The sequence below is a fragment of the Chroococcidiopsis sp. CCALA 051 genome (assembly GCF_003015105.1).
Classification (GTDB): Bacteria; Cyanobacteriota; Cyanobacteriia; order Cyanobacteriales; family Chroococcidiopsidaceae; genus Chroococcidiopsis; species Chroococcidiopsis thermalis.
The window spans coordinates 1-43,820 of the sequence record NZ_PYCI01000047.1 but is presented as its reverse complement, the minus strand read 5'-3'; the positions used below and the strand labels follow the sequence as shown (position 1 = coordinate 43,820).

The window sequence follows — 43,820 nt, the reverse complement described above, 5'->3', positions numbered from 1 at the left end:
CTACACTACACCCCACACCCTTTCTTCACTAGCCACCAGCCACTAGCCACTAACCACTCCCTACTCCCCTAAATAACAATGACAATCCGGTTTCTCAATTGTCGATTCAACTAAAGCATTTAAGGCTACTGCCGCTAATAATCCGCCGCCCATTGTTCCCTCGACAGTAATATAGGGAATACCAGAACGCATCAAGCGACGTTTGGCAGCTGGGGCATGGCTAAAACCAATCGGCATCCCGATGATTAAAGCGGGTTGAAAATGTCCCTTGGCAATAGCATCACAAGCAGCAATCAGCACTGATGGGGCGTATCCCACAACAAAAATACAGCCTGGTGGCAACTGTTGTAGCTGTTCTTGCCATTGGCTTTGATGCCAAAAGGCTTGCTCGGCTTCTACAACGCTGCTAACGTGAGGATCGGCGATTAAGGTCGTAACCGGACATCCTAAATGAGATAAACGGGTGCGATCGCAAGCCGCAACCACAGGGGCAACATCGCCGACAATCTCACAGCCTTGAGTGAGGGCATGACGCGCCGCCGCGATCGCCCCTTTACCCACACGGATAAAATTAACCAAACTGACATCGCCGCAAGCAAGCACCAGTTTGGACAGCAAATCGATCTCAATCTCCGAACGATTGGAGAGATCGGGTAGCAATTGTTGCAAGGATTCCTGAAATTCTTCTGGGTGAGCGTGAGTGGCTGCATCCCAATTTTCCCACAGTTGTTCTAACTGTCCCAATCCGTCTTGGCTTTCCACTTCTAACAAGCGTAACTGCGCGATCGCCTCTGCTTGCAAGTTTTGACAGGAGCGATCGCGTCCGATTAATCCTTCTAGCGCTGTCGCTGTCTGCCGCAATCGCGCCATTTGCTGCATCACCGAGTGATACTGTTGTTGTAATTGATGTGTTAAATTTTTTACTTCTGTAGCAGCATCGCTTTTGAGGAGTTCGCGAATGTGGGAAAGTTGAAAGCCTTGCTGTTTTAGTGCCACAATCCGCCGCAACTGTTGCACGTTTTCCTGAGTATAGAGGCGATAATTGCTACGCGATCGCTCTGGGGGTGGCAAAATGCCGAGTTGGTGATAGTGTCGCACCATCCTTGGGGTACAATTTCCCCCAACTGCCTCGGTAAGTTCTTTGATGGTTAAACGTGCGGCTGTCATGTTTTTTAAGAAAGAATGCGCTCGCAAATCTAAGTTATATAACCCGTGTAGAGACGTTACATGTAACGTCTCTACACGGGAAGCGTTCACAAATCAATTTGAATTGCTATAGATTAATTTCACCATATCAAATCGAGTCCTATGCTTAACTTACCAGCGAACGATCCCTTTTTGAAATTTAAAACTCGACATATATTTATTTTACTTTTGATTTTTATTGTTGAGTTTGTTTTTATTTCCGATCTTCTATTACTCTTCTTTAACTGGAATAGCGACGATCCAATATTTTACGATTTTATTTACTATCTTATGATGCTTTTACCTAGCATCTGGATTTTACATAGATTTCATCAATTGTCTATTCATCCTAAATATTTAATTGGCAAAATACCCAACCGCGATCGCTGGCTGTCTTTATGTGGAATTGCGATCGCTATCTGCCTATTTACGCGGGGAATTGACCAACTATTTTTTTTAGCTTATCTTTAATTTCGCCCTCATTCACTGTAAGTTTGATTAATTGGTTGCCAGATCCCCCTGCCAGTACTTCGGCTTTACCAATTCTTGCTTATTTATTGAATGTTATTTCTTCAGTTGTAGTCGTCCCTATTACAGAAGAATTTATTTTTCGAGGTATTCTCATACATCGCTGGGCAATGAAATGGGGGGTATCGTCAGCAATATTAGTTTCTGCAATAATTTTTGGTTTGGGTCATATCATTCCCTTCGGTGCAGCAGTTTTTGGAATTTTGATAACACTGCTTTATTTCAAAACTCGCACGTTAATTGTACCTGCGATCGCTCATGCCATGAATAATGCTGCCACAATTGTTCTAGAACTTTTCTTTCCCACTCAACAGATAACTATAAATTATAATTTTTCTGAATATTTGCATTTGGGAATCGTACTGATAGTAATTTCAGTTCCTTTTGTGCTTCGTTTTACCTATAAGAACTGGCACAAACAGCAATTATTGTTACCTTATTTTACTAATGCATCTCAATGAGATATTTGCAATTGAGATCGCCGTAGGGTGCGTTCAGTAACGCACTCTACAGTTAAGGGGTCAAAATCGATAAAAAATTTGTTTTATCTGCTGCTGTCTGCTTTGACTCAGAAAAGCGATCGCAAATTTGACTAATAAATAAGGTATTGCCAACATATTGCTAAAAATCACTCGCCACCGACACCAAGAAAAAATTGCTCTTGAGGTAGGGTACACACTCCAAAATTGATTGACAGAACATACCATTTCATTACCTAATGCTGTAACTTCGTGCCACCAACCCATAGGAATATACAGCATTTCTCTTGGCTCTAAGATTATTTCTTGCTTGTGTTCTAATGCTTTCTTGAGTTTGGGAAATGCTATCAAATCTGGATTTTCTGGATATACTGTACTAAACCAAGCACGCAATTCTAACCCGCGTAGCAAATGGACAAATATTGAAAATGGATATAAATTATAAGTCTGGCTGGGTGGAAATAACAGGACTTTTTTCGCTCCATGCATTTGGATTAAAATGCCATCCAGCGTATCGTAGTGTAGGCATTCTAAATGCCCTCCAGGGGCTACCCAAAGATTAACACTGCCTATAGGCTTTTTTAACCCTAGTTGTTGACTAATATTACTAAAAAAATTATCCTCGGCTAACTTTGTGTTTTTTAACGAACATTTAGCTAGATAGATATCCTTTTCGTGAGCCTCATGACTGTGCAACAACTTAGCATAGTCTGTAAATGACATTGTTTTGAGAGGAACGCCGCTGCCAATGTTTTGCCAAGTGCGTTTATCTTGTTGATATCTTTCGCGTCCGTAATAACGAAAAAGAAATTCTTGCTGACCCAACTGCCCGCAGAGGTAATCTAGATTCCAGTCATCTACTATTAATCCAGTAATAATAACTGGAGTTCCCAGTTTCTGATATTTTTCAAAAAATAAATCTGGCGATATCGACGATAGCTCTATCCGTGAAATTGAGACTGCTGTATTATCAGCTATGCTGTCAGCAGTATTATCAGTAGTTAAACGCATAAAAAAATGAAGAGTAAGATATACTTTCCGTAACCTACCCATCGAGGCAAGAAAAAATACTTTTTTAATACAATTTAAATAATTGTTAATAACTTTTAGCTTGGCAAGACATAGAAATATATTAACGATTGCTAAACAAAGCGCACTCGAAATAATTAGGTAAAGCAATTATTATTTATAATAACGCAGACAAAAGGTGTGAGGAGCCAATGACGAATTTATTGCTGCCACTGTTGCAAACTGTTGCCGAGCATACAAAGGATAACTTTGTGAAAAAAACGCGCCAAGTTGAAGCAGTACAAGAGCGATTTCTGCGAGATTTACTACGAGCTTATCAGGCGACAGAGTTAGGGCAAAAGTATGAATTTAAAGATATTAGAACTGCCGAGCAATTTCGCCAGCGTCTCCCTGCATCCGTATATGCTAGCTATGTACCCTACTGCGATCGCATTGCCCAAGGGGAACAAAACATTCTCACCCCCGATCCCGTTGTTTTTTTTAACCTGTCGAGTGGTTCTACCGGAGCGCACAAGCTCATCCCAGTCACCAAACGCTTTCAAAACTCCTTGCGCCGTCCCAACTTAACTAGTATTGGCTTTCTCAGCTCGGCATTAAGACAACGGGGTTCTAAATTTGGTAAAGCGATCGCCACTAACTCAACTCAACTGATGGGACGTACCAGTGGTGGAATTCCCTACGGTCCCGCTAGCGTTGGAGTCCTGCGGATGGGAAAATTTCTCTGCGAGCAAATATTTGCTCATCCCTTTGAGACACTGCAAGCAGCCGATAGCCTGACGCGCCATTATCTTTGTCTGCTATTTGCGCTACAACAACCCGATACAAGGGGAATAGTCGCCAACTTCCCCATGCTGATCCTCCGCACCTGCGGCTATTTAGAACAATATGCAGAAGACTTTATTCGCGACATTGACAAAGGAATGCTTGCACCTTGGTTGCAACTAGAACCAGAATTGCGGTTACAACTAGAACGGCAAATAGTCGCTAACCCCAACCGTGCCAAGCAACTACAAGAAATCTTGCAAGCAGAAGGTAGACTCACCCCCGAAGCAGTATGGTCGAATCTTGCCTTCACAGTCGCAGCCAGAGGCGGGACTTCAGATTTTTACTTCGAGCGCTTTCCTGCTTACTTTAGCAAGACACCATGTTTTGGCGCGGTTTGTTGTTCGTCAGAAGGCGCGTTTGGCATTTACCCAGAGCTAAATTCTGATGCCAGTATTTTAGCGATCGAAAGTGCTTTTTTCGAGTTTATTCCTCAAGATCAGTGGGATGTAGAACAACCAAAAACACTACTACCTAGCGAAGTCAAACCTGGAAACTACTACCGAATTTTGATGAGTAACTACAGCGGCTTCTATCGCTACGACATTGGCGATGTCATGGAAGTCGTCGGATTTTACGAACAAGCACCACTGATTGTATTCCGCCATCGGCGCGGTGGCTTGCTGTCTTCAACCTCAGAAAAAACTACGGAATTTCATGTTACTCAAGTCATGCAGGTATTACAACAAGAATTTGACTTACCTCTAGAAGATTTTTGTATTACCTTATCGGATGATGTCATTCCCGCATATTATTTGGTGAATATCGAGCTTGCGCCTGGAAAAATATTAGAAAATCCGCAGCAATTTCTCGATCGCTTTGACCGTCAGCTGAGTGCAATTCACACTTCCTACGCCGTCAAGCGGATTAACAACGATCAAATTCCCCCGCCAAGACTGCGAATTCTTGCCCCTGGCAGCTTTGCGATCATGCGGCAAAGGCAATTAGAGAAAGGAGTACCAGATTCTCAACTAAAATTTCCCCACATCAGCGAAGACCGCAATTTTCTCGCTGGCTTGCAAGTGGAACGGGAAGTACAGTTGTCAGTGACTCCTGACCAGTAACCAGTTATCGGTCAACTACCAATCACCAACTACCAATTACCAATTACCGATTCCAGTTACTTCGACACCAAATTGTCATATTCTAAACACAATTAATCTGCTTGAATCAGTATTTGATGAGTTGAGAAAGCTGAATGGTCAATCTCGTTCTGTCCGCTTTAAATGCTGTTACAGATTTGACAAAGGCAAACTTTATCAAAAAAACTCGCCGGACGGCAGAAGTACAAGAACGGTTTTTATTGCGCTTGTTACAAGCTCATCGCGATACAGAATTTGGCAGAAAATATCAGCTCGGTGAGATTAAAACAGTCGATCGCTTTCGCGAACGAGTGCCAATTTTACCGTATTCCAGCTACGAACCTTATCTGGAGCGCATTGCCAACGGCAAGCAAAATATTCTAACAGCCGATCCGGTGGTGTACTTAACGCTGACGAGTGGTTCGACGGGGAAAAAGAAAATGATTCCGACGACGAGGCGATCGCAAAATATCACTCGTCAAGCTACCCTAACCAGTATGGGCTTTCTAACCGCTGCCTTACGTTCTAGAGGGCAACAGTTTGGCAAAATTCTCCTGACAAATTCTACTCAACAATGGGGACGTACCAGTGCTGGTATTCCCTACGGTCCTGCTAGTGCTGGTGTTCTCAGCATGGATAAATGGCTGTACGAGCAATTTTTTGCCCAGCCATACGAGACTCTCCAAGTCGCAGATAGCTCTGCCCGTCACTACCTCGCCTTATTATTTGCCTTACAAGATCCTTTAATGCGGGGGATGTTAGCTAACTTTCCGATGCTCATTCTCCGTACCTGCAACTATTTGGAAAAATTTGGTGAAGACCTAATCCACGATATCGAAACAGGAACCATTGCCAATTGGTTAGAAGTAGAACCGGAACTACGACTGACATTAGAGCAGCGCTTATCAGCCAATCCAGTTCGAGCCAATGAATTACGGGAAATTCTCCAGTCGGAAGGTAAGCTCACCCCTCATCTCGCCTGGTCAAATTTGTCTTTTGTCGCCTGCGCCCGTGGAGGTACGTCCGACTTTTATTTCGAGCGATTCCCCACCTATTTCAACAATACACCCATTTTCGGCGCAGTATTTTCTTCTGCCGAAGGGATGTTTAGTATCTATCACAAACTCGACGACGACAGCAGCATTTTAGCCCTGGAAAGCGGTTTTTTTGAATTTATCCCTCAAGACCAGTGGCAAGAAGAACAACCGAAAACGCTACTCGCTACCGAAGTCAGATCGGGAGAACGGTATCGCATTCTGACTACGAGCTATAACGGATTTTATCGCTACGATATTGGCGATGTCATCGAGGTAGTCGGATTTTACGAGCAAGCACCGTTAATCGTATTTCGTCACCGTCAAGGTGGATTGATTTCTTCTACGACAGAAAAGACGACGGAAGCCCATGCGACTCAGGTGATGCAAGCCGTACAGCAGGAATTTAGCTTATTACTAGAAGATTTTTGTATGACTTTATCGGAAAATGATTTTCCTGCTCGCTACCTGCTCAATATTGAGTTAGCTAATGGCTACAAGCTTGAAGATCCGCAAGCTTTTTTAAGCGAGTGCGATCGCAAATTACAAGCAGCAAATACCCACTATGAAATTAGCCGCAAAGATCCGATTCCGCCACCCCGACTGCGAATTTTAGCTCCTGGTAGCTTTGCCATCCTCCGCCAACGTCAAATAGAACGGGGAGTTCCCGATTCCCAACTCAAGTTTCCTCACATCAGCGAAGACCGCAATTTTTTGGCTGGCTTGCAGGTACAGCAAGAGGTGAGGTTACCAGAAGATGAAGCATAGGATGGAGGGGACAAGGGAGACAAGGAGGACAAGGGAGCAATTCAAAAAATTCAAAATTCATTCACGCACCACGCACCACTCACCACTCATTCCTGACTCCCAAATAAGAGCAACAGCATCCCGATGACAATCGAAGCACTTGCAGCCGTAAAAAAAGCAGCTTCTATACCATGATTTTTGACGATAAAGCCTAACACAATTGGACAGAAAGATTGACCGATGAAGCCTGCTCCAGCCCCCGCTGATAGCACGCTCGATCGCAACTGGGAAGGCGCAAGACTCGCTAGAGCATCGTAAAGGTTGGGTAGGATCAGACCAAACCCAGCACCAAAACCGACCGCAGCCAACATAATTAAACTAATCTCTCGTAAAAAGGGAATTGTGCTAAGTGTCAGCGCCATCATGATGAAGCCTACAGCCGTGGCTTTATACAAACCCAACGATTGAGATAGCCTTCTGGCTCCAAAAGCAGAGATAATGGCTGCACCCAGAGCGCGAGAAGCTAAGACGAGGCTGTTAGTTAGCGTATTGGCATTAATCGTGTCTTTGAAATACTGCGGGGTATAGAAGACAACCGAGTACATCACGATTGATGTCAAGCTCAGAGTTAGCAATAACCAAATTGTTTGGTAGCGTCCTAAAACTTGCCATAGTTTATGCTTAGGTCGTTGCTCTGTTTTGACTGAAGTACGTTCGGGTGGCTGTGGCAAAATCTTGGCTGTCAATACTGCTAATGGTAGCCCGATCGCGTATAGACAGAAAATGTATCGCCAGTGGAAGAAATAGCCTACTCCACCCCCTAACAATGGAAAGACGATCCCCGCTAGCGTCAGCGTCCCCGTGGCGTAACCTAATGCTTTGGCTCGTTCCTCACCCTCATACATACTCGTGAGCAAACCCAAGCTAGCAGATGTAATTCCAGCTGTAGCGATGCCCAAACATCCTCGCAACGCGATTAAGGGGAGGAAATTGTCTACCGTGACTCCCGCAGCACCAAAGACGGCATAGCAAAGTAGGGAAACTACGAGTACCTTTACTCTCCCCACGCGATCGGAGAGAATTCCGAGGGGAAGACTAAAAAGACCCAGCGCCCAAACATGAGCGGCTGCTAAATAACCGCCAATCTCTGGAGCCAGCTGAAGTTGGTGTTTGATCTCCCCCAAGGCAGGGTTAAACACTGCTCCAGTCATCGTAGTTAGGGAGCCAGCCGCCATCAACACCATTAACTGTGGGTTACGGGCGATCGCGGCAAAAGCTATTGTTGGCGATAGTGATAATTTGCGCATGTTGAGGAAGTCGTCACTGATAGTTGGTCATTTGTCATTTGTCATTTGTCATTCGTTGTTGGTTGATGGTTGTTGGTGAAAGGCGAGAGGCAAGAGGCACTTTTGTTTTTTCTCCGCGACTCTCCCTCAGCCTCCTCAGTTCTCTCAGCTCTCCTCTCCCTATTCCCTATTAGTATGAGTGGACAGTTGGCGTGCTGTCAGGAATTATGCTGACAATTTAGCTGAATTAAGGGACACTAGAAAGCTAAATATTGTCAGAATCAGGCAAGAGAGGAACGATTCATGGAACTGGCTACGACCTTAACAAGTCAGACAGTTCAGAATGCTATCCGCGAGATCGGGATTAATCCAGATTACTGGTATCCGGTTGGGTGGGCAAATAAACTGCAACCTGGTCATATTATGCCCGTAACGATCTGGAAACAAGCAATTGCTGTTTTCCGTGACACGGACGGACAACTTCATGCTTTAGATGATGCGTGCGCGCATAAGGGTGTGGCTCTACATAAAGGGCAAATTCAAGGGAAACATTTATTGTGTCCCTATCACGGTTGGGAATTTAATGGTGCAGGTCAATGCGTCAAAATCCCATACCTCCCTGAGACACACAAACTACCATGCGCTCAAGTTCGTAGCTACCCCGTCCGCGAAAAGTATAATCTGATCTGGATTTTTCCTGGCGATGCGAGTTTGGCAACTAGCATTCCCTTACCAGAAATACCGGAATTCGACGATCCAGATTGTCTGATGGTTCCGATTCCGGCTCATTTCCAGGCGCATTTCACCATCTGCAACGAAAACACGATGGATGTGTTTCACGGGTTTTTACACAAAAATCTCCAAGGTTGGTTTAACCCCGTGCTGACTAGCTTGAAGACAACAGAATCATCGGTTCATGCCGATTATCGAGTGTCTTATAAGGGAGTCATGACGAAAATTCTGGGTTTGAGCGATCGCGGTGATGAGGTGACAACCCGGACTGTCACGCTCCATTACCAATATCCCCACTACCACAGTTCTCTAGAGGGGGTTTCCTCTTTATACCTGATGCGATCGCCTATGGAAGCAACAGAAACCAAATCGTTTACCTTGATGTTTCTGCGGCTGAATTTACCTAAGTGGTTGGTGCAGCCGTTCAAACCCCTGATTTCTGCTTATATCTGGCGCTTTCTATTTTCCAAGTTTCTCGATCAAGATATCGAAATGATGGAGAGCGAGCAACGCACTTATTCAAACAACCCCCAACGGCGCTATGTAGAGATTAATCCGGCAATTATTGCCTTGCAAAAGGTCATGATGCGGCAATACGAGCAATATCGCCGCAAAACCCTGTCTTCCCAACTTTCAGGGAACCAGCAGGGGGAATCGCTGTCTTAATCGGAAGCGATCTCTTCTAGTCGGGTATAGTCAAGCTAATTTATTATCAATCGCATGAAGCAATTATCTCGTCAATACAGTCAAAGATCGCTAGCTCGATCGCTATGAATGGTATAGTGCTGGCAAAATGTCTTATTCATAGACTCAATTAAGCTGCCCTCCGGCAGGAAATAAGAGCCTGGATAGTCTAAAAATTACCTAACCAGGGAAAATATTAATAATGTTTAGCCAGACGCACAAAGCTATCTGGGAATTTCAGGTGAGGGGAGTAAATTCGTGCAAGTAGTCAAAGAGTACGTTCAGCGCTTATATGACAGCGGGCTAGCCCCCGACGAGTTCATTTGTCATCGCCGTCAGGGTAATTTAGTTGAAATCGAAGAAGGAGCAACGGGCAAGCGGCAAAATGTCTTGACATTCTGCACCAATGATGTATTGGGACTGGTGCAGAACGAAGCCGTGCAGCAAGCGGCAATTGATGCGATCTTGCAATACGGTACTTCTAATAGTGGAACCTCAGTTTTAAACGGTCGCATTGACTTACACCGTCAACTCGAAGCAGAAATCTCTGCTTTTAAGCATCTGCCCCACACCCAGCTATTTTTGAATGCTTGGATGGCAATGCAAGCCTTGATGGATGCTTTTTGTCATCTCGCCATTCCCGTACCAGGATTTCAAAATACGCGAGAGACTCTGATCCTGACGGACGTACTCAACCACGGCTGTATTGTCTCGGCTGTTGTCAATGCCGGGACTCGCTCTGGAAAAGTCTTCAGCCACAGTCCCCGCGTCCGCGTCAAAGCCTATCGCCACTGCGATACTGAAGACTTGGAGCGGAAACTATATCGCTATGCTCGTCCCGACGACAGAATTATGGTAGTGTCCGATGCTGTCTTCTCGATGGATGGTGACATCGCCCCTCTACCAGATATGCTTGATGTGCTGCAAAACTATGAAGGTAGCGTGCTGGTCATGGATGAGGCACACGCTAGCGGCGCGATTGGAGCCACGGGAAGGGGGATTTACGAGTATTTTGGGATAACCCCTCAAAATGCGATCGCGCGGGGGATCGTGCCGTTGATTATGACCACATTTTCTAAGTTTGCGGCTTCGGCTGGGGCAGCAATTAGCAGTCCTGTGGCTGAATTGATCCCGTTGATGAATTTCTCTCCCACCTCCATCGGAACGGTTTCTTTACCCGCACCTACCGCTGCTGCTGCTTTGGAAAGCATTCGCCAAGTGCGCCAACATCCCGAACTGGTACAACAACTGCAAGCAAAAACCAAATATTTGCGATCGCGTTTGGCTAAGCACGATTTTGAAGCTTTGGGCGAAACCAACGTCGTCCCCGTCGTGTTACCCACTGAGTGCAATCCGAAATACTTTGCCCGTCAACTAATGCAAGAACACGGTATCTGGGCATCGGCAATTTGGTACATTGCTAAGCCACGCTTGCGGATCACCGTTAATGCCTTGCACACCGAAGAGGATATGGATCGGTTAGTCGAAGGAATGGTAGCAATTCGGGATACGATCTACAAACCCATGATCAGCGCCTAGCGAAACGAGCTACATTCCAAATTCAATTATTAAAAACTTAGATAATTTTTTAAGACCAGGATGCATTGCTGTATTTTGGTCTTAATCGTTTTTTCAAAGATAATTTTCGCTTGCGTCCATAACATTTGTAGGGGCGCACAGATGTGCGCCCCTACGGAGCGTGTATTTCATCCAGTTACAAATAAGAGCGATCGCACAATTTTTTGACACTGTTGTGTAAATCATGCAAACAATTACAAAGTTTCAAATTCAACCTGTCACGACTCCAGCAGAACAAGAACTTTTTCTCGATGTTCCTGCTAGGGTTTATGCGAACGATCCCTACTGGGTTCCCCCCATCCGCAGCAGTGAAGCCAAGCAATTCTCGCCTAGCAATACTTTCTTTGAGTATGGTAAGGCACAGCAATTTATCGCTCTATCTCAGTCAGGAGAACCAATCGGCAGAATTGTTGCTGCTGTGAATCAACGGTTGATAGAGAAAGAAGGTCAAAATGTCGGAGTCTTCGGCTTTTTTGAATGTATCTCCGATTTTGATGTGGCTCAAGCTCTGCTCCAGGTTGCTTGTGATTGGCTGCGAGAACAAGGTATGACTGTAGTTAGGGGACCAATCGATTTTTCAACTCACAACGGCTGTTTATTTTTAGTCGATGGCTTTGACTCCCCGCCAATGATTTTGATGCCTTACAATCCACCCTATTACCCAGAGTTTATCGAACGGGATGGTTGGTACAAAGGTAAAGATGCTTACACGTATAACTTTCCCCTAGACAAACCTTTACCAGCGGAATTTGAAAAGGCTTATCGGATCGCTTGTAAAGCTGGCATAACTTTTCGTCCCATTAGAACCAAGGGTGAGGAATTTGAGGCAGATGCGCTGAAAGTTTACGATCTCCTCGTACGCATGTTTACCGACAACTACAGTTATTCACCGCAAACCCCAGCAGAGTTTTTAGATAAAGCGCGATCGTTTCAATCTCTGATCGACCCTGATGTTTTTCCCATTGCGGAATACAACGGTGAAATGGTGGGGATGTGGATGGGATTACCTGACTACAATATCGCTCTCAAGCATCTAGGTGGCAAACTCGATTGGCTCGGCACGTTAAAATTCTTGTGGTATCGCCGCCAAATTGACCAAGGGAGAGTAATTTACATTTGCTCCCTCCCTGAATATCGCCGCAAAATGGTTTCTTTGGCTCTCATTTATTTGGGAATGCAAGGCGGAATTAAAAAAGGCAAGCCTTACAAACGAGCGGAATTAGGACATATTTACGAAGATAACTCTGCTTCTCGCAAGCTTGTAGAGGCTGCTGGTGGTAAAATTCACAAAACCTACCGGATTTACGAGAAAGCTTTGTGAGTGTTTTAGCTACTCGTGAGAAGAAGGACAAGGGGGACAAGGGAGACAAGGGAGAATAACAACCAACTACCAACAACCATTAACCGTCAACTACTAACTACCAACTACCAACTACCAATTACCCACACCCTTCATGAAAGCACTAGTTACTGGCGCTAACGGTTTTACAGGTTCTCATTTAGTCCGTGCTTTAACCCAACGAGGCGATACTGTTGTTGGTTTGGTACGCAAGTCTAGCGATCTTTCCCGTCTGGCTGACTGCCCCATAGAGTTAGTTTACGGCGATATTAGCGATCGCCATGCTCTGCGTGCTGCTATGGCTGGTGTAGACGTGGTGTTTCACACGGCGGCTTATGTGGAATTAGGCATAGTCGATGCAGCTAAGATGGAACGGGTCAACGTAGAAGGAACCCACGCTGTCTTAGATGTTGCCCAAGAATTGAAAGTAGGAAAAGTCGTTTACTGTAGCACTGTAGGAATTTACGGCGATACCCAGGGAAAAGTGATTGATGAAACTTTTAATCGCACTCAAACTGACTTTTCCTCTGCTTATGACGTGACTAAATACAAAGCACAAAAGTTAGCCGACCAATTTGCTGCCCAAGGTTTACCTGTAGTTAGTGTCATGCCTTCGGGTATTTTTGGCTCTGACGATCCCCATTTCGGACCCGTACTGAAACAATTTCTTAAAGGCGGACTGAAATTATGGGCGGGGGGCGATCGCATTACGGGTATCGTTCACGTCGATGACTTAGTAGAAGCGATGCTTTTAGCTGCCCAAAAAGGCAAAACTGGCGAACATTTCATTATCTCTGCCGGAGATTTGCCTACGAAGGAAATGTTTCAAATTATCTCCCAAGAGTCAGGAATTCCCGTTCCCAAGGAAGCACCCAAATCTCTTGTAAAGCTTGTCGGTAATGTTCTCGATCCAATTGGCAGACTGCTAAAATGGCAACCTCCCCTCAGCCGCGAACGAGTTCATTACGTGTACGATCGCTGCGTGCGGGTTGATGCGACAAAGGCAAGAAAAGAGTTAGGCTGGCAACCGCGATCGGTGGAAGAGGTATTGCGTCAAATTGTGAAAGAACTAACGCAATCATCGGTATAACGCTTGTAGGGGCGCACAGTTGTGCGCCCCTGCCCAAATCGAAATTTTTATTGGGGTGCGTTATCTAACACACCCTACGATTCCTACTTCTGCGTCAACATCCCATCTTCTAAATAGCTGACGCGATCGGCAACGTCAATAATTCTGGGGTCGTGCGTCACCATCAAAACAGTGCAACCTTGCTCTTTTGCCAAATTGCGAAGTAACTGAATCACGTTATGACCGCTTTGAGAATCTAAAGCTGCCGTGGGCTCGTCTGCCATAATCAACTTGGGATTACCAGCCAAAGCACGGGCGATCGCGACTCGCTGTTTTTGTCCGCCGGATAGATCGCTAGGTTTTTGATTCACCTGCGCCCCTAATCCTACTTGTTCTAGCAAAGTTCGTGCTTGTTTTTGGGCGATCGCACCATTAATCCCCTTATAGTTCAGCACTAACTCGACATTTTCTGCTGCCGTTAGCGCCGGAAATAAGTTAAAACCTTGGAAGATAAAACCAATATTATGTAATCTAAATTTCGCCAGCTTTTCCCGAGACATTCTAGTAATCTCTTTGCCAAGCAAGTAAACGCATCCTTCTGTTGGCGTAAGCAATCCTGCCAAAATTGAGAGTAAGGTTGTCTTACCCGAACCGGATGGTCCCATAAGTAATTGAATATCACCAGCTCGAATTTCGAGATCGATCCCCTTCAGCACGGGATACTGCTGTTGTCCTGACTGAAATGCCATTTCTATCCCTTTAGCGACAATGGCTGACGATTCTGGGATATTTGCACCACAGTTCGATTCCGCCGATCTTTTGCGGTGCTTGATTGAAGGCTTAATTGCAGTGGCGAAATTGATTAAAGAGGCTGTCATTATTGCAAATATTGAATCGATATGGTTTTAACTTCACGAAAATTTGGAGTAGCCAGGAAAAATATTAAACTTTGTAATGCATGAATGTATTCTACTTACCTTATTTATTTCTCCCTATATAGCTTTCGGAATAAATGAAGCATTTATGAAGTTGTATATAGATATTGTAAATAGTTTTTTTCTCTCCCTGGGAAGAAGGAAATTATGCCTTAAAGACGATTGCCGGATCGACCCGCGTTACTTTTTGAATGGCAAAGATTGCCGAACCGACACAAATTGCTACCGTAATGCCAAACACGGCGATCGCCGTAGCAGGGGTAATCAAGATCGTTATACCCTGCGTCGCAAAAGTCCATGCACCAACTCCAAAGCAAAGAACTATACCTGGGATATAGCCTAAAACCGCCATCCAAAGCGATTGTTCGATAATCACGCCATAGATAGTCCAATCGGATGCCCCCATTGCTTTAAGCGTGCCAAACTCGCGCAAATGGTCAGAGACGGAAGAATAGAGAATTTGACCCACAATGATGCCCCCTACGATAATGCCTACAGTTGCACCCAACCCCAAAATAAAACCAACCCCCGTTCGGCGCTGCCAAAACTGCTGCGTTTTCTTAATCAACTCAGCTTGAGTATATGCAGTGGTATTGGGAATAGCTGTTTCTAATCTCTGCTTGAGCTGTTGTAGGTCTTGCCCAGATTGAGCGCGAATTAAAATAAAAGAAATCGTGTCTGAAGCTGCTAGCTGACGTGGTTTAGCTTGAGGACTTTGTTTCTGATTTGTCGGTATACTCGTACACTGAATGTCTTCTGAACCAGTCTGCAACTTACAGGACAACCTAGCATTCTGACCACCAGTTGCATAAGCATTGGCATTCTCTAAAGACGTGAAAACAAAAGGATTAGAAGTAATCGAGCGATTGCCTTGAGTCAAGCCTACCAAACGCACTGGTAGAGAACCAAGTTCTGCCAGATCGCCAACTTTGCTAACATTTAGCGATCGCAACGTGCTAGTGTCGGCGATCGCTGTGTAAGGTTGTTGCAAAGCTTGCCTACTACCCTGGATCAAATTGTTGGGGTTAAATAGTTGTCCTTGCGGATCGAAACCAATCACCCGTACCAAATTGATATCGCTGCTGGAATGTCGCCAAACAGCACTCTTAAAGATCAGTGCTTCAGCGCGTGCTACTCCTGCTACCTCCTGAGCTTGGTCTAATGTTGTTGCTGGTAGCGGCAAGCTGAGTTCTGGCTGGACTAATGTATCAGAAGTTACCCAAACATCAGCATTGGCATTATATATTAACTGTGCCGCCGATCGCGTAAATCCATTGAAGATCCCTGTTTGAATAGTTACCAGGCTCACGGCGAACATAATTCCTGCTTGCGCTACCAAAAAGCGAGGAATATCTTCCAGCAGGTTTTTACGAGCGAGTGAAACCATAAGACAAGAGCGTGTATAGGAATATCTTACCGAGCAGCAACTTTTGTTTCTCTGACAGTAGACAGTTTGTTATTTGTCATTTAGAAGTGGTAATTGGTAATTGGTAGTTGGTGGTTGGTAGTTGACGGTTGATAGTCACTGGTCACTGGTCACTGGTCACTGGTCACTGGTCACTGGTCACTGGTCACTGGTCACTGGTCACTGGTCACTGATAACTGATAACGGCTCCCTAGACTTGAAACCATGCAGTTAAGGCTACTGCTAAAGCATCAGCAGCGTCGTCTGGCTGAGGGATGTAGTCTAGATTTAATTCGCGGGCTACTGCGAGTTGGACATCGCGTTTATCGGCATTGCCCCACCCCGTGAGCGCTTGCTTAATTTGGGCGGGAGTAAACTCGATGTAGGGGATGTTGTGCTGGGCTAGGACAAGCATTAAAACTCCCCGTGCTTGAGCTACGGAAATAGTACTAGCCATGCGGTAAAAAAACAGCTTTTCAATTGCCACTAAGTCCGGTTGCCATTCTTGAAGTATGGTATGTAAATCTTCATAAATCGTACAAAGTCGGCTGCCGATCTCGTTTTTAGCAGCAGTTTGAATTACGCCAAAGTCTAGCAACTTGACCGAAGTGGCGATCGCTTGGGTCGGAATTGGGGCAGACTTTAATGAAGTTGCTGTTGCGATCGGATCTCCTACTGGCGTACAAATAGCACCGAAGCCTAAAATTGCTAGCCCGGGATCTAATCCCAGAATCCGTTTTTCTAGGCGTTTTTCCAGCCGTTGTTCAATTTGTTGTTTCGATCCCACTGAACCCTTTTACCTCGTTCCCATGTCTAGATTGCTATCATTGTTCCGCAAGTTCTCTTTTGCAAGTTCTCTAAAGTGACTTAGTTTCTAGTTGGTCGATCGTCTGATATACATTGTCGTATCCACCTGCATCAGATTCACCTGCGTTATGTCCACCTGCCACGTATCCAGTTATGCCTTTTAATACTCCTAAACGAATTCTCAAGTATTTTCGGCAGGACTCCCGCGCTGTCACTCCCTATCGTGTCAACCAATGGTTTAAGTGGTTGTCTCCTGGTTTATCAATCAAGCGCTGGTTATTAATTAGTGCTAGTGGAGTGTGTTTTGTTGGTTTAGGTTTGGCAATCTGGATTAAACTAACACCAATTTTTTATGCAATTCAATTAGTTGAAGGGTTTCTCAATAAAGTTACAACTATTTTACCTAGCTATATTAGCGGTCCATTAGTTTTGTTATTGGGCTTTTTGTTAATTTTATGGGGGCAATCTCGAACCGTAGGTTCAATTACTGAGGTATTTCGCACCGATGGCGATGAAGAACTGATCGATTTGCTGTTGAACTACCGTCGCTTAAACCGAGGACCAAAAATTGTGGTTGTGGGTGGTGGTACGGGGCTATCAACGCTATTAAGGGGATTGAAAACATACAGTGCTAACATTACTGCTGTTGTCACCGTAGCGGACGATGGCGGTTCCTCTGGAAGGTTGCGTCGCGAAATCGGCGTTTTACCCCCAGGAGATATTCGTAGTTGCCTAGCAGCGCTAGCATCAGAAGAAAAATTATTGACAGAACTATTTCAGTATCGCTTCAAAGCTGGAGATGGATTAGTCGGACACAGTTTTGGCAATTTATTTTTGACCGCTATGAGCGATATTACTGGAGATTTGGAACAGGCGATCGCGGCAAGTTCCAAGGTTCTTGCTGTCAGAGGTCAAGTGTTGCCAGCAACTCTCAGCGATATGCGTTTGTGGGCAGAATTAGCGGACGGTCGCCGGATAGAAGGGGAGTCTAATATCACTCATGCTAAGGGTAGTATTATCAGACTCGGTTGCACTCCTACCAATCCCCCAGCACTACCCAAAGCCTTGCAAGCGATCGAGGAAGCAGACTTTATTGTTATTGGTCCTGGCAGTCTTTACACTAGTATCATTCCTAATTTGTTAGTACCAGAAATCGCCGCCGCGATCGCCAAACGGTGTCAAAAAGGCAATCCTCCGATTCCCTGTATCTACGTCTGCAATATCATGACTCAACCAGGTGAAACTCAAGGTTATTCTGTTGCAGATCACATTCGCGCGATCGATCGCGCTTGCGGGCGACATTTATTTAGTGCTGTACTCGTACAAAAGCAATCTCCTTCAGAAACTAGCTTAATCCGCTACGCTCAAGAAAATTCTCATCCTGTCTTTCTCGATCGCGAAGATGTGGCACAGTTAAAGCGACGAATTATCCTTGCTAACGTGATGGATGAAGACGAACAAGGTTTAGTACGTCACAACCCGCAACGCTTGGCAGGGGTCCTATTTCGCTGGTACAGTCGGGCGAGTAAGATGAGAGGATGAGGTTAAAAGTCAAAAGTTAAAAGTCAAAAGTCAAAAGTCAGGAGTCAGGAGACAGAAGTTATGACTAACCAGTAGTAACTGATGACTGATAACTGATAACTACTCATTCAAATCATGAGAGAGACAATTGTACTTCCGTTAACAAATGCAGCAGCAACGCGATCGCTTGGTGTTAATTTAGGGCGCTGTTTGCCTGCTGGTAGTACGATTTTGTTAGAAGGCGATCTAGGTAGTGGGAAAACGACTTTGGTACAGGGGATTGGTGCGGGTTTGGGGATTCACGAGCCAATCCAGAGTCCTACTTTTACGTTAATTAACGAGTATTTAGAAGGGCGTATCCCTCTATATCATTTCGATTTGTATCGTTTAGAACCAACAGAAATTACAGAATTACAACCAGAAATTTATTGGGAAGGAATAGAGTTTGCCCCTGGAATTGTGGCAATTGAATGGGCAGAAAAGTTAGATTACAAGCCGTTAGATTATCTCCTGATTCGACTGATGCATCGAGGCGATCGCGATCGCATAGTTGAACTTACCTGTATTGGAAACTTTCAATTAGATTATGCCTTTATTACCTGAATTAATTGCTGTAGCTATTTTACAATTTCTAGTGATTATTGCACCTGGAGCAGATTTTGTGGTGATTTGTCGTAATAGTTTAGTTTATTCGCGGCGAACGGGAATTTATTCTGCTCTCGGTTTAACTTTGGGAATTTTGGTTCATGCTAGTTATTCTTTAATTGGGATTGGTTTTATTATCTCGCGATCGATTGTTTTATTTGCTTTGATTAAGTATTTAGGTGCTGCTTATCTAATTTACCTTGGTTATAAATCATTAATAGCGAAACCACAACGGCAACTAGATCAGCAGTCTAGACGCTCGCAGACTAGTCAAGATCTTAGTAAGCTAGCAGCCGTTAGAATGGGTTTTGTTAACAATATTCTCAATCCTAAAGTGACTTTATTTTTTTTAAGTTTATTTACTCAAGTTATCAACCCGCTTACACCTATACCCGTTCAAATTTGGTACGGCTTGCAAATGGGAATCATGACTTTTACTTGGTATACATCAGTAGCGCTCGTCATGTCTCACCCCATACTTAAAGAAAAATTACTTTCAGTTACCCATTATTTAGAAAAGGCAATGGGAGCAGTTTTAATTGCTTTAGGAATCAGGGTTGCATTATCGGGAGTAGAGAAATAAATTATCGCCGCGCCGACTGTTCGACTGGATTGCGATCGCAAATTTCATAACGTCCTTTACCAGTAGTTTTTGCCCGATACATAGTGAGGTCAGCCTTGTGTAACAAATCTTCCGGTCGTTCGTAACCTGTAAGATTAAAGGCAACACCAATACTAGCGCTAGTATCGATCGTATGTCCGCCGAAGTGAAAAGGTAAATTTAATTCTCGTTGAATGCGCTCGGCAACATGTACGGCATCATTCGTATTTTTAATATTTTCTAGTAAGATAGTAAATTCGTCTCCTCCTAACCTGGCTACTAAGTCGTCTGGGCGCAGACAAGCTTGCAGACGATGTGAAATTGCAATTAACAAGCGATCGCCAATTGCATGTCCTAGAGTATCGTTAACTGATTTAAACCGATCTAAATCAACAAATAAAACAGCTAATAAAGAATGTTCTTGTTGACTGCCATCGAGAGCGCTATCTAAACGTTGCATGAATAAAGTACGGTTAGCCAATCCAGTTAAAGGATCGTGCGAAGCTTGATGCATCAGTTTTTTCTCGGTGATGTGACACGCGAGAATTTCGGCGCGGAGTTGCTGATTGACTTCTGCCAATTCTCCAGTCCGTTCGCGAATTCTGTTTTCTACTTCGTCGTAGGCTGACTGTAAGGCAACTTGCGATCGTTGTCGTTCCCAAGCTGATAATGCCAAAGCAACTAAATTCGCGATCGAAGCTGTAAAGTTTTGTTCTTCAATTAACCATTGGCGTGATGTTTTCTTGTGTCCGTGGCAGACAATACCTACAATCCTACCATTGAGGTAAATTGGTGCGTTCACCATTGCGCCAATTCCAAGTTTTACCAAAAATCGCTCTGCCATTTTTTTGGTTTTGGGTTCGGTGCGTACATCTGCTGTTGCTAATGCTCGCTCTTGACGCAAGGCTTTAAAGTAACCAGGATAATCTGACGCTTGCCACTCCATCCCTGTTGTATACGCAGCAGTACTGCATTGATACAGAGCCGCACACTGTAATTTTCTGCCTCCAGGACTATACACCCATACGCTGGCATACTCCACCTCTAGAGTATCGGCTGCTGCTGCCGTAATTTCACGTAAACGAGCGTTGAGGTCGCTATTTTCTGCCGTTTGTCGCTTAGCTAGCTCGGTTAAAATCTTGCTGTATTTGTAATAGCGTTCTTCCCTCGCTCGTTGTTGATATTGGGAATCTGCTAAGGCTTGCAGCATATGATTAATTGCATCTGCTAAGCTTGATAGTTCATCTTTATTTGCTGCTATATTTTGGGATACTGCGTCTCCCGTGCTGAGACTGCGAACATTGCTGCTGAGGCTAGAAAGCCTTGAAAACACTAATCGATCGAGTAGCAGTAGCACGATCGCGCTCACGCTTACACTAACGACCAATAAGCATAAAAATAAGTAGCGAATGCTAGCTTGTCCTTGATGGTAGATATTTCTGGGCATTTTAACGCTCACAATGACAGCAGGTTGCCCGTAAATATCCCTAATCAGAGTATATCCAGCAATAGTTTGTTCGTTGAGAGGACGCACCAAAACTTGCTGCTGCAATAAAGCAGTCCTTGCTGCTTGGAGATCGGCAGGTAGGCGATCGTCATTAACTGCGTGTAGAGCAAAATCGAGATGAGTGCGTTCGGATATGCGAGCGATCGCATCGCGGTTGAGATAGCGACCGAGAATTAAGACTCCATGACTCGATTTGCTCCGATCTGTTTTGCGAATCGGTCTGACAGCAATTAATATTGGGGTACGTTGAAGCAGAATTAATCCGGCGATCGCATTATCTCCCCGCCGCAACAGTTCCTTGCTAGCCAAATGTTGCTGAAGATCGCTACCAACGGGTAAGCATTTTTGACAGGTCGGCTCGGAAAATTTTCCGTAAACAATTTCCCCCGATGAATTGACAAAAGCTACTAAGTTTAGCTGGACGTTAGTGAGACTAAGATTATCTACATTATTGTCAATATAGCTTTGATTCGAGTTGTCAAAGAACACGTAAGTTTCGTCCCATTCAGCCCAATCTGTAGCAATCAGATTGACTCGAAAAATTTCTTCATCCAAAGCTTTTTGGACTCGCTCAACCCGAGCGCGAGTCTCCTGTTGCTCTAACTGGATAAAGCTACCAAGTAAAACGGTAGACGAGGTAGTGTAAAGAACTGTAACCAGGCTAACTATAGTAGTTCCGACAATTGGCAGTATTTTTTGGCGTAGTCTCATGGGTTTGACTTTGCTAACCCTTAAAAGCTTGACTAAAGAAGTTCTCAAACCCCATAATTGCAGCACGGCTAAGTGTAATTTCAACCCAGTTATCGCCTTCAATAATTTCAATTTAAAAAAGTAAATTTAAAAAGCGATCGTCTGCTACCAATGAGGATTGTTAACCCGTCGAGGTGAATAACATTCTTAGGAAATCATAAAGTTCTATAGGGCTACCACCGTAAATTTACTGATGTCGTGAACTCCTAACATTTCCTATTTTTAAGTCCTCCGTAGGTTTGCGGTATTATCTTATTTGATATGAGTTTTAGAATTTATTAATATTTATCTATTTAAAAAATATATCCGTAAATTTGCTGAAGTTGTTGCCAGTTGTCAGTTATCAGTGACCAGTTATCAGGGAGCAGAGAGCAGAGAGCAGAGAGCAGAGGGGCAGAGGTAGCAAGACAAGTCACAACGAATTCCGAATTCCGAATTCCGAATTCCGAATTCTCCCCACACCCTTTCTTCACTGATAACTGTCAACAATTACTCGCCAAAACTTAAAGCTTGCCCTCTAACTTGAGTATTTAACTTGCCGCGATCGTAGACGAGTTGACCGCCGACAATGGTGTAGGCAGCCCAACCAGTTAAATTCCAACCTTCAAAGGGACTCCAGCCACATTTTGTCTGTAATTCTTCTCGTCTGACGGGATGGTAGTTATTCAAATCGACGAGGACGAGATCGGCATCATAACCTGGGGCGATCGCCCCTTTATTAGGTATTTTGTAAGCTTTGGCTACAGCTGTAGACATCCAATGAGATACCTGGGCGACGGTACAGCGCCCTTGCATTGCCTGTGTCAGCATGAGAGGCAAAGATGTTTCTACCCCCGGCATACCGGAAGGTGTATTGGGATATTGCTGGGCTTTCTCTTCTAAGGTGTGCGGCGCATGGTCTGTGGCGATAAAATCGATGACACCATCGAGTAAAGCTTGCCAGAGAACTTCATTGTCGTGAGGCGATCGCAGGGGTGGATTCATCTGCGCCCAAGTCCCGATTGTTTCGTAAGCACTGGTATTGAGTAACAAGTGCTGGGGCGTAACTTCCGCCGTTACCCAACTCGGTTTGTCTTGCCGCAATAACTCCGCTTCTTCTGCTGTAGACATATGGAGAATATGCAGGCGACGTTGGTACTTTTTCGACAGTTTGAGCGCTAATTGTGTCGCTAGAAGCGCGGCTTGATTATCTTGAATTTGCGAGTGAATTGCCGGATCGTGAATGCCAGCAAATTCCTGTCGTCTTTGGTTAATGCGGGCTTGATCTTCAGCATGAACGGCAATTAAGCGATCGCCCCGTGCAAAAATGGCTTCTAAATACGCTTCTCCATCTACCAATAATGCCCCGTGCATCGAACCCATAAAAATCTTGATCCCTGGTGTGGGGTGGGCAGTCAGCAAGTCAGGGAGATTTTCAGCAGTTGCTCCGATAAAAAAGCCATAATTGACTACACACTTTTGCGCAGCTCGTTGTAGCTTGTCATCTAGCGTTTGTTGAGTCGTCGTCAGCGGACGAGTGTTAGGCATCTCCAAAAATGAAGTCACTCCACCCTTAGCACAAGCACAGCTAGCGGTGAATAAATCTTCTTTATGTTCCAGTCCTGGTTCGCGAAAGTGGACTTGCGGATCGATCGCCCCTGGTAGCAAAGTTAAACCCGTTGCGTCAATTTCCGTCACGGTTGCGTCGCTGGGAGTGGAAATATTTGGGGCAATTTCAACGATCTGGCGATCGCGAGTCAGAACATCTCCCAAGAGAAATTCTCCAGAGGGCAACAGGATACGAGCGTGGCGAATGAGTAAGCTAGAAGTAGATGACATATAGAACTGGTAAGTCGGAAGTTGGGAGACAAGGGAGACAAGGGAGACAAGGGAGAAAGAAATTTACAATCTCCACACCCTACACCCTACACCCTACACCCTACACCCCACACCCCACTAGCCACTAGCCACTAGCCACTAGCCACTGATAACTGATAATAGAGAGAATACAATTTCTATAGATCCGATTAACAAGCAACATTTTTCACCAAGTTACGTTTTTTTACCTACTACCCCCTAAACACAAGATTTAGCATCTATGTCGCGAGTCCAAAATCAAGTGCCAGAGCAGAATTCTCCTCAAGACAACGAAGGTTCGTGGATTGGAGAACTAGGCAGAACAATTATCTTGAGTGTAATTTTGGCTTTGGGTATTCGTACCTTTGTGGCAGAAGCCCGCTGGATTCCCTCGGAATCAATGGTTCCGACACTCCAAAAGTATGACAAGCTGATTGTGGACAAAGTCAGTTATCATTTTGTCGAGCCGGAACGGGGCGATATTGTAGTATTTTCACCTACAGAGACAATTAAAAAAGATAATCCTAACCTGAAAGACGCTTTTATTAAACGCATTGTTGGACTGCCAGGGGATAAAGTAGAAGTTAAAGGAGAGCGGGTCTATATCAACGATCGCCCACTACAAGAAAAATATATTGAAGCTCCACCACAGTATCAATACGGACCTGTCACCGTACCACCGAATTCTTACCTAGTTTTAGGTGATAACCGCAACAACAGTTATGACAGTCATTTTTGGGGATTTGTCCCTAGAGATAATATCATCGGTCGGGCAATTGTCCGGTTTTGGCCTCTCAACCGAATTGGAGAGTTGAATTAATTAAGATGTAGAGACGTTACACGTAACGTCTCTATAACCAGATTTTGACAACGCGACCGTTGACTTGTTGACCCAACCAAGGGGTATTGTGAGAGCGAGATTTTAAAGTCTGCTGCGTCACAGTCCAAGTGTGTTGGGGGTCGAAGAGAATCAATTCCGCTGGCGAGTTGGGAGCGATCGCATTTACATTCTGTTGCAAGCACTCAGATGGACGGTGACTTAAGGCTTGCCATAACTCTAAGGCGGAAAATTCTCCAGTTGCGACGAGATTTTGCCAGAGTAAGGGTAAAGCGAGTTCTAAGCCAATTGCCCCAGCAGGTGCTTCCGCAAAGGCAACCGTTTTTTCTTCATAGGTATAGGGCGTGTGGTCGATCGCGATCGCGTCTATAACTCCCGTCCGCACGCCTTGGCGTAGGGCTACAACATCTTCAGGATTGCCTAAAGGTGGTTCTACCCGTAAAGCAGGATTGTAACTGCTCAAGGCTTTGGTATCGAGCAATAGATGCATCCAAGTCGTACTAGCGGTAATTGGTAAACCGCGTGCTTTTGCCGTTGCGATTAACTCAACGCTACGGGCAGTAGAAACCCGCATCAGATGCACGGGAGTACCAATCGCGGCAACTAATTCTAGCAGAGCAGCCAGAGCAGTTGTTTCGGCGATCGCGGGGTTTCCTGGTAAGCCAGATCGCATAGAGTAAACACCCTCTCGCACCACTCCATTACCAACCAGACCACGGTGACAAGCGCAGAGCGCTACTGGCTTATCTAAAGGTTTGAGATATTCCAACATCCGCCGCAACAGCCCCCAATTTTCAATTGGCTGACCGTCAGCAAAACCCACAATTCCCGCCGCTCCCAATTCTGCTAACTCCGTCATTTGCTGTCCCTGGACTCCGGTTGTGAGCGCACCCCAAAAAGAGAGCTGAGGAGAATTCGGAATTCGGAATTCGGAATTCGGAATTAATTGCGAGTTGTGACTTGTGACTTGTGACTTGAATTGCTCCCTCAGCTCTCCTCTCCCCCCTGCTTCCTGCTGAATTAGCCTAGACACCACAGCCGAGTTATCCACAGGCGGAACGGTATCGGGTAACAAATTGACGCGCGTGAAGCCGCCAGCAGCAGCCGCAGCTGCAAGAGTTGCCAGCGTCTCTCGTTCTTCAAACCCTGGTTCTCCCGAATGGCTGTAGAGATCTACCAGCCCCGTGCCTAGAACCAAGCCTTGACAGTCATTAACTTGAGTATCAGCTGGATAATCGGTCAATTGTGGCGCTATTGCCGCGATCGCACCATCTACAATTAACACGTCACATGCTTGGCGATCGCTCCCCGTCACCGGATCGATAACCCGTACTTGTCGTAGTAATTCACTCATTGTCATTTGTCATTTGTCATACCCTACGGGAAGGGCTTCGCCCTATGTCATTTGTAATAAATCGTGGTTAGTTGTTCTCGGTTTTGACTTTTGACTTTTGACTTTTGACTTATTCATGACCAATGATATTTACAACGCTCCAGCTGCGGTCTTGTCGAGTACGCCTCCGCCTAAGTGGGTGGTAATATTCATTGCTTGCAACACGGGTAAACCATTTAAGCCTTGAGGATAATCAATGACTGTCACGGCTCCGTTACCTTGGCGGAAGTTCCAAAACTGAGCGGTGGATAAACCTAAGACGTGGCATAGCAAAACTTTGTTTGTGGCATCGTGTGCCACCACTATACCTGTCTGAGGGCGATCGGTGACCGAAGCTAGCATTGTCTGCCAATCAACAACGCTGCGTTCCCAGACTTGCTGTAAATTTTCTCCTTCTGGCATTTGCACCTCACCTGGTACTGTCCGCCACCGTTCTAATTCCCCTGGAAATGTTTGTTCGATTTCTGCTTCTAATTTTCCTTCCCAAAGTCCGTGACCGATTTCTCTGAGTCCGTCATATAACTTCAGTTGAGTTTCGGGGTGATGCTGCAAAATAATTTCGGCTGTTTCCTTGGGACGCAGCATCGGACTGCTGAAGGCAAAATCGAGTTTTACGGTTTTGAGAAATTCTGCGGCTTTACGGGCTTGTTCTCTGCCATTGTCATTCAGGGGAACGTCAATTTGCCCTTGAAATTTGGTCTGGCGGTTCCACTCGGTTTCGCCATGCCGAATTAGTAAGATTCTTTGTCCTTGATGGTTCGGTCGGAAAGATGGTAAAACATCTCTGCCCAGGTGGGCGAGTTGGTTCATTGATTCAAGCTGTACCGAACCGCCTTGGCTTCCACTTTCAGCAGGCGGGAAGGGAGGTTTGAAATTCAGAACGCTAATCCCGCAATTTGATTGTTGGATGGAATGATAGCGGCTGGGAGAAATGCCAATTGCGGTACTGAGGAGGGCGCGGTTAATGCCGTTGTGTCCCACAATTAAGATAGTTTCCCCAGCATGGCGGGAGAGAATATCTTGCCAAAATTGTCGTGCTTGTTGGTAGAGGGCGAGGACGGGAAAATGCTCTTTTGTGCCTTGAGGCGTTTGTAGTTCCATTTTGAATTCGTGAGGAAACTCGTGCCACAAGCGGTAATCTGTGGGAAATTTCTCCTTGACTTCATGGACTGTGAGCTTTTCCCATAGGGGTAAGTCAATTTCTAATAACTGTTCTGTAACTGTTAGAGGTGTTGTCGTGGCGAAACAGTTGCGAACGATTTCTGCTGTTTGTCTGGCACGTTGCAGCGGGCTGGAGTAGATAGCGGCAAAGTTGAGATTGCTAAGGGCTGCGCCGACTTTGAGAGCATCTTCACGCCCTTGTTCTGTTAAGACTGAAACATCGCTACGTCCTTGGATGCGACGTTCGGCGTTATAGCTGCTTTGTCCGTGGCGCACGATTACAACACGAGTGGTCATTTAGATAAGAGCTAAGGTTTAGAATTCAAATTTATTGCCAGGGTCATTTTAACTTGCAGCGATCGCCATCGCTAGGGAAAAATTTTTCCCCCTGGCTGTTTCTTGCCATAATGCTCAAGAAGGGCGATCGCATTCTAGAGTGTGGCATGACAATTAAGCGGGTAGTTTTAAGTGTGTTGACGGTGTTAACAGTTTTACTGGCTGGAGCATCTTTATGGCAAAGTTGGCAGCAGCCCCAGTTTCAAAGTCGCTTGGAACTCTACGAAACTAATCTTCTCTTGCGTGCTGCCGAGTGGCAACCCCAAGATAGTGGGGGTAAAGATTTGACTAATGCTCGTAAAGCTTTGTTGGGAGATAAGCCCATAGAATCGGCAATCGAGCAATATCAGGAAGCTAAGACTTCTACCCAGAAAAACATTAAGAAAGCTTTAGCACAACTCAAACAAGCGCGATCTCTACCTGAATCCGCACCAGCTACTCCTCAGCCTAAATCTGCCACTCCACCAGTGACAGAAACGTCTCGTGCTAACCAAGAGACTATATCACAGCGATCGCTCGATCGATTAGAAAAACTCAACGCCGAACTCACCTTACGGTTGGGAATTCTCCAAGCGCAGCAAGGAAAGGCGGCGGAGGCGGTGAAGACTTGGGAAGAGTTGAAGGAGAATTCGGAATTCGGAATTCGGAATTCGGAATTATTAACGACTCCCGACTCCCGCATCGAAGATACAGCTAACGCCCTCATCGGACTATGGAGCAATCCGGCGCGGTTGTTGCCTGATGCACAGCAGTTGATTCAAACTAATTTAGATGGATGGTTTCGCGATCGCACTTTGTTGCGTCTCTACGAACTTCAGCAACGACAAGATGCATTTGCACAACTACAAGCGGCGCAACAAGAATTAGCCGAACGAGCGATTGTCAAGCTAGCAATTATTGGTAGTTTACCCTGGTTGGCAGGCGTGACTGGCTTAGGGTTGCTGATTTTTTTGATAGCTCAGAGATTGAGAAAAGGCAAAGAATCTATCCTATCTCGAAATGAAGATACAGTTTGGGTTACACCTTGGACTGGGGAAATAGTTTGGCAAGTATTTATTGTCGGTTTTTTCCTGATGGGACAAGTGTTAATTCCCTTAACACTTTCATTTCTTGGTGTCAAGCCTGTAGGCGGACAAATTAGGATTCAGGCTTTCTACGTTTTGGTTAATTATTTACTACTAGCTGCAGGAGGATTGGGAGTTTTATATTTATCGATTAAATCGTTTTTCCCTCTGCCTGAAGGCTGGTTTCGTTTTAACTGGCGAAGTAACTGGATATTATGGGGTTTTGGTGGGTATTGCGTTGCTTTGCCTTTGGTATTGATCGTGTCAATTATCAATCAACAATTGTGGCAAGGGCAAGGGGGGAGTAATCCGCTCTTATCATTAGCGTTGGAAGCACGAGATAGTGTAGCTTTGAGTATATTCTTTTTTACTGCCGCGATCGCTGCTCCTTTGTTTGAAGAATTTCTGTTTCGCGGTTTTCTGTTACCTTCGCTGACCCGTTATATGTCTGTTTGGTGGGCAATTATTTTGAGCGCTTTCTTGTTTGCCTTAGCTCATCTCAGTCTTTCAGAAATTTTACCGTTGATGACTTTGGGGATAATTTTAGGGATAGTTTACACGCGATCGCGCAATCTTTTAGCACCAATGTTGCTGCACAGTTTGTGGAATAGTGGCACGCTGGTGAGTCTGTATATTTTGGGGAGTGGTGCTACTTGAGAAAGTCAAAAGTTAAAAGTCAAAAGTCAAAACTTTTGGAAAGAGAGTATAGGCGATCGCATCAGCTTGGCAAAAATTCAAAATCCAATATTTGCGACAAGCTGTAGGGACATTCAATAGGAAAATGCTGTAAAAATATTGTTGTTTCTTCTGCGGCTTGCTCGCTTGCCCTAGTATAAACAAGCGGTAAGACTTCTACTAAGAAATCGCCAGCTAAACTCGGATTATCTTGTAATAAATCACTCAGTTCAGTTCTAGCATTGCGAATCGAAGCTTTCCAACTATTACTACGATGTTCTGGTTGATATTGCCATTTGAGCAGATGCATTAATAAAATTACTAAATGGCTTTTTACTGCCCTTTTTTCGCTTCTGCCCAAAGTCTCGATTTCCTCAATTAAATTATCCCAGTCTACCAAATTATATTGTTTATCTTTTATCATCTGGACAGTCTGTTGCGTCCATTGATAAAAGTCTTTTTCGTAAAGATTTTTCATGGTGCGATTGCTGTGATTCACTTTAAATTTTGCACGAAGCGATTAACCAAAGTTTTCTCAAGGAGACTAAATAATGTTTATAGTCTATTTTAATGGACTTACGCTATGAGCATAGAACTTGAGTTCTAGGCGATCGTTGCTACAAATGTACTTCTTAACTATCTTGTACTAGTTTGGCTAAAATTTAAGAATTATTAAGTTCGCGTTATTTATGGCAAGTGCAATAGGTAGTTGGGAAAGCTATCTATTAGTGTGAGATAGTTCGCGCTAAAAGTCATTACAATTTGATTTATTGTTTCATGTTTCATCATTTAAGTAATACTCTACGGAACAACAGAAGATTAACTCTCAGTCTTGTCGTTTTTATTTCTATTCTCACCACTGAAATTGGAATGTTCAATTTTCATTTGGGCGTTCAGATAGCTCAAGACTTATTCAATTTTCCTCAAATATCTTCTCAAAAATCTCAGAAATAATAAAAGATTTTATGATTTTCATCTGTTTATTACTTAGCCTTAGACAAGGTGAATTGAGTGTAAAACACAATTTGTTTATTTATTGACTCTTAAAATTTACACATTTTCAATGTAAAAGCATTTCGCTAACTTTTTACGTTTGGGTAGCAAGATAGCATGAAAAAAATATCAACTTAAAAGCTAATTAAAAGCTAAAATTATATAAACAAAAACTATAAAATTAATCCCACTATAGCGCTCCTAGATGAATCGTGAAATTGATTGCCTGTGTAGAGAACGCCACTTGTCTCAACGAGGGATATCCCCGCGCGGCAGTGGCTCCGTTACATTTAACGTCTTTACACGGGAAATGTTCATAAATCAATTTGGATTACTATATAAAAATGTCTTTTTAAACCATAGCAGTTTTCAGATACATGAGGTACACAGATCTGTATGGGCGCACAGCTATGCGCCGCCACAAATGTACCACGTTAGAATGAGAAACGCTATATTTGCATGTGGATCTAAATAAATATTTGATGAATGGCTTATTTTCTATATAATTCTGTATACTATGGCTCCTGTGTCTGGACGATTGTAGACTTCTAATAAACCATCAGTACACATACTTGTGAGAGTCTTCTTAACTTCAATAACAGGTTTTCCAGTAGCTAAGACACAATCAGCAGTTGACACACTGCCACCATTATCCTTGGCTAGTTGAAGAATAATTTGAATATCAGATTTTTGATTAGTTGTGGCTTGCGCTGAACTCATGAAAGAAGCAACTTGTTCTCCTAAGTTAATAACTACTGATTGATTGTTAGTCATATTGGCGTTAGGACTTCCATGTAGTAATTTATATTTCAAGTTTTTCTCCTCAACCATTCCTGGTATTAAAGCTAAATCTACAAGTTGACCAATACCTAATAAGCCAACTGTGAATAAATAAATAATACCTGAAACATACTTACCACAATAAAATCGTTGGACTCCACAAACACCTAAAAGACAAGCACACCAAAAAATGTATGCAACTCCTGTTTCTCTCATATAAATCAATTCTTTTAGTCTTAAAAACAATAATATCCATTGTCTATAGAGGTTGTTTTATAAACATCGGTGATAATGCTGATTATTTGAAAGCCGATCGTTTGAAAATTAAATCATGAAAATACTGGTGTCCTAATAATCAGGTTTTAAAAATAGTTAATTGAATAAAAAGGGATACCCACCATACAACTTAATTTTAAATATTAGCTTTCTCTTAAAAAGGAAGTAGAGAAATCAAATGTTCAACAACGAATTATCTAATACAGCCTTCTCCACTGGCAGCATAAACGCTAGAGTGGATAGGTACTGAGAGTTTTTGCTACTCCCACAGTCATTCTATGCAACTCGTTCCCAAAACCGAACCACAGCCAGTAGATACTAGCGCGATCGCCACGTCAACCGAAAGCATTACTCTGGATGTCCAGGGAATGAAGTGCGCGGGGTGTGTCAAAACTGTAGAAAAACAATTATCTCAACATCCCGGCGTAATTTCTGCTTGCGTGAATCTGGTGACGGAAGTTGCAGTTGTAGAGTGCGAATCTGGTGCAGTCGAACCAGTCGCCTTAGCTGAAAGATTAACAGAGGCGGGATTTGCAACGCAAGCCAGGACGGCGGAAACAGCACAAACAAATGTTGGCGAAGATGTTGAAGAAAAACATCGCCAAAAAATGCGATCGGCACAGAGACAACTGACAGTAGCATCCATACTGCTCGTTCTCTCTAGTATCGGGCATTTAAGCGAGTTAGGCGGACCAGTCTTACCGATTTTAAGTAATATTTGGTTTCACTGCGGCTTAGCTACAGTTACCCTACTTCTACCAGCACGAGAAATTTTAGTAGATGGCTGGCGAGGATTACGTCACAATGCGCCGAATATGAATACTTTAGTGGGCTTAGGCGCACTAACGGCATATACGGCAAGCCTGATAGCTTTACTCTTCCCTCAACTAGGTTGGGAGTGCTTCTTTGACGAACCAGTGATGTTACTGGGATTTATTTTACTGGGCAGGACGTTAGAACAACAAGCCAGAGGACGCGCCGCCACCGCATTTAGAAATCTACTTGCACTACAACCCCAAGTTGCACGATTAATTCCAAATCCAGAAAAAGTCACGTCCCAGGGACAAAATACGAGTATTGAAATTCCTGCCGATCGCGTCCGTGTTGGAGAATGGTTGCAAGTCTTACCATCGGAAAAAATTCCCGTGGATGGGGAAGTGACGCTCGGACAAACAACTGTAGATGAGTCGATGCTGACAGGGGAATCGATTCCCGTGATGAAACAAATCGGGGACACCGTAGCAGCGGGGACGTTAAATCAATCGGGTGCGATCGCCATTCGCGCCACTCGTACAGGTAAGGATACCACCCTATCTCAAATTGTGGCATTAGTAGAAGCAGCCCAAACCCGTAAGGCTCCAGTGCAGAAATTAGCCGATACGGTAGCTGGTTATTTTACCTACAGCGTGCTAACAGTTGCAGCTTTAACATTTACCTTTTGGTACTTTTTCGGCACTCATATTTGGTCTGATGTCTTAACTGTGACAGATTGGCATCACGCGCATCACTCGCTACACACTCAACATTTAGCTCATTACTACGCCACGCACCACTTCTGTACGGGCGCACAGCCGTGCGCTCCTACGCACTATTCTCCCTTATTGCTCAGTTTAAAACTAGCGATCGCGGTGATGGTTGTTGCTTGTCCCTGCGCCTTGGGACTCGCCACTCCTACAGCAATTTTAGTCGGTACGGGTATGGCAGCCGAACGGGGATTGTTAATTAAAGGTGGGGATGTCCTCGAACGAGTACACCAATTAGATACGGTAGTATTTGATAAAACTGGAACCCTAACCACTGGGTGTCCCGTGGTGACTGATTGTATTGAAGTCGGGAGTCGGGAAGACAGCGACAAGGGAGAAGATCTAGCCACTAGCCACCAGCCACTAGCCACTCACTCCTCACTCCTACAATTAGCAGCAGCGGCGGAAAGCGGATCGATTCATCCCCTAGCGACAGCAATTCAACAGGAAGCCAAGCAACAGGGTTTATCAATTCCAGCAGCTAGCGAATTTCATACCGCACCAGGATTGGGAGTATCTGCTGTAATCGAAGGACAACAGGTACTCCTGGGTAATGAAGACTGGTTAACTCAACAGGGAATAGCGATCGATGAAGCCACGCAAACCCAAGCTCAAACACTTGCAGCCGCAGGTAAAACAACGATCTACATTGCTGTAGCGGGGCAGTTAGCAGGTCTAATTGCGGTGATGGATACCCCCAGACCAGAGGCAAAGAAAACCGTTGAGAGCCTGCAAAAAATGGGGCTGAGAGTCATTATTTTAACTGGAGATAGACAAGAAGTTGCGAGTGCGATCGCCCGACAACTGGGAATCGAGCAAGTCTTCGCCAATATCCGCCCCGACGGAAAAGCAGGAGTGATTCAGGAGCTTCAGCAAAGAAGGATAAGAGGACAAGGAGACAACGGAACAATTCAAAATTCAAAATTAATTCCGAATTCCGAATTCCGAATTCCGAATTCTTTCTCAGTCGTCGCCATGATTGGAGACGGGATCAACGACGCGCCAGCCTTAGCTCAAGCTGATGTGGGGATTGCCTTGCAAGCTGGAACAGATGTAGCGATGGAGACGGCTGGGATCGTGCTGATGGGAACAAAATTAACCGATGTTGTGGAAGCAATTCATCTCAGTAGAGCGACATTTAACAAAATTCGCCAAAATCTATTTTGGGCATTTGCTTACAATGTTTGCGGAATTCCCATCGCAGCAGGTGTATTACTACCAATATCGGGATTCGTCCTCAGTCCTGCGGCGGCGGGAGCGCTGATGGCATTTAGTTCTGTTAGTGTCGTCAGTAACTCCTTGTTATTACGTCGTTTAAAAAATAGACTCGATCTCAACTAATCGAGGTTAAACTAGGTCAAGAATGATTACTCAAGAGTGTGGTTGAGTAATGGATACCTCAAAAGGTTACATATTCTAGAGAGTCAAAACCTACAACAAATCACAACCCGCTTTCAATGCCTTCACAACCCAATCAGAACCATCTACTAATTATAGAAGACGATCAGGGGCGCAAAGAGTTTGTTTTAGACGGTCCTGTTTATTCTATTGGTAGAGACTCCCGCTGCGATATCCGGCTGTTTTCACAGTTTGTATCTCGCCGCCATGCCACTTTAGTTCGATTGCCACAGGAGGATGGCAGTTCCTTCTATCGAATTGTAGACGGTGATGCTAAGGGCAAGCCGAGTGCTAATGGATTATTAATTAACGGTCGCAAGCTTCAAGTCCACGACCTGCAAGATGAGGATGAAGTTGTTTTTGGTCCGAGGGTACGGGCAATCTACTATCTCCTCAAACGCGATACTATTCCCTCAGCGCCACTAGATGAATATGACGTGACGCTGATTGGACCCAATATGATGCCAGATTTTGACGATTAGACCAATTCGCAAAACAGCAAACTGGATGCAAACTCATGCAGGAAGGCAGAAGGTAGAAGGCTTCGATCTGAATCGACTAAACCGCAGTTTCTACTAACTGCCATTGGCAATTATCTACGATCGCCTGCTTGACTAAATTAAATATTTGATAGCAGTGATTATCTGTTTGAAGTGGTAGTTCTTCATTTTTTACAATCAAATTTACCCGTGTTGCTGAGGTAGTAGCGGTAGTTTTATCGATGAGTGCTTCCACCTTGACTAGCTTTGAAAACGAGACTTGACCGAGACGTTCTCGCGCCATCATGTAATCGCTTTTATCGTGTTGAATATCTAAATGGCACGAGTGCAAAACTTGACTCAATAATTGGCGCAAAAACTCTACATCATCTGCAACTGTAAACGAACAAGTATAGCGAGCCATAGCAAACACCCCTCACCTGGGTAATGGTCGCTACTATAATAGCCAAGCTTTCATTTGTTGTCCCTGAAAAATTACGTAGACTCCTCCAGTCAAGTTGCTGCTCCAAAAGTCAAAAGTCAAAAGTCAAAATTAACTTTGAGTTCTGAATTGATTTGGTCAATCAAATGGTGACTAAATGTTGGAATTGATGTTGGAACTTGAAGGTATTGAGAAATTATTTCAGCAGATATTGTGGATTGCCGAGCGACAGCAAGCATCCTCAACAGCAAACTTTTATTTAAGAGAAAGCCATTGCTCGGACTATAATCCAAAATCTCAAATCTAAAATTTTTAGATTCTACCTCCGTTTAAGAAAGCTGCTAAAGCCTCTTCCCAACTGGGAATGAGTTTGGCAGTTTGCACGGAGTTAGCAGTAGCATGGGTGGATGGTTGTACTTGATTCGTGCCAGAAGTTGTGACGCGAACGATTCGCTTTTGCACGTATTCAGCAATTTTGTCATTAAAAATGCCAATCTGCCGATCGAGAAAATCAATGTGATTTAGGTGATTGGCAATTAGGAACCGATGGTGCGATCGCACGGGTTGAAAATAGGAATCCTGCGGCTGCTGCTGGCGTAGATCGATCGCGATATCGCTGACATTAGAAGTATTCGTTTCTCCTTCGGCGATCGCCACTAGTAAAGCACGGGCAGAAATATGCATGATATCGCTAACCATAGATACGAGTTTAACGTTGGCTGATTCTAAAACTTTGTAAAGGCGATCGACCACACTCAGGCGTTCTTTGACTAAGAAATGACGCTGGCGCATCAAGTCTCGTAAGTCTCTTTGCGGTACGGGGTGAATAAAACTGTTGCGGATCAAACCGTGACGCAGCAATTCGGCTAGCCATTCAAAATCCGGCGTATCGGTATTACGTCCTGGCACATCTTTGATCCGCTGGGCATTGACAACTAAAACGCTAAAATTAGCTTCCAGAATGTGATAAACCGTTTTCCAGTCTTCACCAGTAATATCTAATGCGATATGAGTCACGCCATTGCTTCCTAGCCAATCAGATAAAGCTAGTAAGTCCGGCACTTTATTGTTGAAGCTGTGCGTCTGACTTACCCTCTCTCCTTTTGAGTTTGAGGTAATACAGCACGCCAGTACAGCTTTTTTCTGGACATCCAAACCCGCACAGTAAGGGTGTATTACTTCCATATAAATCGGACAGCTAGACTAATTTAGTTAGGCTAGCGGAGCAACAGCATAGTGTGCAACTAGTTAAACTACATACTTGTATAAAAAGGGCTAAAGGGGAGTCGCAGAAGAGAGCTGAGGGAGCAGAGGGGCAGAGGGGCAGAGGGGCAGAGGAAGCAGAGGAAGCAGAGGAAGCAGAGGAAGCAGAGGAGCGACAAACAACCATCAACCATCAACCCATTACCCATTACCCATTACCCATTACCCATTACCCATTATCATTTCAAATACTGTTGAAAGAAATTCATCGTCATTTCCCATGCTTCTTTGGCTGGTTCGGCGGCGTAGCTGTCGCGGCGATCGCTTAAAAAGCCATGTCCGGCGTTGGGAAAGACGGTGAGAATGTAACGTTTTTTGGCTTGGGAAAGGGCTTGGCTAATACGGGCGTGTTCGTCGGCGGCTATCATCTCATCATCCGCGCCGTAAATTAACATAATGGGCGATCGCATGGCATCAACTCGATCGAGTAAAGGTTTGCGTCCTATTTTGTCCACGGCGATGCCACTACCATAAAAACTTACTGCTGCTTGAAAGCGATCGGCGTGAGCGGCATTGGCTAGAAATGCGTGTCTGCCACCCATACAAAAACCCGTTACGCCAATTTTATCGGCAGCTACTTCCTGGCGTTTGGCTAAGAAGTCTAAACCTTGTCCGACTTCAGCCATTACGGTGTCGTCGTTTAAAGATTTCAGTTTGGCTACTGCTGCTTGTAAGTCTTTATAGTCATAAACATCGCCATGATAGAAATCTGGGGCAAGGGCAACATAGCCAGCTTGGGCAAAGCGATCGCAGACATTTTTAATATTCGGGTTTAAGCCAAATGCCTCCATGAAAACCATGATGGCGGGAAAAGTGCCGCTGCCTTGGGGACGAACGTAATATCCCTGTAAATCTTTACCTAAAGTAATTGTTTCGCCTTTGGCTGTAGGTTTGGTTTGAGTGTTGCCCTTGCCTGCTTGTACCAGTAGAGGTGTAGTAGCGACACCAGCAGATAAGATCAATAAATCGCGTCTGTTCATGGGGTTCGGTCAATAAAAAAATAACGATTGGGATTTAGCTTAATCCGAGCGTGCATCCTCGTAAACAAGTTATTCTCTTACAGTAATATTTGCTTGTACTTGGCGTTACTCTCCACTCGCAACTCTGGCACGTCTAGCAAAAATATGTATGATTTATGAAGACAACCATTCATAAATCTTCATATCCCCTCGTGATTACTCCGCAGCTAGCATCGACAGCATCTATCGAGAAACAGATTTGGCACTGGCAAGGCTATAAGATTCAATATACCGTCATGGGCGAGGGTAACCCCTTGATGCTCGTACATGGCTTCGGTGCTTCGATTGGACATTGGCGCAAGAATATCCCCGCGTTGGCGGCTGGTGGTTATCGAGTCTTTGCCATAGACTTACTTGGTTTTGGTGGTTCTGATAAGCCACCACTAAACTACACGATGGAAGTATGGCAAGAACTACTAAAAGATTTTTGGACGGAACATATTCAAAAGCCTACGGTATTTGTCGGTAACTCGATTGGGGCGCTGCTAAGCTTGATGACAGTTGCCAACCATCCAGAAATAGCTGCTGGGGGAATTTTAATTAACTGTGCGGGAGGATTATCTCACCGTCCCCACGAACTCAATCCACCTTTACGAGTGGTGATGTCGGCGTTTAATCGCTTGGTACGTTCTCAAATTACGGGAAAAATTATTTTCAATCGGGTTCGCCAAAAGCCCCAGATTCGCCGGACTTTACTTCAGGTTTACCGCAACCGAGAAGCCGTAACAGATGAACTAGTAGATATTTTACATGCGCCTTCCTGTGACCCCGGAGCGCAACAAGTATTTGCTTCCATTTTAGCTGCGCCTCCTGGTCCCACCATTGCAGAACTTTTACCGAATGTCCAGCATCCTCTCTTGGTGATTTGGGGTGCGGACGATCCTTGGACACCAATTACTGGTGCTAAGATTTTTCAACAAGCAAAGGAGAAGGGGCACAATGTTGAGATTGTTCCCATTCCTAATGCTGGTCATTGTCCTCACGATGAAGTTCCAGAATTGGTCAATGCACAAATATTAGAATGGCTTGATAGTTAACATGTAGAGATGTTATATGTAACGTCTATAGCGGTTTTCAATTGGATGCAATACACGTCTGGTAGGGGCGCACATCTGTGCGCCCCTACAAATGTTATCCACACAATCGAGAATTGCTATAAACTCTTCTGGCTTATCGAAAAATGCAGGCAATAAAAAACCTGACTGCTGCGATCGCCCGTTCAAATGAATGTATACAGTAGAGACTTTTCACGGAAAGTCTCTACTGCCTTTGGATCAAACCGACGACTTTTCCAGCATCAACTTAGAACGCTTCAAGAGTTCGGGTACGACGACGGGATAATCGCCTGTGAAACACGCCGAACAGAAACTATTAGGGTCTTCTCCTGTGGCTAACAGCATTCCTTCCCAACTGAGGTAGGCGAGGGAATCGACTTCAATTTGTTTGCCAATTTCTTCCACTGATTTAGTCGCAGCAATCAACTGGTCTTGATTATCCGTGTCAATGCCGTAGAAACAGGGATGAGTGACAGGAGGGGAGGAAATTCGCATATGCACTTCTGTTGCACCCGCCTCGCGTAGTGTCTTAACGAGTTTGCGGCTGGTCGTTCCGCGCACGATAGAATCATCGACGATGATGACTCGTTTTCCAGCCAAGACATCTCTGAGGGGATTCAGTTTCATTTTGATGCCTGACTCGCGCATCATTTGAGTTGGTTGAATGAAGGTGCGCCCAACGTAGCGATTTTTAATCAACCCCTCGGCATAGGGAATCCCAGAGGCTTGAGAAAAGCCAATCGCGGCGGGGATACCGGAATCAGGTACGCCCATGACCATATCTGCTTCTACAAGAGATTCTTTTGCCAGTTGTCTGCCCAATCGCAAGCGATAGGTGTACAAGCTTTCGTTGTGCATGACGCTATCTGGACGGGCAAAGTAAATCATCTCAAAGATGCATAGTTTACGCTGGGGTTGTTGCGCCCAGTGATAGGAGGCTATGCCTGCCTCAGTAATCCATACTAGTTCGCCTGGTTCTACGTCTCGCAGGTATTCTGCACCAATAATATCTAAACCGCAGGTTTCAGAAGCTAAAACGTAGCGATGGGGATTGTTGCCCAACGTGCCAATGACAAGGGGACGAATGCCGTTCGGGTCGCGCACTCCCATCAACCCTGCTGGGGTTCCGACCACTAAACTAAAAGCGCCGTGGCAGCGTTTGCAAGCGGTAATTGCCCCATCTAACCAATCTTCGCCATCGTTAACTGCTTCGGCGATCGCAAAGGCGATCGCTTCTGAGTCTGTCGTCGTGTTAAAGTTACACTGCCGCTGGAGTAATTCGTCTCGTAAAGCTTTAGTATTGACTAAATTTCCATTATGTGCTAAGGCAAAACTGCCTAAGCGAGTTTCGACCACCGCAGGCTGGGCGTTCACTACCCGACTAGAGCCAGTAGTAGAGTAACGGGTATGACCGACTGCCATCCTACCAGGCATTTGTTGCAAAATTGACTCGTTAAAGACTTGAGAAACCAGCCCCATTTCTTTGTGTAGGTGAATTGTCGTGCCGTCAAACGTAGCAATTCCGGCTGACTCTTGCCCTCGGTGTTGTAGGGCGTACAAACCGAAGTAAGTAAGTTTGGCAACGTCCTCTGCGGGTGCGTAAATGCCGAAAACGCCGCAAGCTTCTTCTTGCTTGTCAGAGGGTTCTGAAGGATGAAGCGATCGCATGTCCATACTGTGACTTACATCCTGCATACTTCCTGAAGTGGGCTGGTAGAAATCCATGCTACAGTGTTGCTCCTGAGCGGCGAGTTGACTTTGTGGAATTGACTTGGCGAACTAGATAATCCAAACTCATGAGTTTGAAAACATTAACTAATACTTAAAAAAATGTTAATCAAGATACATACAACAGTATCGTCATAAATTTTGTTAAGAGCAAGATTTTGGTCAATTATTTTTTTGTCACTTAGCTACGGCAGGGTAGCTGAGTCAGATAGCCGCCGTTCGATAGCATTGAAAAAGCGATCGCGCATCATCTCAATCGTAGCGGTTACGATCGCCTGGCGATCGGTTGTGAAAACCTCTAAATCTGCGTTAGAACTGCCGACATGACCGAGTTTTTGCCAATTATCTCCCAGTTGCTCTGTTAAGTAGGATTCCCATACTTGTTGATGTTGTGGTGCGACGGAAACCAAAATTCGCGCCCCACCTTCACCAAATAAAATTTCATCCCAGCGTTGCGGTAAATCGTCGGTTAACCCCAGATTAATTTCAGCACCCAATCCAGTACTGATGCAGGCTTCGGCAAGGGCGATTGTCAATCCACCTTCAGCAACGTCGTGCGCTGATTTGACCCAACTTTGTTGAATGCCTTCTCGACAGGTAGCTTGAACGCGCCGTTCGAGGTCAAAGTCTATTTGTGGGGGTTTTCCGGCAACTACGCCGTGTATTATGGCAAGATATTCGGATGCACCCAGTGTGATTTTAGATTTCAGTGGAAGTCCCAGAAGATAAATAATATCGCCTTCGGTTTGCCAGCCTTGGGTACAGGTTTTAGATAAATCGGGAATTAAGCCCACCATCCCAACTACGGGAGTAGGGTAGATTGGTTGTGGCTTGCCTTCAGAGTCGAAGGTTTCGTTGTACAAAGAGACATTTCCGCCAGTTACGGGGGTTTGGAATTCTTGGCAGGCTTCTGCTAAACCGCGACAAGCTTCTGCAAGTTGCCAATAACCAATTGGTTTTTCTGGACTACCAAAATTGAGGTTGTCTGTCACCGCAACTGGTTCCGCCCCTACACAGCTTAAATTACGGGCGGCTTCTGCAACAACTGCCTTTGCACCTTCATAAGGATCGAGATAGACGTAACGCGGGTTGCAATCGACTGTGGCGGCTACGCCTTTGGAGAATTCGGAATTCGGAGTTCGGAATTCGGAATTAGTTTTGACTTTTGACTTTTGACTTTTGACTTCTTCAACAGGGCGTAATCTAATCACTGCGGCATCTGCACCACCGGGAAAGATGACTGTATTATTTTGGACTTGGTGGTCGTACTGACGATAAACCCAACGTTTAGAGGCGATCGTTGGGGTATCGAGTAAAGTTAGTAATATCTGGTTCCAAGTTTGGTGCTGAGCGTGAATTTCAATTCCAGCAATGGTACAGGTTGGTAGAGATTCAGCCTGCCACTCCCAAGCTTTACGGGCATATTCTGGTGGTTCGCTCAATATTTCTCGGTGGTAGAGGGGTGTGTTTTCTGCCAATGCGTTAGCAGGAATTTCGGCGGCTACCTTGCCCTTAAATAAAATTCTGACAATTGGCTGCTCAATTACCGTACCAGCCACGACAGCATGAAGTCCCCAACGGTGGAAAATATCGATTAATTCCTGTTCTCTGCCCTTGTGGGCGACAAATAACATCCGTTCCTGAGATTCCGAGAGCAGATATTCATAGGGAACCATGCCCGTCTCGCGCACGGGAATTTTATCGAGGTCGAATTCAATTCCTACCCCGCCTTTAGCTGCCATTTCGGATGTCGAACAGGTAATTCCAGCCGCACCCATATCTTGGGCTGCAACGACAATTCCAGTTTTAAATGCTTCTAAACACGCTTCAATTAAAGATTTTTCTAAAAACGGATCGCCCACTTGCACGGCGGGACGGTCTTGTTCTGACTCTTCGCTCAATTCTGCACTGGCAAAACTTGCCCCTTTCATACCATCGCGTCCAGTAGTGGAACCGACATATAACACTGGGTTGCCAGTACCAGATGCCCCCGATTTGACAATTTCTGGTGTTTCCATCAACCCTAGTGCCATCACATTGACTAAGGGATTACCAGAGTATGCCGGATCGAAATAGACTTCTCCCCCGACTGTGGGGACTCCCACACAGTTACCGTAATGAGAGATTCCTGCAACCACACCGTTGAATAGCTGTCTGGTGCGGGCATCATCTAAGGAACCAAAGCGCAGAGAGTTAAGTAAGGCAATGGGACGCGCCCCCATCGTAAAAATATCTCTTAGAATGCCTCCGACTCCAGTTGCAGCCCCTTGAAATGGTTCTACGGCTGAAGGGTGATTGTGCGATTCAATTTTAAAAGCCAGTTGCAGCCCGTCACCCAAATCGACAACACCTGCATTTTCGCCTGGTCCTACCAAAATGCGTTTACCAGTAGTAGGAAACTGTTTTAATAGCGGTCGAGAATTTTTGTAACAGCAATGTTCCGACCACATCACACCAAACATGCCTAACTCTGCTTTATTAGGGTGTCGTCCTAGTCTTCTGACAATTTCTTCGTATTCTTCCGGCTTAATGCCTTCAGCAGCGATTTCTTCAATGGAAAAAGGTGCGGCAGGAGTGGCAGACATAAGGACGTTGCGCAAAGAGAACAGAAAATCATTCTATCTCTATCTCTATATTTGTTGATGGTTGATGGTTGATGGTTAACCGATCGCTGGTCACTGGTCACTGGTCACTGGTCACTGATTAATTGCCCGATCGCCTCTACTAATTCATCGGAAACGACTGGTTTGGCAAGATGAATTTGGAAACCTGCGGCGATCGCGCGATCGCGGTCTTGTTCTCTAGCATATGCTGTAAGTGCGATCGCGGGAATTTGTCCGCCTTGTTCTGGCGGTAATGCCCTGACTTTCTGGATAAATGTATAGCCGTCTGTGGCTGGCATCCCAATATCGCTCACTAAAATATCTGGTAGCGATTTTTCCAACGCTTCTAGTGCTGCTACTGCCGAATCAACTACGATTGACTGCGCCCCATATTCTTCTAGAGTCAGCGCTAAAAATTCTCGCGTATCGCGATCGTCTTCTACAACTAATACTCGGATGTTATTAAGTCGAGAGTCGGGAATCGGTAGGGGCGGGTTTCCAAACCCGCCCGTACGGGTGTGATTCATTCCGAATTCCGAATTCCGAATTCCGAATTCCGAATTCTCCAGCAGGGGTAACATAACTCTAAATGTTGCTCCCTGTCCGACTCCTAGACTTTCGGCGCAGACTGTTCCCCCATGCAGTTCTACCAAGTGACGTACTATTGCTAAACCCAGACCTAAACCGCCATAACTGCGAGTAATCGATGCATCTGCTTGGCGAAAATAATCGAATATATGGGGCAAAAATTCAGCACTAATACCAATTCCGGTATCTGTAACTGCGATTTGGGCGTAGTTAGTTGTTGGTTGTTGGTTGTCGGTCGTAGACGCTAACGCTAAACTCTGTGAAGGTTGACAGTTAACGGTTGATAGTTGTTGCTTCTCTGCTCCTCTGCCCTCTTCCCCCTGCTCCCTGCACTCCCAGGTTCCCTGTTCCCTGATAGTTGTTGTGGGCGCTACTGTTGATAATTGCAATTTCACTTCTACGCGCCCGCCGGATGGAGTGAATTTGATTGCGTTGGAAAGCAGGTTCCAAACAATCTGCTGTAACCGACTTGGATCTCCTAAGACGATTGGTAATTGGTGATTGGTAATTGGTAATTGGGAGTGGCTAGTAGCTAGTGGCTGGTGGCTAGAATTGCTTCCTTGTCCCCCTTCGCCCCCTAATCCCCACTCCCTTCGGTCGTGGGG

The 43,820-nt window shown here is 44.9% G+C and carries 37 protein-coding genes; 19 read left to right on the top strand and 18 right to left on the bottom strand.

Annotated elements, in window-relative coordinates; translation table 11 throughout:
• Positions 1–60: 60 nt before the first annotated feature.
• Entirely contained in the window at positions 61–1,167 is a 1,107-nt protein-coding gene (locus tag C7Y66_RS13595; protein WP_106545985.1) for a precorrin-8X methylmutase, read from the bottom strand.
• Between the two features lie 309 nt (positions 1,168–1,476).
• Between C7Y66_RS13595 and C7Y66_RS31100 the strand changes: the two genes are divergently transcribed.
• Together C7Y66_RS31100 and C7Y66_RS13585 are read left to right on the top strand one after the other, a co-directional pair.
• Positions 1,477–1,656 (top strand): hypothetical protein, encoded by a 180-nt coding sequence (locus C7Y66_RS31100; RefSeq protein WP_158265923.1) that lies wholly within the window; start codon positions 1,477–1,479, stop codon positions 1,654–1,656.
• A 35-nt stretch (positions 1,657–1,691) separates the two neighbouring features.
• Complete coding sequence (locus C7Y66_RS13585; protein ID WP_158265922.1) at positions 1,692–2,174, top strand: CPBP family intramembrane glutamic endopeptidase; 483 nt, start codon at positions 1,692–1,694, stop codon at positions 2,172–2,174.
• A 60-nt stretch (positions 2,175–2,234) separates the two neighbouring features.
• Here C7Y66_RS13585 and C7Y66_RS13580 read toward each other — a convergent pair whose 3' ends face one another.
• The gene (locus tag C7Y66_RS13580) at positions 2,235–3,203 is read right to left on the bottom strand and encodes a cupin-like domain-containing protein (protein ID WP_233222672.1); all 969 of its coding nucleotides are present in this window, start codon (positions 3,201–3,203) and stop codon (positions 2,235–2,237) included.
• A gap of 209 nt (positions 3,204–3,412) precedes the next feature.
• Here C7Y66_RS13580 and C7Y66_RS13575 point away from each other — a divergent pair, with 209 nt between their 5' ends.
• Entirely contained in the window at positions 3,413–5,107 is a 1,695-nt protein-coding gene (locus tag C7Y66_RS13575) for a GH3 auxin-responsive promoter family protein (RefSeq protein WP_106545981.1), read from the top strand.
• Positions 5,108–5,241: 134 nt separating this feature from the next.
• A complete protein-coding gene (locus C7Y66_RS13570) occupies positions 5,242–6,927 on the top strand; it encodes a GH3 auxin-responsive promoter family protein (RefSeq protein WP_106545980.1) in 1,686 nt (561 codons plus the stop codon).
• 86 nt (positions 6,928–7,013) lie between these two features.
• Here C7Y66_RS13570 and C7Y66_RS13565 read toward each other — a convergent pair whose 3' ends face one another.
• Entirely contained in the window at positions 7,014–8,213 is a 1,200-nt protein-coding gene (locus C7Y66_RS13565) for an MFS transporter (RefSeq protein WP_106545979.1), read from the bottom strand.
• A gap of 282 nt (positions 8,214–8,495) precedes the next feature.
• Here C7Y66_RS13565 and C7Y66_RS13560 point away from each other — a divergent pair, with 282 nt between their 5' ends.
• The 5 genes from C7Y66_RS13560 to C7Y66_RS13545 all read left to right on the top strand — a co-directional run bounded on the left by C7Y66_RS13560 (position 8,496) and on the right by C7Y66_RS13545 (position 13,615).
• Positions 8,496–9,590 (top strand): aromatic ring-hydroxylating dioxygenase subunit alpha, encoded by a 1,095-nt coding sequence (locus C7Y66_RS13560; protein ID WP_106545978.1) that lies wholly within the window; start codon positions 8,496–8,498, stop codon positions 9,588–9,590.
• A 276-nt stretch (positions 9,591–9,866) separates the two neighbouring features.
• Positions 9,867–11,147, top strand: coding sequence for an aminotransferase class I/II-fold pyridoxal phosphate-dependent enzyme (locus C7Y66_RS13555; protein WP_015157246.1), 1,281 nt, complete (start codon positions 9,867–9,869; stop codon positions 11,145–11,147).
• Between the two features lie 223 nt (positions 11,148–11,370).
• Entirely contained in the window at positions 11,371–12,507 is a 1,137-nt protein-coding gene (locus C7Y66_RS13550; protein ID WP_106545977.1) for a hypothetical protein, read from the top strand.
• A 15-nt stretch (positions 12,508–12,522) separates the two neighbouring features.
• Positions 12,523–12,666, top strand: coding sequence for a hypothetical protein (locus C7Y66_RS31095; RefSeq protein WP_158265921.1), 144 nt, complete (start codon positions 12,523–12,525; stop codon positions 12,664–12,666).
• The gene (locus tag C7Y66_RS13545; RefSeq protein ID WP_106545976.1) at positions 12,641–13,615 is read left to right on the top strand and encodes an NAD-dependent epimerase/dehydratase family protein; all 975 of its coding nucleotides are present in this window, start codon (positions 12,641–12,643) and stop codon (positions 13,613–13,615) included. Before C7Y66_RS31095 ends, C7Y66_RS13545 begins: the two co-directional genes overlap by 26 nt.
• A gap of 83 nt (positions 13,616–13,698) precedes the next feature.
• Here the strand turns inward: C7Y66_RS13545 and C7Y66_RS13540 are convergent, their stop codons facing one another.
• From C7Y66_RS13540 to ruvC, 3 genes are all read right to left on the bottom strand, one after another.
• Positions 13,699–14,472 carry an ABC transporter ATP-binding protein gene (locus tag C7Y66_RS13540; RefSeq protein WP_015157250.1) on the bottom strand — a complete coding sequence of 258 codons (774 nt, stop codon included), beginning with the start codon at positions 14,470–14,472 and terminating at the stop codon, positions 13,699–13,701.
• A gap of 202 nt (positions 14,473–14,674) precedes the next feature.
• A complete protein-coding gene (locus C7Y66_RS13535) occupies positions 14,675–15,916 on the bottom strand; it encodes an FtsX-like permease family protein (protein ID WP_106545975.1) in 1,242 nt (413 codons plus the stop codon).
• Positions 15,917–16,145: 229 nt separating this feature from the next.
• Positions 16,146–16,691 carry a crossover junction endodeoxyribonuclease RuvC gene (ruvC, locus tag C7Y66_RS13530; RefSeq protein WP_106545989.1) on the bottom strand — a complete coding sequence of 182 codons (546 nt, stop codon included), beginning with the start codon at positions 16,689–16,691 and terminating at the stop codon, positions 16,146–16,148.
• Between the two features lie 203 nt (positions 16,692–16,894).
• Here ruvC and yvcK point away from each other — a divergent pair, with 203 nt between their 5' ends.
• The 3 genes from yvcK to C7Y66_RS13515 all read left to right on the top strand — a co-directional run bounded on the left by yvcK (position 16,895) and on the right by C7Y66_RS13515 (position 19,490).
• Complete coding sequence (gene yvcK, locus C7Y66_RS13525; protein WP_106545974.1) at positions 16,895–18,283, top strand: gluconeogenesis factor YvcK family protein; 1,389 nt, start codon at positions 16,895–16,897, stop codon at positions 18,281–18,283.
• A gap of 114 nt (positions 18,284–18,397) precedes the next feature.
• Positions 18,398–18,865, top strand: coding sequence for a tRNA (adenosine(37)-N6)-threonylcarbamoyltransferase complex ATPase subunit type 1 TsaE (gene tsaE / locus C7Y66_RS13520; protein ID WP_106545973.1), 468 nt, complete (start codon positions 18,398–18,400; stop codon positions 18,863–18,865).
• On the top strand, positions 18,849–19,490 hold the full coding sequence (locus C7Y66_RS13515; RefSeq protein WP_106545972.1) for a LysE family transporter: 642 nt from the start codon (positions 18,849–18,851) through the stop codon (positions 19,488–19,490). The genes tsaE and C7Y66_RS13515 overlap by 17 nt, the downstream gene beginning before the upstream one ends.
• Position 19,491: 1 nt before the next feature.
• On the opposite strand, the gene C7Y66_RS13510 is transcribed toward C7Y66_RS13515, so the two are convergent.
• Together C7Y66_RS13510 and C7Y66_RS13505 are read right to left on the bottom strand one after the other, a co-directional pair.
• Complete coding sequence (locus C7Y66_RS13510; RefSeq protein WP_146149786.1) at positions 19,492–21,726, bottom strand: diguanylate cyclase domain-containing protein; 2,235 nt, start codon at positions 21,724–21,726, stop codon at positions 19,492–19,494.
• 528 nt (positions 21,727–22,254) lie between these two features.
• The gene (locus C7Y66_RS13505; protein WP_106545970.1) at positions 22,255–23,583 is read right to left on the bottom strand and encodes a dihydroorotase; all 1,329 of its coding nucleotides are present in this window, start codon (positions 23,581–23,583) and stop codon (positions 22,255–22,257) included.
• Here C7Y66_RS13505 and C7Y66_RS32935 point away from each other — a divergent pair.
• Together C7Y66_RS32935 and lepB are read left to right on the top strand one after the other, a co-directional pair.
• A complete protein-coding gene (locus C7Y66_RS32935; protein WP_255409979.1) occupies positions 23,577–23,711 on the top strand; it encodes a hypothetical protein in 135 nt (44 codons plus the stop codon). The genes C7Y66_RS13505 and C7Y66_RS32935 overlap by 7 nt on opposite strands.
• 131 nt (positions 23,712–23,842) lie before the next feature.
• Positions 23,843–24,421, top strand: a complete 579-nt coding sequence (lepB, locus tag C7Y66_RS13500; RefSeq protein ID WP_015157258.1) for a signal peptidase I — start codon at positions 23,843–23,845, stop codon at positions 24,419–24,421.
• Positions 24,422–24,452: 31 nt separating this feature from the next.
• Here lepB and C7Y66_RS13495 read toward each other — a convergent pair whose 3' ends face one another.
• Positions 24,453–25,799, bottom strand: coding sequence for a dihydroorotase (locus C7Y66_RS13495; protein WP_106545969.1), 1,347 nt, complete (start codon positions 25,797–25,799; stop codon positions 24,453–24,455).
• A gap of 123 nt (positions 25,800–25,922) precedes the next feature.
• Positions 25,923–27,290, bottom strand: coding sequence for a histidine phosphatase family protein (locus tag C7Y66_RS13490; protein WP_106545968.1), 1,368 nt, complete (start codon positions 27,288–27,290; stop codon positions 25,923–25,925).
• 146 nt (positions 27,291–27,436) lie between these two features.
• On the opposite strand from C7Y66_RS13490, the gene C7Y66_RS13485 reads away from it, so the two are divergent.
• Complete coding sequence (locus C7Y66_RS13485; protein WP_106545988.1) at positions 27,437–29,050, top strand: type II CAAX prenyl endopeptidase Rce1 family protein; 1,614 nt, start codon at positions 27,437–27,439, stop codon at positions 29,048–29,050.
• Positions 29,051–29,111: 61 nt separating this feature from the next.
• Here C7Y66_RS13485 and C7Y66_RS13480 read toward each other — a convergent pair whose 3' ends face one another.
• Positions 29,112–29,546, bottom strand: a complete 435-nt coding sequence (locus C7Y66_RS13480; protein WP_106168971.1) for a DUF29 domain-containing protein — start codon at positions 29,544–29,546, stop codon at positions 29,112–29,114.
• A gap of 1,013 nt (positions 29,547–30,559) precedes the next feature.
• Positions 30,560–31,057, bottom strand: coding sequence for an NINE protein (locus C7Y66_RS13475; RefSeq protein ID WP_106545967.1), 498 nt, complete (start codon positions 31,055–31,057; stop codon positions 30,560–30,562).
• A 338-nt stretch (positions 31,058–31,395) separates the two neighbouring features.
• Here C7Y66_RS13475 and C7Y66_RS13470 point away from each other — a divergent pair, with 338 nt between their 5' ends.
• Together C7Y66_RS13470 and C7Y66_RS13465 are read left to right on the top strand one after the other, a co-directional pair.
• A complete protein-coding gene (locus C7Y66_RS13470; protein ID WP_106545966.1) occupies positions 31,396–33,981 on the top strand; it encodes a cation-translocating P-type ATPase in 2,586 nt (861 codons plus the stop codon).
• A 116-nt stretch (positions 33,982–34,097) separates the two neighbouring features.
• Positions 34,098–34,520: an FHA domain-containing protein gene (locus tag C7Y66_RS13465; protein WP_015157263.1), complete on the top strand. Its 423-nt coding sequence runs from the start codon at positions 34,098–34,100 to the stop codon at positions 34,518–34,520.
• 76 nt (positions 34,521–34,596) lie between these two features.
• Here the strand turns inward: C7Y66_RS13465 and C7Y66_RS13460 are convergent, their stop codons facing one another.
• Positions 34,597–34,941 (bottom strand): hypothetical protein, encoded by a 345-nt coding sequence (locus tag C7Y66_RS13460; RefSeq protein WP_106545965.1) that lies wholly within the window; start codon positions 34,939–34,941, stop codon positions 34,597–34,599.
• 330 nt (positions 34,942–35,271) lie between these two features.
• Complete coding sequence (locus C7Y66_RS13455) at positions 35,272–36,144, bottom strand: transposase (protein ID WP_106545964.1); 873 nt, start codon at positions 36,142–36,144, stop codon at positions 35,272–35,274.
• Positions 36,145–36,197: 53 nt separating this feature from the next.
• Here C7Y66_RS13455 and C7Y66_RS30520 point away from each other — a divergent pair, with 53 nt between their 5' ends.
• Positions 36,198–36,491 carry a hypothetical protein gene (locus tag C7Y66_RS30520; protein WP_146149785.1) on the top strand — a complete coding sequence of 98 codons (294 nt, stop codon included), beginning with the start codon at positions 36,198–36,200 and terminating at the stop codon, positions 36,489–36,491.
• Here the strand turns inward: C7Y66_RS30520 and C7Y66_RS13450 are convergent.
• The gene (locus C7Y66_RS13450) at positions 36,402–37,202 is read right to left on the bottom strand and encodes a dienelactone hydrolase family protein (protein WP_199197417.1); all 801 of its coding nucleotides are present in this window, start codon (positions 37,200–37,202) and stop codon (positions 36,402–36,404) included. The genes C7Y66_RS30520 and C7Y66_RS13450 overlap by 90 nt on opposite strands.
• Positions 37,203–37,357: 155 nt before the next feature.
• On the opposite strand from C7Y66_RS13450, the gene C7Y66_RS13445 reads away from it, so the two are divergent.
• Complete coding sequence (locus C7Y66_RS13445) at positions 37,358–38,278, top strand: alpha/beta fold hydrolase (protein ID WP_233222671.1); 921 nt, start codon at positions 37,358–37,360, stop codon at positions 38,276–38,278.
• Between the two features lie 237 nt (positions 38,279–38,515).
• Here the strand turns inward: C7Y66_RS13445 and purF are convergent, their stop codons facing one another.
• The 3 genes from purF to C7Y66_RS13430 all read right to left on the bottom strand — a co-directional run.
• Entirely contained in the window at positions 38,516–39,991 is a 1,476-nt protein-coding gene (gene purF / locus C7Y66_RS13440) for an amidophosphoribosyltransferase (protein ID WP_370143941.1), read from the bottom strand.
• Between the two features lie 218 nt (positions 39,992–40,209).
• Positions 40,210–42,609, bottom strand: coding sequence for a phosphoribosylformylglycinamidine synthase subunit PurL (gene purL, locus C7Y66_RS13435; RefSeq protein ID WP_106545962.1), 2,400 nt, complete (start codon positions 42,607–42,609; stop codon positions 40,210–40,212).
• Between the two features lie 104 nt (positions 42,610–42,713).
• The coding region (locus C7Y66_RS13430) for an ATP-binding protein (RefSeq protein ID WP_146149784.1) at positions 42,714–43,820 on the bottom strand (1,107 nt) is incomplete at its 5' end.

Bases quoted from the DNA above. Each gene is read 5' to 3' on its own strand.
- C7Y66_RS13455 (WP_106545964.1), bottom strand. From the start codon at position 36,144: ATGGAAGTAATACACCCTTACTGTGCGGGTTTGGATGTCCAGAAAAAA.
- C7Y66_RS13445 (WP_233222671.1), top strand. From the start codon at position 37,358: ATGAAGACAACCATTCATAAATCTTCATATCCCCTCGTGATTACTCCG.
- C7Y66_RS13595 (WP_106545985.1), bottom strand. From the start codon at position 1,167: ATGACAGCCGCACGTTTAACCATCAAAGAACTTACCGAGGCAGTTGGG.
- C7Y66_RS13545 (WP_106545976.1), top strand. From the start codon at position 12,641: ATGAAAGCACTAGTTACTGGCGCTAACGGTTTTACAGGTTCTCATTTA.
- C7Y66_RS13470 (WP_106545966.1), top strand. From the start codon at position 31,396: ATGCAACTCGTTCCCAAAACCGAACCACAGCCAGTAGATACTAGCGCG.
- C7Y66_RS13510 (WP_146149786.1), bottom strand. From the start codon at position 21,726: ATGAGACTACGCCAAAAAATACTGCCAATTGTCGGAACTACTATAGTT.
- C7Y66_RS32935 (WP_255409979.1), top strand. From the start codon at position 23,577: ATGACATATAGAACTGGTAAGTCGGAAGTTGGGAGACAAGGGAGACAA.
- purF (WP_370143941.1), bottom strand. From the start codon at position 39,991: ATGCAGGATGTAAGTCACAGTATGGACATGCGATCGCTTCATCCTTCA.
- C7Y66_RS13570 (WP_106545980.1), top strand. From the start codon at position 5,242: ATGGTCAATCTCGTTCTGTCCGCTTTAAATGCTGTTACAGATTTGACA.
- C7Y66_RS13480 (WP_106168971.1), bottom strand. From the start codon at position 29,546: ATGAAAAATCTTTACGAAAAAGACTTTTATCAATGGACGCAACAGACT.
- C7Y66_RS13575 (WP_106545981.1), top strand. From the start codon at position 3,413: ATGACGAATTTATTGCTGCCACTGTTGCAAACTGTTGCCGAGCATACA.
- purL (WP_106545962.1), bottom strand. From the start codon at position 42,609: ATGTCTGCCACTCCTGCCGCACCTTTTTCCATTGAAGAAATCGCTGCT.
- tsaE (WP_106545973.1), top strand. From the start codon at position 18,398: ATGAGAGAGACAATTGTACTTCCGTTAACAAATGCAGCAGCAACGCGA.
- yvcK (WP_106545974.1), top strand. From the start codon at position 16,895: ATGCCTTTTAATACTCCTAAACGAATTCTCAAGTATTTTCGGCAGGAC.
- C7Y66_RS13505 (WP_106545970.1), bottom strand. From the start codon at position 23,583: ATGTCATCTACTTCTAGCTTACTCATTCGCCACGCTCGTATCCTGTTG.
- C7Y66_RS13515 (WP_106545972.1), top strand. From the start codon at position 18,849: ATGCCTTTATTACCTGAATTAATTGCTGTAGCTATTTTACAATTTCTA.
- C7Y66_RS13465 (WP_015157263.1), top strand. From the start codon at position 34,098: ATGCCTTCACAACCCAATCAGAACCATCTACTAATTATAGAAGACGAT.
- C7Y66_RS13540 (WP_015157250.1), bottom strand. From the start codon at position 14,472: ATGACAGCCTCTTTAATCAATTTCGCCACTGCAATTAAGCCTTCAATC.
- lepB (WP_015157258.1), top strand. From the start codon at position 23,843: ATGTCGCGAGTCCAAAATCAAGTGCCAGAGCAGAATTCTCCTCAAGAC.
- C7Y66_RS13580 (WP_233222672.1), bottom strand. From the start codon at position 3,203: ATGCGTTTAACTACTGATAATACTGCTGACAGCATAGCTGATAATACA.
- C7Y66_RS31100 (WP_158265923.1), top strand. From the start codon at position 1,477: ATGATGCTTTTACCTAGCATCTGGATTTTACATAGATTTCATCAATTG.
- C7Y66_RS13450 (WP_199197417.1), bottom strand. From the start codon at position 37,202: ATGAACAGACGCGATTTATTGATCTTATCTGCTGGTGTCGCTACTACA.
- C7Y66_RS13495 (WP_106545969.1), bottom strand. From the start codon at position 25,799: ATGACAATGAGTGAATTACTACGACAAGTACGGGTTATCGATCCGGTG.
- C7Y66_RS13550 (WP_106545977.1), top strand. From the start codon at position 11,371: ATGCAAACAATTACAAAGTTTCAAATTCAACCTGTCACGACTCCAGCA.
- C7Y66_RS13565 (WP_106545979.1), bottom strand. From the start codon at position 8,213: ATGCGCAAATTATCACTATCGCCAACAATAGCTTTTGCCGCGATCGCC.
- C7Y66_RS13475 (WP_106545967.1), bottom strand. From the start codon at position 31,057: ATGAGAGAAACAGGAGTTGCATACATTTTTTGGTGTGCTTGTCTTTTA.
- C7Y66_RS13460 (WP_106545965.1), bottom strand. From the start codon at position 34,941: ATGGCTCGCTATACTTGTTCGTTTACAGTTGCAGATGATGTAGAGTTT.
- C7Y66_RS13490 (WP_106545968.1), bottom strand. From the start codon at position 27,290: ATGACCACTCGTGTTGTAATCGTGCGCCACGGACAAAGCAGCTATAAC.
- C7Y66_RS13485 (WP_106545988.1), top strand. From the start codon at position 27,437: ATGACAATTAAGCGGGTAGTTTTAAGTGTGTTGACGGTGTTAACAGTT.
- C7Y66_RS13535 (WP_106545975.1), bottom strand. From the start codon at position 15,916: ATGGTTTCACTCGCTCGTAAAAACCTGCTGGAAGATATTCCTCGCTTT.
- C7Y66_RS13560 (WP_106545978.1), top strand. From the start codon at position 8,496: ATGGAACTGGCTACGACCTTAACAAGTCAGACAGTTCAGAATGCTATC.